This window comes from Bacillus sp. SW14, assembly GCF_047608225.1.
Taxonomy (GTDB): Bacteria; Bacillota; Bacilli; order Bacillales; family Bacillaceae; genus Bacillus; species Bacillus subtilis_G.
This window is the reverse complement of record NZ_JBLKRW010000001.1, coordinates 80,001-137,671: the sequence shown is the minus strand read 5'-3', so window position 1 is coordinate 137,671 and position 57,671 is coordinate 80,001. Positions and strand designations below refer to the sequence as shown.

Genomic DNA, 57,671 nt, shown 5'->3' with positions numbered 1-57,671 from the left:
ATATAAGGCAAAACAGAAAATCCAAGCCTAATCGCTTCAATACTCCACAACTCCATTGTTTGAAAGCTGCGAGTGTCATGCTTCACAAGATAGCGGTCATGAATTCGAGCCTAAAGCAAAGCACCATCTCTCAGGATCTGTCGATTTATGTTTGATCACTAATGAACCTATCAATAAAGTACTGGAGCATCTCAAGAAAACAAACGTCAATATCGAGGAAGGCCCAATCAAAAGAACCGATGCACTCGGCCCGATTCTATCTGTTTATATAAAAGACCCCGATCAGAATCTCATTGAGACATCGGAGTATCTCTAAATGTCTCTCTAAACATATCAATATTGCTAGGTATGTTTTTTCCCACTTCCTTTAGTCCCTATACCTTAACACATAATTTTTATACAATTCTTCGTTATAAAGAATTTCTTCACCATGTGAAGAGCAAATGAGGGTTGGTTTGATTTCATCTATGATTGCGCCGCTGTCGATGTTCTCATTCATATCAACACTGAATCTTCTGATAGGCGGGTGTAAATTTTTCTTACTTGTGATAAAAACGTCACCTGATAATAGAACATGATCGACTTCATGATGGTACACAACATGCCCCGGGGAATGTCCGGGTGTTAGATAGGATTGCAGCGGCAAGTGGGCAAGCGTTTGTTCCGTCAGCGGCTGGACAATATGGGCTACCCCTGTGTTCTCCACCTCATTTTTGTTCGGATAAGGCGCTTCCCCATTGATATAGATTAGTTCTTTCTGATGGGCATAAATTGGAATATCAAATCTCTCTAACCATTTTGATGCACCTTGAATATGATCGCTGTGCCCATGGGTAAGCAAAATGGCTTTTGGACTGCCGATCGCTAACGCTGCCCTGATCTGAGCATCCGCAAAACGTTCTATTCCCGTATCAATGATATAAACATCATCACCATCTTTAATAAACCAAATATGAACCGGAATCCCAATAGGCACATCAAGCTCAAATTCACATTGAAAGACATGTTCTGACAATTGTCTCAAATTCATGCCAACCACTCCCTTTGGAAATTTTTTGATATATTTACTGTAATACATCTTAGTTAGTTATGTAATGACGCACATTTTTGTAACTTACATTGCGAGGTGACAAATATGGGAAACCGGTTAAATGGATTTGGCGCTTGCAGTACAGAAGTAAAAATGGCTTCTCCCGTGGAAATGACGCTGCATATTATCGGTGGGAAATGGAGTAGCCCTTTTAAAAATACATACTGTTTGAATAGCACCAATCCCGTCAGGCACACTTGACGAACTTAAACCTTGTTTCTTGAAAAATAATCAGTTATGCTGATTATATGTTAAACTGATTATTGTTGGAGGTGAAAGAATTGGAAAAATGGAATCAATCCTATGGTTTTCTACTCGGAAAAGTTCTCCAGCGAATGGAAAATACATTTGCTGAAGGGCTTAGACCATATGAAATTAACGCAAGACAATACGGAGTTCTTTTATTTATCAAAGGAAACCCTTATTCATCACAAAAAGATATTTCTGAAAACCTGCAAATCGACCGGACTACGATGGTGAGTCATATCGATCATCTAGAGACTTTAGGATTTGTTGAGAGAACAAAAAATCCTAATGACAGAAGATCCTATAGCCTTAAGATTACTGAAAAAGGTAACGATGTATTGGATTCACGTTGGGAGTTTTTAGTTAATACGGAATTAGAGGTATTAGCTCCGTTAAATCAACAAGAAAGACAATTACTTAAAGATTGCCTTATTAAAATTTGGAGATCACTTTAAAAAAACAGGAGGTTTTACAATATGCAAGCTCTCGATTATTTTAATGCACGTCTCGAAGCAACGATAAGCCCTATGGATTTTTTGAAAGCTAAGCAAATGAATCCCGAGAAATACGTCTTAATCGATGTTCGAAACGGTCCAATTCATGTAAGGAACGTAACAATTGAAGATGCTCACATTATTCCTGAACAAGAACTGCAAGCTCGTTTAAACGAAATACCAAAAGAAAAAGAAATCATTGTTTATTGCTGGGATGTCTGGTGCAATACCGCTGCAAAAGTTGCAAAGTTTTTATTAGAACATGGATATAAAGTGAAAGAGCTGACGGGAGGGATTGCAGCATGGAAAGAAATGAACTTCCCTGTCACAAATACAAATCAAGACAATCACATATCTGATGATTGTGGATGCTGACTCTGTGCCTGTGCAACATAAAAGATACTGGGTGGGAGTGGCTTCCCGAGATCACGTAATGAAAGCAATTCAAGGCGGATTTGCACAACTTTGTCATGGCAAAGAGGCACCCTTAAAAAAGATGAATAAAGGTGATTGGATCATTTATTATTCTCCAAAGGTCAATATTAAGGATAGTACGCCATATCAAAAATTTACGGCTTTAGGCAAAGTAGTAGATCGTCATATTTTTCAATTTGATATGGCAAATGATTTTCAGCCTTTTCGAAGACATATACATTTCATTCATTGCACAGAAATACCCATTCGCCCATTAATCCCATACCTTTCTTTCATAGAAGACGAGAAGCGTTGGGGCTACTCATTTCGGTTTGGGCATTTTGAGATCAGTGAAAAGGATTTTAAGCTAATTGCACAAAAAATGGTTGATGTTAAAGGAGATTAGATGACTTTGATCTCCTTTAAGCTTTCTTTATATTCACAATATCACCTAACCATTCATTACATTGTGATATCATGACGATGAATCATTGGTTATTTCTAAAAATAGAGGTGGAGAGTTATGAATCACGAGGAAATGATCAATTACTACTATCCTTGGTGAAGGGCGGACGGTGATGCGTCACAACGGGAATAAAAAATGGTTTGCGCTTATCTTTCATCTTGATGGCCATTTATGCGTTAACCTTAAGTGCGAACCTGAGCGAGCCAATTTCCTGCGTAGTATTTTTAAAGAGGTAAAGCCCGGGTATCATATGAATAAAGACCATTGGAATACAGTGATCTTAGATGGCAACCTCTCACAAGAGGCTCTTGATGATATGGTGCAACATAGTTTCGAATTGACAAAGCCAAAGAAGTCTTAATGTTTATTCACCATGATGATCAGCAGGAACCTATAATAAGTTCCTGTTTGTAATTTATCAAAATCTTTTACCGTTTCATTAATACGGATAACTCACCTTCAAACACTTTTTCCTCTTTTTGATTATAGGTAGATAACAATACAGTAAGTATTCCCGTTTGACTTTTATTTGGTTTTTTATCAATAACCTTAACGATAGTGTTCAGCTTATCATTCGGGTATACGGGTGCTAGGAATTTTATATGATTCATTCCTGTTCCAGCAATAATATCGTCCTCATGACACCCTTCTTCAATCCAGAGCTTAAAAGTGATGGCTAACGTTTGTATTCCAGATGCAATGATTCCGTTAAACCTGCCCATTTTTGCTTTCTCTTCATTTACATGCATGTATTGCGGGTCATATTCTTCTGCAAAATTCATGACATTCTCTTTTGTTAATTCAAATGGTTTAGTTTGAAAAACCTGTCCAATAGAAAATTCATCTAACTTCATAGGGGCACCTCCTTGTATCTAATCTTTATAAAATAACATTTTAACACATTCAGTAACCTCGACGAGAGGACAGTTAATCGATGAGGGTCTCTGTGCTCACTACCCCCACAACCGTGTGAACTTCCTTCTTAAAAGCGAAATGCGAAAACTAGCCGGTTCTGGTCAGCATCGGTTATTCGGCTTGCCTTTGGTGGTAAGTTGATATCTACATATACATACAGTCAATTTGGCTTAGCTATATTTATTTGTAAACAAGTCTATTATTGTTTCTATTGTTTTATTAAAATGTAAGGAGCTTTCAAAGTATTGAAGATTGTACTTTTGGCATTCCTCTTTTATCAGGATACTATCTGTTTTAATCCGCTCTAATTCTGATTTGATCTGAACATGATCTAGATTTCTCAATCTGTCATTCTCTGTCATGCTGGAGTGAAATTTCATTTTATCTATGTTATTTTCTATGTCTATTTCTGCTATTCCTATAAAACAGGCCTTAACATTCCCAGAATAACGTTGCTCAAACTTTGCTACGTGGCTAGGAATGAATTGTACACCTTCTATTATGTAATCTATTTTGTTCTCAACCATAGCTGTCATCAAAGGATTAATGACTTTCCAGAGTCGTTGCCCATTTTTAAAATCACCATCAGTTGGATGAACCTCCATTTCTGGTAATCCATTCACAATTCCCATCATTAAATAGTCTAACGAGAAATAAGGGATTTTTGTTTCTGCTAACATTCTCTTTGCTGTAGTTGTCTTCCCACTCCTTGAAGAACCGCCAATAAGGTATAACACACTTATCTCTCCTAAATGATTAAAATTTCACAAAGCGATTGTTCACCTGATTAATCTAACTGTTTCTCCATACCTGACATTGATTTAAATCCAAACTTTTCATACACTTTTTTCACTGTAGAACTAGACCATAATCTAGCACGTTTTGTCCCCTTATTACTTTAACCATAAACAAACGCCATCCACAAGTTGGTAGGTCACTCCGTTTCTTCTATGTTGCTTTAAAGTATAAACAGCTATATTCCAGTCGCAACATAGACACTATTGAATCCATACTTGCCCGCAAGGTTAGTCTACCCGTCATTGATGACATATAAAAAGCCTGGATGAATTGCTAAGTCATCACAGGCTGTAAGTGCCTCACTTACAAAAAAATCATCGTCATTTCGGTTTTACCTCTACATAATGAATATGCCGGCCGTCTATTTTGTGCACTTTAAACACATATCCTTCAGCTTCTATTTCAGAGCCAAGATTGGCATCAATATTTTGAGTCATAAACCAGCCGCCTATTGTATCGACATCTACACTCTCTAACGCGGTTTCCAATAGTTTATTTACATCCTCAATAAGTACTTTTGAATCTAAAATGTAATGATCATCATTTATTTTTCGAATGTCAGGCACTTCATGTTCATCAAATTCATCTCTGATGTCGCCTACTATTTCTTCAAGAATATCTTCAACAGTGACCAAGCCTGAAGTACCGCCATATTCATCCACAAGAATAGCGATATGAGTTCGCTCTCTTTGCATTTTCACTAATAAGTCATGAATAGGAACCGATTCAATCACATGGATAACAGGGTTGATATGATTTTCTAACTTGAAATGATCCTTTGTTTTCTGATCTGTATCAATATAAACTGACAAGAACGCCTTGGCATTGATAAAACCAATAATCGTATCTTTATCTCCATTTAAAACCGGATACCTTGTATAGCTCTCTGTCTTAATAGTCTTAACAACAGATTCATAAGAATCATCGATAGAAATCGCTAGTATTTCTCTTCTTGGAATCATGATTTCTTTAGCGATTCTTTCATCAAATTCAAAAATGTTATTGACATACTTTAACTCGTTCTTATTGATTTCACCGCTCTTATAGCTTTCAGACAATAAAATGCGCAGTTCCTCTTCAGAGTGGGCAAGCTCATGTTCTGACGCAGGTTTTAACCCGAAGAGTCCGACGATAAACCGGGCTGAACCATTTAAAAACCAGATAAAAGGATACAAAATGCGATAAAACCAGATAATAGGCTTTGCTGTTAAAAGAGTGATCGCTTCAGCTTTTTGAATCGCAAGTGTTTTGGGGGCAAGTTCACCAACGACCACATGCAAAAAAGTCGCCATGACAAAAGCAATAACTAAAATCAATACATGTGAGACGGGTTCACTTACATGAAAATAAACAAATAAGGGGTGCAGAATCACTTCAAAAGTCGACTCTCCAACCCAGCCAATTCCTAACGCTGTTACAGTGATTCCCAGCTGACAGGCTGACAAATACTCGTCCAAATGAGTCACAACTTTTTTTGCTGATACAGCGCCTTTTTTGCCCTCTAATATGAGTTGGTCTATTTTCGAAGTTCTAATCTTGACAATCGCAAATTCAGTTGCAACAAAAAATGCAGTTAACACAATTAAAATGGCAAATATAATAAGATTAAGGGTTGTCAATCGCTTGCCTTACCAAGTAAGGCGAACACCTCCTGTATAAAGATCTCTCTTACATATTCCTTAGTATTGATAATTTAAACATACAATAACCGAACAAAAATGTTTTATCTCCATTTCGTTTAAACATATATCTTCTATATCATATTGTAAGTTCATCTGAACCCAAAATCAATAATGATTATTTAAAGTAACCTGTATGAGAATTTTTTTATCTGATTGTGATAAGTTAGTTTTGTGAATACATTTATCAAAATCCAAAAATGAAGAAAGAAGGTGATCCCATCCCTTGGGGAGAAGAAGCCTTCGAAAAAGCAAAACGCGAAAACAAGCCGGTTCTGGTCAGTATCGGTTATTCGACTTGTCAATGGTGGCATAACATAACCTTCAATAATATAGTTAACGAAGACCTTTTATAAAGGCTTTTTTTCATCGCCATCAGCCAAAAAAACAGTTCATCCCCAAAACGAAAGAATGAGCTTCCTTGTTACAAGAAGGTCTAATATTTCGTTCTGGGGGTGCTGTGAAATTTCAAGTTAGGACCCCATATTGACAATAGTAAAAAAATGAATTCACCTTAGAGTGAACGTTCATTCTAAATACTTATAGCGGAGGAATTCCATGTTCGAAAAATATAAGAAATCCAAGAAAGCTGTTCTTGAGACAACATAGAACAAATGACTTGCAGGCTACATCAATGGCCATGATCTCCAGTGAATCCGGTGTTTCGATGGGAAGCATTTACAACAGCTTCTCGGGAAAAGAAGACATTGTTAACGAACTGTTTACAAGTATTGTCGAGTTTCAAACTGAAATTGTACTAAAGGACTTCTATAATAACTCCTCGATCCTCGAACGTTTCGAGAGAATATGGAGAAATTTGATTCAATTCACCCTTGATTACCCAGATGCATTTCAGTTCATAGAACAATATTCTTTCTCCCCTTATATTTACGATTCATCCAAAAAAGAGCCTGCAAGAACGCTTGGTGTACTCCCTTGTCTCAGATATATGCAGAAGCCATTCAAGAACAGCTGTTTATACCAGGAAACCCACGGCTTATGGCGCAAATGCACTGGGGGACTATCGTCTACCTAATGAGAGACCATCTCCAAGGCAACCTTGACCTTTCGCCTGAAGTCATCAAAATGGCGATTTGCTCTTGCTGGAACTCTGTAAGTACGGACAAGGGATTCAACTTGTTGGCTGGAAAGTAAGTGCTGTAAACATCCGCATATAAAAAGTTGATCTGCCCCGCTCTGGGGCAGATCAACTTTTTATACTCAAATTAGAATGAACGTTCACTACAATTATAATGGAGGGTAACTATCATGAGAAATAAAATCGTACTTGTTACAGGAGCTACTAGTGGTATTGGGAAAGCAGTAGCCAAAGAATTGGCTGAAAGAGGCGCTAAAGTGTTTGTCGGAGGCAGACGCGAGCAATTCGGCGAGCAAGGTACGTGACATTCGCGCTGCTGGCGGAGAAGCTTTCTTCATCCAAATGGATGTCACTAATGAAGAAAGCATTAGCCAAGCTATTGAGGTTATTGTAAGCCGTTATGGACGTCTGGAATTGGCCGTCAACAATGCAGGAGTTGTTCTGGAGCAAGCGCCTTTGGCCAATTCAGATAAGGAATTATTTTCAAATACAATGCAAACGAACGTATTGGGTGTTTATTTGAGCATGAAACATGAAATCCAACAAATGTTAAAGAATGGAGGCGGATCGATCGTAAATACATCTTCAGTAGCCGGCATTAAGGTGTTCGCGGCAAATAGCGCATATGTCGCTTCAAAATATGCGGTTGAAGGGCTGAGCAAATCAGCGGCGCTTGACTATGCAAACCAAGACATTCGTATCAATACCGTAGCTCCGGGACCGACACGAACAGAGACAATGGAAAATGATGAAGCCCTGCTTAATAGTTACTCTGAGATGAGCCCAAGCAAACGGGTCGGTACACCGGAAGTGATTTCCAAAGGCATCGCTTGGCTTCTCTCTGACGAAGCCTCTTATGTAACGGGGACTACTTTGACAATCGATGGAGGAACGTCTGCTGGTTAATATTAAATCTATATATAACTTCTCATAATAAATCTTATTTTTTAAAAAATCCCTTTCGGATTACTTGATGTGCCCCCCCCTTAAGATAGACATAAATAAAATCTCCGAGTAATCTATGTATGTATGTATCTTAGGGGTGCATTTTTATATGGAACAAAATATATTTTGAAGAAAGAGGTTGAGCTTTAATGAAATCATTGAGCAACATTTTTCGCACTTCCACATTCAGAAAAATGATACCTGTACTATTTCTTTCATACGCAACGCTTGTAGGCTGTTCAAACAATGACGTTGATGCTGAATTAACGAAACCCCAAAAACCAGAAACCTCCAGCAACCATGATTTTGCCAAGCTTGAAGAAGAATATGATGCTAAACTTGGTGTCTTTGCGTTGAATACTGGTACAAATCAAACAGTAACCTACCATCCAGATGAGCGTTTTGCTTATGCATCAACTCATAAGGCTCTAGCTGTAGGAGCACTTTTACAACAGAAGTCAATAGAAGACCTGAATCAAAAAGTCACCTATACACGTGAGGATCTTGTCAATTATAATCCGATTACAGAAAAGCATGTTGATACAGGGATGACCCTGAAGGAGCTTTCCGATGCTTCTCTTCGATACAGTGACAATACTGCTGCAAATCTCATCCTTACACAACTGGGGGGACCGGCTGGGTTTAAAAAAGCACTGGATAAAATTGGTGATCACGTTACCAACCCAGAGCGATTTGAGCCAGATTTAAATGAAGTAAATCCAGGTGAAACTCATGATACGAGTACACCAAAAGCACTTGCTACTAGTCTTCAAGCTTTTACACTGGGAGATGCACTCCCAACTGAGAAACGTGAACTTTTAATAGATTGGATGAAGAGAAATACAACTGGAGATACATTAATCCGTGCTGGAGTGCCAAAAGGTTGGGAAGTTGCTGATAAGACTGGAGCAGGATCATATGGTACGCGAAATGACATTGCGATTATTTGGCCACCAAAAGAAGATCCTATTGTTCTTGCCGTACTTTCAAGCCGCGATAAAAAAGATGCTGATTATAACGACAAGCTTATCGCTGAGGCAACAAAAGTAGTAATTAAGACCCTTAAAGTCAAAAACAAATAGAAAATAAGTGTACTAAAAAAGGCTGCGTTAATGGCCTTTTTTAATACATTATATATGCATCATGGAAACATGATTACAGATCTTAAGTATCTGGTATATTAAATAGAAGAAAGAGAATACTTTTAAAAAACATTTTGAAAGAAGGTGATCCCATGCCAAACAAAAGTAAACCCAATAGATTAATCGATGAGAAGTCTCCATATTTACTCCAACACGCCCACAACCCAGTAGACTGGTGCCCTTGGGGAGAAGAAGCCTTCGAAAAAGCAAAACGCGAAAACAAGCCGGTTCTGGTCAGCATCGGTTATTCGACTTGTCATTGGTGGCATAGGATCTTTTTTATATTAGATGCACACAACAACTTCATCCAAATACAAAAACGAATAGGAACTATATACTAGTTGTTTTTTTATTTACAGTCTAAACAAAATAAAGGAAGTATTGCTACTCTCCAAACGATAGCTAGCCTTCAATTAAACGTTTTAACTTAAGCTCAGTTTCAGTATCCTCAACTGGAGTATAGACGCTGCATCTTAAATCAGTATCCCCATGCACTTGTAATGAAGTAAGATTAAACAACATTTTACCTACCTTAGCATGACGAAACTCAATTAATACTTCAGGAGCAGAGCTTATCTCATTTTCATTCCAAATTTTATGAAACTCGGGATACGCCTTTTCCATTTCTTGTATAAATTGCTCATACCAGTCATCAGCCACATACTGTCCATAATACGTTCTAAATATTGCAATATATCCTCTAACAAAATGCTCCCAATTCACTGCTAAACTTTTAAATTCTTTTCTTGCGAATAGTAAGCGTATTATATTCCTTTCTGCCGGGATGATTTGTTCAAAATCCAAAAATACATTAGCTGCTGCTTGATTCCACCCAACAATCTGACTTCTTCTATCTGATATAATCGTTGGGCAATAACGAAGTTCCTGCAAAATTTTTGCTAAAGCGGGACTGATTCCCCTCTCATTCTCATTTATAAAGGGTTGTTTCACTCCTTCCTCTAACGCTAGAGCATACAAATATCTCCTTTCATCGTTATTTAATTGTAATGCTCGAGAAATAGCATCTAATACCGAAGTAGATACTTTTATATCTCTGCCTTGTTCTAACCATGTATACCAAGTAAGACTTACACCGGCTAGTTGAGCCACTTCTTCTCTTCTTAGTCCTGGTGTTCTTCTGCGGGTTCCTACAGGTAAACCAACCATTTGGGGAGTAATTTTCGAACGTTGGTTCTTTAGAAATTCTGATAAAGCTTGAAGTCTTGTTTCAGGTTTCATTAAGATCTCCCTTTAAAATAGTATTAATTATACTAGGATAAACAACAACTTGTAATAGGATAACACAATAGCTAATGTTAATAAAAACAAGGAGGGAATTATCATGAAAAGAGTTGTCATTACTGGAATGGGAGTTATTTCTCCACTAGGAAATGATGTAAATAGCTTTTGGAATCAACTAGTTAAAGGACAATCGGGAATATCTCTAATTGATTCTTTTGATACTGCTGATTATAAAACAAAGATAGCTGGAATCGTTCGTGATTTCGATGCAGATGAAATATTGGGGAGAAAAGAAGCAAAACGATTAGATCGTTTTAGTCAGTTTGCCTTAGCAGCAGCCGAACAAGCATTAGAAAATTCACAATTACAGTTAGATAATATTGATCTTGAACGTTTAGGGGTATATGTTGGTTCAGGAATCGGAGGCATACAATCGCTTGTTGATAATGTGAATGTATTAAATAAACGAAGTCCCGCGAGAGTAAGCCCTAGCCTTGTACCAATGATGATTTCAAATGCAGCTGCGGCCCAAATAAGCATAAGATTAGGAGCACAAGGACCATCATTATCACCAGTCACAGCTTGTTCAATCGGGAACACCTCTATTGGTGAAGCTTTCAATGCTATCCGAAATGATGAAGCAGATATTATATTTGCCGGTGGAGCGGAAGCTGCAATCACACAGTTATCTTTGGCTAGTTTTGGAAACGCCCATGCACTATCTACAAGAAACCAAGAGCCAAGTCGAGCCAGCCGGCCATTTGATACAGATAGAGATGGCTTTGTTATGAGTGAAGGCGCAGGTATCTTAGTATTAGAATCATTAGAAAACGCTATTCTTAGAGATGCGCCGATATTATGTGAAGTAGTGGGGTACGGAGCTAGTTCAGATGCTCATCATATGGTAGCATCACACCCAGAAGGTAAGGGTGCCTACTTAGCAATGAAAAAAGCATTGAGAAGTGCAAATATATCAACAGGTGAAATTGATGTTATTAGTGCTCATGCAACAAGTACACAAGTAGGTGATCGTTCAGAAGTTCTAGCTATTAAGAAATTATTTGGTGAACATTCACGTGAAATTCCAACAACTGCAAACAAGTCAATGACTGGGCACATGCTTGGTGCTGCTGGCGGAGTAGAAGCAATTGCTTTAGTGGAAAGTTTGAGACGAGGAATTATTCCGCCCACTATTAATGTAGAGAAGCAAGATCCAGATTGCAACTTAGATGTTGTATCAGAAGCGAGACACCTTCCATTGAAATATGGGCTATCAAATTCTTTTGGTTTTGGAGGACATAATTCAGCAATCTTGTTAAAGCATTACGATTAAAGACCCATCTTTATAGTTCAAAGGTGAAATAATGAATCTATCAAGGGTTTATAGCCCTTGATTTTCATTATGGAATACCTCACAGACAAATTATGACGGGCCTCAGCTATCTGGTATATTAAATAGTGGAAATAGAATACTAAAAAAAACATTTAGAAAGAAGGTGATCCCATGCCCACTAATAATAAACCCAATAGATTAATCGCTGAGAAATCTCCTTATTTACTTCAACATGCTCATAACCCTGTGAATTGGTTCCCTTGGGGAGAGGAAGCCTTCGAAAAAGCGAAACGCGAAAACAAACCGGTTCTGGTCAGCATCGGCTATTCGACTTGCCATTGGTGACATCTCTATTGAAGCATCCAAAGGACAACCAAGGATGGCTCTTTGATATTTCCAAGAAGAAATTAGAGTGAATAAAGGAGTAATTGAGTATGTTAACAAGAGAAGATATCTTTAAACACGTCAAAGAAAAATACGGTACATCGCCTGATTATCCGTGGGAGAAATACCCAAACTATGCTTCTTTGAGACATGAATCAAACAAAAAATGGTACGGTCTTATCATGAATGTTCTCCCAGAAAAATTAGGCTTGGAAGGATATGACGAAATAGATATTCTGAATCTAAAATGTCCCCCTGACATAAGTGATAGCTTAAGAAATGGGGAAAATTTCTTACCCGGATATCATATGGATAAGGAACATTGGATTTCAGTTGTTTTAGAACGGACAGATCCAGAAGGCGAAATCTATAACTTAATCGAGCAGAGCTTTCATTTAACCAAGTGAAGATAAAGAGTGTTCCTGCTAATCGAGCTGCGGAGAGTAGTGGGCACTTTCATTTTAGGATATTGTTCTTCACTTTGTCCACAAATGCAACTTAGTCCATCTGGTGTGTGAGTGGGAGAAGAATTTCTACCAACTTCTTATGTAAAAGGATGAATAGTTATGACAAATAACTTAAAACAGAGAAGAATAGTGTTAGATTTAGCAGTTACTTTAGATGGTTTTATTGAAGGGAAAAATGGAGAAGTTGATTGGTGCATTATGGACCCTGATATGGGGTTTACTGATTTCTTAAATCAAATTGATACTATTTTATATGGTAGAAAAAGCTACGATTTATGGGGACAATATATTCCAAAAAATGAAGACCCTGATACAGAAAAGGAAATTTGGAAATTGGTTCATAGTAAAAAGAAATATGTTTTTTCCAGAACACAAAATGAGATTGATAATCAAGCCATATTTATAAATGATAATATTCTTGAGGAAGTAAATAAATTGAAGAAAAAGCCTGGCAAAGACATTTGGCTATATGGTGGAGCGAGTCTCATTACAACTTTTATAAATTTGGGGCTTGTTGATGAATTTAGATTATCTATTCACCCTGTTGTTTTGGGAGAAGGAAAACCGTTGTTTATTGATGTAAAACAGAGGATAAATTTAAAAATGGTGAATACAAGAACATTTTCCTCTGGCGTTGTGCAAATCGTTTATCATTGGAATGGCTAAAAAAAATCTTTCCCTCCAAAATATACATAGTAAGGTAACACTCGACAGTTATTTTTCTTATTGAACTAAAGGGGAGTCCATAAATTATGGGTTCCCCTTAATACTATGGAATTATCAACATCGAATTTTAACAGAGCCCAAAATATCTTTTCCTGTAATAAAAGAAAAGAAGACTGAAAAGGACGAATTAACATAATTCAACATTATAGTATATTTTATTCTCCCTCTTTTAAGTAAATCAGCTAAGTTTTGTATTTATAAAAAAAACGAAAGAAGAGGATCCCATGCCCACTAACAATAAACCCAATAGATTAATCGCTGAGAAGTCTACTTATTTTACTTCAACCTGCTCATAACCCTGTGGACTGGTTCCCTTAGGGAGAAGAAGCATATGAAAAAGCGAAACGCGAAAACAAGCCTGTTCTCGTATCTATTGGGTATAGCTAACGATGGCTAATCTAAAGAACATGCATTGGTGACCTGAGGTAATCAACTCGTGTGGAACTCAAAAGATGCCATTTTTAAACGCTAATACCATTTGTTCAAATAATACAGTTTACCTTTTATGTTATTCATTTTCTAAAACCTGTAATCCGTAACCATGCGGTAGCAGGTTTTTTTATTTGCTTGACTTAGAGTTAACTCTAAGTTGTAAACTAACTTTAATCAAAAGAGAGGAATGATGTTTGTTGTATTCCATTAGTAAAGCTGCTGAGAAGACTAGTATTAGCTCGTATACATTAAGATATTACGAAAAGATTGGGTTACTTCCACCACCAAAACGAAAAAACAGTGGAAGGCGTTTTTATACAGAGACTGATATTCAGTTCATGACATTCCTTAAAAGTTTAAAGGAAACAGGTATGTCTTTAGAGGATATTAATGAGTTTGTCAAAGACGGCTGCATTTTGGAAAAAATCAATTCGGATGTTAAATCAGCACAGCTCTCCCCATCTATAAATAAACGTATTGAGATTTTAACTAAGCACTTAGAGAAAATGGAAATTAAAAAAAAGGAGCTGGAAGAAGTAATTTCTACTACAAAAGGAAAACTGGATACATATTATTCAATTTTGAAAGAGGAAGTGGAAAACAAATGAAACATTTAAATATATACCTGATGTTAATTGGCTTCTCTATTTTTACAGGAGCTACTTTTAATCTTGCAAAATATACGGTTGGATATTTTTCTCCATCGTTCTCTGCGGCATGGCGTTTCGGTTTAGCTGCTGCAGTGATGCTCATCATTTTGATTTTTACTGAAGGTATAAAGAAGAGTCAATTACGGAAAAACGCCGTTTCATACATTGTTCTTGGAATTATAGGAATATTTGGATTTAATGCCTTGTTTTTTATTGGTTTGAAATATACATCTCCCGTTAACGGAGCATTAATAATGGGTCTGAATCCTTTATTAACAGCAATTTTCGCTCGAATGATCTTAAAGGACAAAATGACAAAAAAACAAGTGCTCGGCATATTCTTTGCATTCATCGGTGTATTGTTAGTCATTACACAAGGTTCTATCGAAATCATTAAAACCTTATCAATTTCAGGGGGAGATTTAATAATCTTTACAGGTAACGTTTGTTGGGCACTTTATGGTGTACTTGGACGGCGGTTTGTAAAAGATGGTACTCCGCTATCTACAACCACTTATACGATGGTTATCGGTGCTGTTAGTTTAATAGTAGTTTCCCTATTTACATCCAAACCTGTTTCTTTATCGAACATCCCGATTGGAGTTTGGGGGGCAATTGCCTTTATGGCTTTCTTTACAAGCGTTTTGGGTTACCTATGGTGGAATCAGGGGATTAAGGAGATTGGGGCAGGTAAAACATCTTTATTTTTCAACCTTGTTCCCGTTGTAACGATGATTATTTCATTTGCTGTTGGAACACCAATAAAGGTATTTCAAGTTATTGGGGCTGTATTAGTTATATTAGGCGTTTTAACTGCTTCGGGGGTAATACGTTTTCCTAAGTACAATACTAGAGAACAGTCAGCTGTATAAAGAAGCAGGGATTATTTTTGAGAAAATGTGTTAAGTTAAATATACACTAATTATAGAAAGAAGGTGATCCCATGCCAAACAAAAATAAACCCAATAGATTAATCGCTGAGAAATCACCATACTTACTTCAACACGCCCACAACCCAGTAGACTGGTACCCTTGGGGAGAAGAAGCCTTCGAAAAAGCAAAACGCGAAAACAAACCGGTTCTGGTCAGCATCGGTTATTCAACATGCCATTGGTGCCATGTCTGTTAAAGTAACCAAAACAGACAACCAAGAATCGTTGAGACACCTCCCTGTGATTTTTATCAAAGAACGAATTAGAGTGAATAAGGAAGTGGTTGAGTATGTTAACAAGAGAAGATATCTTTAAACACGTCAAAGAAAAATACGGTACATCGCCTAATTACCCATGGAAGAAATACCAAAACTATGCTACTTTGAGACATGAATCAAACAAAAAATGGTACGGTCTTATAATGAATGTTCTCCCCGAGAAATTAGGATTGGAGGGAAATGACGAAATAGATATTCTGAATCTAAAATGTCCACCTGAAATAAGTGATAGTTTAAGAAACGGAAAAAACATCCTTCCTGGATATCATATGGATAAGGAACATTGGATTTCACTTGTTTTGGACCGTACAGATCCAGAAGGAGAAATTTATTATTTAATCGAGCAGAGCTTTAATTTAACCAAGTTAACCAAGTAAAGATAAAGAGTGTTCCTGCTAATCAAGCTAGATTAGTGACACCGCATCATATAATATTATGAGTGCTGATTTTCTCAAGTATAGCATTTGAAGAACGTATGTTTTTGAGTCTCGTTTATTCAATATAATTTGAACCTGATTTTTTTTGTAAAGCAACGTTGTCACAACATATAGTACGTAACCAACTATATATCCACAATTAATAAAGCATTTTAAACATAAAAATTAACGTTGATGTCAATAATTTCACAAATGCTGCTGTCGAAACTCTGTAGGTGTACAACCTGTTTCACGTTTGAAAAATTTGTTAAAGTGGGTAGGTTCCTTAAAATTGAGTTTTTCTGCAATGTCGCTTATAGAATAGTCAGTATGCATTAGCAACCGTTTCGCTTCAAGGTTAATTCGGGCAGAAATAAAAGCTTTGGCACTTATGCCGACTGCTGCCATAGTTGCTCGATTCAGAGTTTTTTCTGAGCAGTTTAGCCGAATAGCATAATCACTGACATGACTTAACTCAGCAAAGCATTCCTCAACGAGTTTTTGGAATTTTGTAAAACGCGGCGATATTTGAGAGTGAATATTGTCATGCATCTGTTTTTGTTTATGAAGAATATTGAGCCAAGCCACAAATGCATAAAGCTGGTAACGTAATAACATATGCACATCCTCTTCTTCCCCTTCAACTAACGAGTCTTCAAGCATTTGTTCGATTGAACTGATTCCACGACTTAACTCATCATTATTTAAATTTAAAATGTTTGGTAGCCTATCAAAGTCAAGAGCTAGCTTATGCTCATTTAAAGTTGTTGTGTTAGGTAAAAGAAACTCCGAACGAAACAAAATAATCCACCCGTCCCAATTCTCATCATGTCCAAAATTATGAACTTGACCTGGAGATATGGCAAGTAAGGTTCCTTGTCTACAGGAAATCGGCTCAAAATCAACCCATTGTACACACTCTCCTTGAATAACACATATAAGCATATAGAATTCATACCTATAAGTTATATGCATCTTTTCTTTTGGTGTTCGCTGTTTAAGATCAGAGAAACGAAAGACTTCCAAATCGTACGGGTATGATAATACAGGTTGATATTTAAGGCGTTTTATATTAATTTTTTGTTTTTCCTTTCGTTTCATTACGTAAACCCCTTTATTCTAAAATGATATAAACGTCCGAAAAGTATCAGTTGAAGTCTTGATTTTACCTTTATTCATTCTGTTCGTTGGGCTAAAATGATCATATCACTTCAACGATTCTAAAGGAAGTATCCAGTTTCAAATAACGCATGACGATTTTTCTTTAGTCTTGTATATAATTTATAAAAAGAAAGAGGTAAAACAATAAAGAAATTTTATGAAGCACGCTATACCCCTGAACAGCAGAAGTTAGCAGAAGAAATTATAGGAATGGAAAAGGCTGCGCTGGATAAATATTTCAAAGGCGATATGTCTGGTTATCTGGATCTCTGGTCCAGGGACAACTTCACTTATTTTGATGCAAATACTGAAGAGAGAGCAGATACATATGAAGAAGTTGCACATTTTCTGAAGACTGTCGTTGAAGGAAAAATGTATGCTGATAGCTACGATTTCCATGCTCCAAGAGTTCAGTTCGGTAAAGATATGGCAGTTCTGACTTTCCAGCTTCATGCGGACACCTCTTTGATTGAAATGCATTACAACGTTATTGAGGTTTTCCAGAAAGACGCAAGTGGCTGGCATGTCATTCATTCTACCTGGGATTTGATCACACCGTTCTCCCCTAATGTAAAAAAACCGAAAGTGATTGTTTAAGTATCAGGAGATTTTCAAACCACACACTGTTCTTTACTACGATATTAGATCAGTAGTTTTTATGTTCATAACTGATGGCTGCCATTGAACACATTGAAATGTTCTGTGGCAGCCTGTTTATATATAACTGTAAATATGACTTTCGACAGCAAGCTATTATTGACAAAATTTTAAAAAATGAAAAGGCAATTAATGAACGTTTTACGCAGGAGATTATTTTGGGTTTTTAGATTGTTCTATTGATGATGTAACTTATGTAGATCGAATATTCCTAGCATGATTTATGATCCTCAATTCCTCCATATAATAGATGAGAAAAAGCAAAAGCCGGTCGATTTGGAGACATAATAGCATCTGGTATGCAAACAATGAGTACAAGATTTAAATTATGGAAGTAGGTGCTCATGAGGAAGTTGTAATTGCCGGGACTGGAATGAGCAATATAAAATTCTTTAAACTTGTTTACCCGGAGGATGATTAATGTTGTTGTAGAAGTAATTGGAAAAGTACAAAAGAAGAAAGAGAGTGGAATTGTCACTGTACGTCTGACCACGTTAAATAAACGGAGCGAGAAGGTGTTCGAAGGAGATTTAAGTGTCTTGATGAAAGATATATAAAATATTGATAGAGAGGAGAGAACTCTCATGAAACAAGGCTCAATTTTTGAAGATGACAATGATAAGACCAGACCTCTGGCAAGTAGAATGCGACCTCAAAGTCTTGAAGAGTTCATTGGTCAGGAACACTTATTGGGAAAAGGAAAGATTCTCCGTGAATTGATTGAAAGCGATCAAGTGTCATCCATGATATTTTGGGGTCCTCCAGGTGTTGGTAAAACTACACTTGCCAAAATTATTGCAAACAAGACAAAAGCGGAGTTTATTACTTTCAGTGCAGTGAGAAGCGGAATAAAAGAAATAAGGAAGGTAATGGACGATTCAGAATATAATCGTCAATTTGGTGAAAAGACTATCGTTTTCGTTGATGAAATCCACCGTTTTAATAAAGCGCAACAAGATGCCTTTTTACCATATGTTGAAAAAGGCAGTATCATCATGATAGGCGCAACCACTGAAAACCCTTCATTTGAAGTGAATTCCGCCTTATTATCGAGAAGTAAGGTCTTTGTATTAAACCCGTTGGAAACTAAAGATATCGTAAAATTATTAAAGAACTCCATTCAAAAAGGTTTTACAGAAGAAGTGGAAATCAGTTATGATATCTTGATAACGATTTCTAAATTTGCTAATGGAGATGCGCGGATTGCATTAAACACTTTAGAAATGTGTGTGTTGAATGCAGAGAGAGATGGGAAACATGTAAAGGTCAATGAGGATGTTATAAAACAACTGATCACAAGAAAAGCTCTCTTTTATGATAAGAACGGTGAGGAGCATTACAACATCATATCAGCTCTCCATAAGTCCATGCGAAACAGCGACGTTCATGCTGCTATCTATTGGCTTTCCAGAATGCTTGAATCAGGAGAAGACCCACTCTATATAGCTAGACGTTTAGTGCGATTTGCTAGCGAGGATATTGGTGTGGCGGATAGCAGAGCGCTGGAATTAAGTGTTAGTGTATTTCAAGCATGTCAGTTTCTTGGTATGCCTGAATGTGATGTACACTTAACACAAGCAGTAATTTATCTTTCATTGGCTCCTAAATCTGATTCAGTTTATGCAGCTTATAAAAAAGCCCAAAAGGATGCTTTGCATTCGGTCAATGAACCTGTACCTTTGCAACTGCGTAATGCACCAACACAACTAATGAAAGACCTTGAGTACGGTAAGGAATACCAACATGCACAAGATTTCAAAGACAAAATCACTGATATGCAGTCCATGCCTGATTCACTTATTGGCCGAGAATACTATCACCCAAGTGATCAAGGGTCAGAAAAGAGATTTAAGGATAGATTAGCATCTATAAAAAACTGGCACTTGAATCGAAAAAAGAAGTAGTGTTCATCTTTGTGGATACAGCCAATAAACTTTGAGATGTGTTGTTTATCTTGGATATTGCTTAAATGAATGAAAAAAGTTTGGCTCAAAATGTGAATTTTCGAACCAAGCTTTTTTGTGATGGTATATGCAGATAAACAACTTGTAACTTTTTATGAGTTTGTCGATAAGCTGAAACCACCCATGATAGCGGGTGGTTTTCTCTACGATCAATGCGTAATATAAGTAATCATGTCCAAAACAGAAGCATCAATTCGTTGTTCTAATTCGTCTGCTAATTGAAAACGTATCTTTTGTTCGCTGCCTTCATTACGTTCGATCTGATTATCTACTGCAAAAACATTCTCTCCAAAACTTTTGGCTCCCATAGATGCTAACAGAGGTTTTAATGCGTAGTCTATTGAAAGTAAATTTGAAATGGTTCCTCCTACAAAGTATGCCGCTGCTATTTTATCTTTAAAACCTTTTTGGGGTAATAAATCGATATAGGTTTTGAGAACTCCAGTATAAGTTGTTTTGTATACCGGACTTGCAATAATAATTCCTGACGCTTCTTCAACCTTAGTATGCGCAGCTAGTATAGGCTTACTGTTAAAATTAGCGTGTATTAAATCTTCTGCAGGTAATGAAGGTACATTAATAATCGTCACGTCGCATCCGTTTTGTTCTAGTTTTAATTTAGCATAATTTATTACACCATTTATACGGGATTTTTCGTTTGGACTTCCGGATATTATCGCTATTTTTCTCATCTTCTTCTCCCCCGTATCCATTTATTTTTCAAAATGCGTTGCTACACCAAGTGTCATGATATGTTGCGGAGGCACCCCCATCAGTACTCTTCCGTATAACTCCAGTCCAGTTGATGCTGTAGTAAGTGCATGATTAGCCCCGCCTCTAATGTCGCGGAATATTCCTGACAAACGATTGGAATCGGCAATGACACTTCCTCCACTTTCTTCCACTAGCATATCTACTGCTTCCCAGCACAACATAGCCGCATACGTAATATCGGTCTGGATTTGGGCAAATTCTTTTAAGCTGAATTTTTCTCCACTCTGAACATGATGCTCTAAATTTTCAATCGTTCGGCTAATATGAAGGTGAGCTGATTCAACCTTCATGGCTGCAAGTCCTACTTTATATTGAATATGCCCTACATTCGCTTGGGAAGTATGGGTTGTCATTGTAATCCCTTTATGAGGTGCTTTCTCTACAAAAAATTCCAATGCCCCTCTGGCAAGCCCGAGAATAGCGCTTATCCCTGTTGTTATGGAAGTGATAACATTTACATAAGGTTTATACCTGTCTCGTCCCTTTAATTCTACTGGTGAAAAATTCTGGTGACTCATGTCCTGGCGTATTACATAGTGTTCTGGAATAAATACATTTTTCATTTCCAAACTGTTACTTGCGGATCCTTTTAGGCTCATTGTATACCAATCATCCACAATTGTTACTTCATTCATTGGCACAACTGCCAGCATCATTTCCGGATTCCCGCTTTGTTGCAAGGACTTCATATCCATCAAATTTAACAATGCATGGGTGGCATGTTTGGAACCAGAGCCAAATCCCCAAAAGCCCTTCTCTACTAAATAACCTCCGTCTACTTTTTTCACAACCGCTTTACGTGCCTGTAAAACAGAACAGAAACGCACTTCCTCATCCTGGTTAAAGATCGAATCCAAAACTTCAGACGATAAGGACAACGAAGCGTTGTAATTATTTCCGTTTATGATTTGAACGACCCAACCAACAGAACCATTTCCTTTTGCTACTTCAGAAATAATTTCGACCATTGCACGGATACTCACTTCATGACCGCCATATTTTTTTAATGTACCGAGCTTAAAGAGTCCTGCCTCCAAAACTTTTTGTATAACTTCATCTGGAATATGTCGGTCTTCATCAATTTTAGTTGCAAATTTTTGAAGGTAGGGAACGAGTTCTGTGGCGTTCCTGAGTAATTGTTGTTCATGAGCAGTAAGTTGATGATTTGTACTTAAATTAGCCATCGATTGCACTCCTTTTTTCTACACATGTATAATAACGTGTATTTGTAGTTTAAATATTATGGTGTATAATAAAATGAATCAACCGATAAAATGATCAATATGTCGAATAACGGTACAGAAAGAGGTAATTGTCTTGGATAAGCACACAACTGATGACTTACGGGTGAGAAGAACACATAAGCTTCTTTGCAATGCATTATTGGGTTTAATGGAAAAGTACTCCTTTGAAACAATAACCGTGAAACAAATTTGTGATTTAGCCATGGTACATAGAACCACGTTTTACACTCATTTTAATGACAAATTCGACTTACTTTCCCATGCATTAAGGCAAGTTGCTGAGGATGAATTTAAGCTCGGCCAACTTACTCCATCTGAAAGTTTTCAAGAGCTATTTTCAATAGCAACAAAACATAAAAAATTGTTTTCACAGCTCCTGGCGGAAGAAAGAGATTCTCTGAGGAATTTGTTACGAAGAGAAATGGGGTCGGGCATGAAGGAGCACTTGATTGAAGATTGTTCGCTTGAGAACAACTCGATTGACATGCAGATTGCTGTAGAGGCCTATGTTGGCGCTGTCCTTGGAGTATTAAATTGGTGGATTGAAAACAATATGCCTATTGATCAAGAAAACCTTTATAAACAGTTAACAGAATGGGTTTTCCTAAAGCACTAAATAAAATGAAGAGTTTGTATTTACTTATAATTACTGTGGTAAGCTAAATATAAATAAAACGGAAAGAAGGTGATCCCATGCCCACTAACAATAAACCCAATAGATTAATCGCTGAGAAGTCTCCATATTTACTTCAACACGCCCACAACCCAGTAGACTGGTACCCTTGGGGAGAAGAAGCCTTCGAAAAAGCGAAACGCGAAAACAAACCGGTTCTGGTCAGCATCGGTTATTCAACATGCCATTGGTGCCATGTGATGGCCCACGAGAGCTTCGAGGACGAAGAAATCGCACGCCTTCTCAATGAACGGTTTGTGGCGATTAAAGTCGACCGGGAAGAGCGTCCGGATGTGGATTCTGTTTATATGAGAATCTGTCAGCTGATGACCGGGCAGGGCGGCTGGCCGTTGAATGTGTTTATCACGCCTGACCAGAAGCCGTTTTACGCGGGTACATATTTTCCAAAGACGAGCAAATTCAATCGTCCCGGTTTTGTTGATGTGCTTGAGCATCTGTCTGAGACATTTGCGAACGATCGCGAACATGTCGAGGATATTGCGGAGAACGCCGCTAAACATTTGCAGAACAAAACAGCTGCAAAATCAGGTGAAGCCCTTAGCGAGTCAGCGATTCACCGGACATTCCAGCAGCTTGCCAACGGGTTTGATACGATCTACGGGGGTTTCGGGCAGGCGCCGAAATTTCCGATGCCCCATATGCTGATGTATTTGCTTCGTTATCATCACAATACGGGGCAGGAAAATGCTTTATACAACGTGACGAAAACGCTGGACAGCATGGCGAATGGCGGCATTTACGATCATATCGGCTATGGATTTGCCCGCTACTCGACCGATGACGAATGGCTCGTTCCCCATTTTGAAAAAATGCTATATGATAATGCGTTGCTGCTGACGGCTTATACAGAAGCTTATCAAGTTACGCAAAACAGCCGGTATCAAGAGATTTGCGAACAAATCATCACCTTCATTCAGCGGGAAATGACTCATGAAGACGGAAGCTTTTTCTCCGCTTTAGACGCGGACACAGAAGGAGAAGAAGGAAAGTACTACGTGTGGTCAAAGGAAGAGATTCTGAAAACGCTCGGAGACGATCTCGGAACGCTGTATGGCCGAGTGTATGATATCACTGAAAAAGGGAATTTTGAAAGCAAAAATATTCCGAACCTCATTCACACAAAGCGGGAACAAATCAAGGTTGAATTCGGTTTAACTGAGGAAGAGCTCAGCCTCAAGCTTGAGGACGCAAGACGACAGCTCTTGAAGACACGCGAAGATAGAACATATCCGCATGTCGATGATAAGGTGCTGACCTCTTGGAACGCGCTGATGATCGCGGGCCTTGCCAAAGCGGCAAAGGTATTCCAAGAACCAAAATATCTCAGATTAGCGGAAGACGCCATCACATTTATTGAAAACCAATTAATCATTGACGGCCGTGTAATGGTTCGGTATCGAGACGGCGAAGTGAAAAACAAAGGCTTTATAGACGATTACGCTTTTCTCCTATGGGCTTATCTGGATCTCTATGAAGCCTCGTTTGATCTTTCTTATTTAGAAAAAGCGAAGAAACTGACAGACGATATGATCGGCTTATTTTGGGATGAGGAGCATGGCGGGTTCTACTTCACCGGACACGATGCAGAAGCCTTAATCGTCCGAGAAAAAGAAGTATATGACGGCGCCGTGCCTTCCGGAAACAGCGTGGCAGCCGTTCAGCTGCTGCGCCTCGGACAGGCCACAGGCGACTTATCATTGATTGAAAAAGCGGAAACGATGTTTTCTGTGTTCAAGCCGGATATCGACGCGTATCCGAGCGGCCATGCTTTCTTTATGCAAAGTGTGTTAAAGCATGTGACGCCTAAAAAAGAAATCGTTATTTTTGGCAGCGCAGACGATCCAGACAGAAAACAATTGATAACCGCGATTCAAAAAGACTTTAAGCCAAACGACTCCATTCTGGTGGCAGAACATCCTGATCAATGCAAAGACATAGCGCCATTCGCAGCAGACTACCGTATCATAGACGGCAAAACAACCGTGTATATTTGCGAAAACTTCGCCTGCCAGCAGCCGACAACAAATATCGAAGAAGCCCTCCAAACATTAATAAGCAGCAGGGATTAAGACCCTTGCTGCTTACTTTGTGATTTCTTATGGTACCATAATGCGATTCCCGCAAAAACAAGATTGACCGCTATCGTAAATAAAGCCTCCCACATCGGGTTCCCCCGCGTAACCGTAAATAACGAAGGAATTCCTCCATACACACTGTTTTTCTCTGTGATAAACATACACAAAAACATATTATTCGCGGCATGGGCGCCAAGTGATATTTCAATACTGCCTGTTTTAATCGTGTAATAGGTCCACACAAAACCAAAAGTTAAATACTCAATTCCTGCCCAGACAGCGCCATTGTTCATTTCTGGATTCGCAAAATGCAGTACGCCAAACAAGCCTCCGACAATCAATGTCAAGATAAGAGGATTTCTCGTCACTCTCCCGAAAGCTTGAAGCAAAAACCCTCTGAAAAACAGTTCCTCAGCTGACGTTTGAAACGGAACCAAAATGAGAGCCGCCGCCACCAGCCAGATAAACCGTGAAGGATCAACATCTTGCATTGAGTAGCTGTCAGGATGAATCGCAAAGTCAATTAATTGTACGGCGATCATCAGCAAGAAATAAGCAATAAAGCCAAAGGAAATTCTCCGCCAATTGATCTTAGCGTTTGGCGTAATGACCGATCGAAATGGCCGTTTCAGAATAAAGCGGACAGCCAGCCATACTCCCGGAATCGCAAATAAATAAATGACATGAGCCAAATAAAGATCGACCAGAGGATCACTCAGCACAGCTTCATCCAAATCAAACGTGATATCTGGATTCACAATAACAGTAAACAGTATAGCGAAAAGGTAAGCAATATTCCCGAATACATATAAACCTACGATCACCAAAAAGGCGAAAAAATATCTCCACAATGTATTGTTTCCTTCTAATGGACGGATAAATGAATTCATTCCTTCTATGTCTCTTCCTTTCAATGAGAATATTCCTATATATTTGCATAAATTGGTCTTCAAATCTACTGTTTTGGAAATCTTTTAAGCAAAATGAAAATAAATTAGTTCTTTCATCTAGTGATTTGAACTCTGTCGCCAATGAATCAAGATACTTATAATAATTTCAAGAGGTTAATTTTCAGTTTTTTCTTACTACTCAAAAGGGGGTTTTTTATGAATACGATCTTCAAACAGAAGAACACACATCCTTTCTCCAACGCAGCGAATCGTTTAGACCGCCTTCCGATTTCCCGCGTTCACTTCCAAGTATTAACCGCTCTCGGCATTGTTTATTTCTTTGACCTTGCAGATTTATTTACCCTTAGCAATGTAGCACCGGCACTGATCGAGCATTGGGGCATACCGCTTTCAACCATTGCCAATATAACGGCGGCTTCATTTTTAGGCATGTTTTTAGGCGCATCGCTGGGGGGAAGGCTGTCAGATCGAATCGGTCGCAAAAAAGCCTTACATCTATTTGTGTTTGTTTTCTCAATCGCATCGCTATGCAATGCCGCGGCATGGGACATCCCGTCTTTAATGACATTCCGTTTTCTCACCGGATTTGGTGTCGCAGCCGCCATGGTGATTACCAATAGCTATTTGGCGGAATTTTTTCCTTCCAGTGTCCGCGGGAAATATATTTCTTTCTGCGCCATGATTGGATTGGTCGGCGTTCCGATCACCAATATTGTGTCTGCCTTTGTCATTCCGCTCGGCTCATGGGGATGGAGGCTTGTATTTGTATGGGGTGCCGTCGGCCTTATTTATTTTTTCTTTATCCGCCGTCTGGAAGAGTCACCTCGCTGGCACGAAAATCGCGGTGAGTATGCGAAAGCCGATGCGATCCTCAACAGAATTGAGGCGCAGGTTGAACAAGAGAAAGGCCCGCTTCAGGAACCAGCTCAGCCTAAAGCAAACAGTGCCGTTCAGCAGCATGCCGGTTACACAGGTTTATTGAAAGGAAGAAACCTCAAAATCACCATCGTTTTATCTGCTGTATGGATTTTTGAAACGTTTGGATTTTACGGATTTGCCTCATGGGTCCCAAGCCTCTTAAAAAGCAACGGCATCTCTATGGAAAATACATTGTGGTATAACGTACTGCACTCCGTCGGCGCTCCGCTTGGCGCATTGATTGGTTCGATGATTTCTGAAACATTTCAGAGAAAATGGATTTTAGCCGCCAGCGCGTTTCTGACAGCCATCGCCGGTCTCTTATATGGCATGACTTTTATTCCGATCATGATTATTGTGTTTGGTTTTATTGTGAATATCACGGAACGGGTTTTCACCTCGAACTTATACGCTTATACGTCAGAACCTTATCCGACTGAATACCGCTCATCTGGCAGCGGTTTAGCCTATGGCCTCGGCCGCTTTTCAAACATTTTCGGCTCATTGCTCGTCGGATTTATCGCCGTTCAGCTCGGCTATGTCAGCGTCTTTTTATTTATCGGCGGCTGCTGGCTCGCATGCTCCTTACTGTTAATCTGCTTCGGCCCTAAAACGAATGCGAAACAGATTTGAAAAAAGTCAGTGCGGACCTGCCGCACTGATCTCATTACAATTCCTTCAACATCCTCGCGGGGTTTCCGCCTACAACAGTATTAGCAGGTACATCCTTAGTCACAACAGCCCCTGATGCGATCACCGCGTTATCACCAATCGTCACTCCCGGGTTAATTACCGCCCGGCCTCCGATCCAAACATGATCTCCAATGGTTACAGGCTTACCGAACTCCTGGCCGGACTTTCTTTCAATCGGATCAAGCGGATGACCGGCCGTATAGATATGTACCCCTGGCGCAATCAAGCAGTGACGTCCGATACGCACCACACACACATCTAAAATAACACAGTCAAAATTAACAAATGTATGATCTCCAATATGAATGTGATAGCCATAATCACAGCGAAATGTCGGCAAAATCGTGACTTGATCACCAAGCGAACCGAGCAGCTCCTTCAAAAGCTCCGTCCGCACTGCATCATCTTCTGGTGTTTCATTATATTGTCTACTCAGCTGTCTCGCATGTTTGCGTTCAAATAGTAGGTGTTGATCTTCCGGATTATATAGTTCTCCGGCTGCCATTTTTTCTTTTTCTGTCCTCAGCATTCAAGTCACTCCATGTCAGATTGTAATCTCAATCAAATTTCCTTCATCATCTTCAATCACACTTTCATAGTAGCCGTCTCCTGTTGTCCTCGGGTCGTTTACTACGGCAAAACCATCCTTCTTCAATTGATTGGTCAGTTCATCAACCTTCTCCCGGCTTCCAACGGAAAAAGCAATGTGCGCCCAGCCTGTCATCGTTTGTGAAGGCGGATCAGTCACATTTCCTTTTTTCATGATTTCCAGCCTTGCTCCGGAATCAAATGTCATAAAATAAGACTTAAAATCTTTTTTCTCATTATGATACAAATCATTCGCTTTGCCATTAAAATACGTTTCACAAAAGGATTTCATTCGCTCTAAATCATTGACCCAGATCGCTGTATGTTCAATCCGCATTTCTTCCTCCTCCTTCATCTTCACCTTCAATGAAGTTATAAAGTATGAAATGCATTTCAGTTCAAGCTTTTTTCTCGAATTGATGCTGAATTTTGATATCAATCGGTTCATCCTGCAAGAATAGAGAGAATGCTGCGATGCCGAGCTGCTCAAGATTCAAATCTAGCGACGGAAAGCCAAGAACTCGGCTGATAGAAGAATTCCCCTCGCCAATGATTTCAACATCCCATTTATTCTTTTGGGCAAATACATGGATTCCAGCTGCCACTTCATCACTATTTGCGTAAATAGCAGTCGGAACCTGCCCGCTCGTATAAAAGTGCTGTGCAGCCCGCTCACCGTCATTCATATCGTTGCATCCTGACAGCATATGACGGTCTTCCAGCCTTCCGCAGACAGCTTTATAGGCCGCAGCTTTATCAGCCGTGCTCGGGCTCCTGCCGGCATCTCTGACGCACGTAAAAGCGATATTCTCATGTCCCCGGCTCTTTAGATAGCGGAAGCTCTCTTCATACGCAGCTTTTCTGTCATTGTACGCACATGGGACATCAATCTCTCCGGTATCCTCACATGCAATGATCGGCCCATACTCCTGATAAGCGATAATGCTGTCCCAGTCATTGGCGCGGGATGTAATGATGAGACCATCTATTTTCTTCGTTCTTAACAATTCTAGATATTTGATTTCAAAAGCGGAGTTGTAATTGGTGGGGAGGAGGGTTGTTGCATACTCATGCTGAAAGGCCGCCTTGGTGATCCCGTTTACGATTTTATCAAAGCAGGGATGATCGCTATAAGGCAGAATCACACCGATAGTATGGGTTTTCCCGCGAATCAAATCGATTGCGGTTCGATTTGGTATGTAATCTAATTCCTTTATGACTTGATGAACAAGTTTCCTCTTTTCTTCAGACACATACGGATGATGATTCAATACACGTGAAACGGTCGAAACAGATACATTTGCCAATCTTGCAATCTCTTTTATGTTTGCCATCTCTTTCTCCTTTTTCATATAAAAAAGCAGTAAGTGTAAATTCCTTACTGCCATCTCATCATATATTGATCATAAGTTCAACAGGACAATGGTCGGAACCCATGACGTCCGCTGATATGCAGGCATCCCCAATCTGTCCCTTCAGCCTTTCGGAAACAACAAAATAATCGAGACGCCATCCGATATTTCTTTCCCGGGCGCCGGCGCGATACGACCACCAGGAATAAGCGCCTTCAAGATCAGGATAGACATGACGGAATGAGTCAATAAATCCAGCTTCTAAGAAACGAGTGAATGCCCCTCTTTCTTGATCAGAAAATCCAGCATTATTCCGATTCGCTTTTGGATTTTTCAAATCGATCTCCTGATGAGCTACATTCAAATCGCCGCATAAAATGACCGGTTTTTTCTTACCCAATTCAAGAATATAAGATAATAAAGCCTCTTCCCATTGCATTCGGTAATTGATCCGCTCCAAACCCCTTTTAGAATTGGGCGTGTAAACGGTCATCACAAACATGTTTTCAAATTCCAGCGTAATCACTCTGCCTTCTTGATCATGCTCTTCCTTTCCGATACCGTACATAACCCGCAGCGGCTCTTGTTTTGAAAAAACAGCCGTGCCGGAATATCCTTTTTTCACTGCGTAATTCCAATACACATGATAGCCTTCAGGCTGAAGATCCAACTGGCCGTCCTGTATCTTTGTTTCCTGAAGACATATAATATCTGCATCCTCTTCTTTCAGGTAAGAGAGGAAATCCATCTTTCTCATAACAGCCCGCAGGCCGTTTACATTCCAAGAAATCAGCTTCATGTTTCATCCCCCCTATAAAAAAGAGCAAGAACCCGAAGGTCCTTGCTCTTTACATATCAGCTTACTCACCAGTTACGTATGGAAGTAAAGCCATTTGACGAGCGCGTTTGATCGCTGCAGTCAATTTACGTTGGTATTTAGCGTTTGTTCCAGTTACACGACGTGGTAAAATTTTACCGCGCTCAGAAACAAACTTTCTAAGAAGATCTACATCTTTGTAGTCGATGTGCGTGATACCGTTAGAAGTGAAATAACACACTTTACGGCGTTTCGCACGACCGCCTCTGCGTCCTCCTGCCATTGTCATTTCCCTCCTTTCTGTTTTAGATTAAGCGATATTCTCATTAGAATGGAAGATCATCATCCGAGATGTCAATCGGTTTGCCGTCGTTGGCAAACGGGTCATCATTAAAGCTGTTTCCCTGATTGCGTCTCTGGTTGTTGTTCTGATTTCCCCCGAATGGATTATCATTTTGGCCTCCGCCAAAGTACTGGCCTCCGCCGCTGTTTCCTTCGTTGTATCCACCTGAACCAGAACCGCCGCCGCTTTTAGGCTCAAGAAACTGAACACTTTCAGCTTGAACTTCGGTCACGAAGACACGCTGTCCTTGCTGGTTTTCATAGTTTCTTGTTTGTAAACGGCCATCTACGCCTGCAAGGCTTCCTTTTTTCAGGAAGTTTGCAACGTTTTCAGCTTGTCTTCTCCAAGTGACACAATTAATGAAATCGGCTTCACGTTCTCCGGACTGGTTCGTAAACGTACGATTCACAGCAAGAGTAAACGTGGCAACAGCCGCACCGTTTGGCGTATAACGAAGCTCTGGGTCTTTTGTCAGTCTTCCGACTAATACAACTCGGTTAAGCATAAGAAAGACCACCTTTTACCATTATATATTTCAAAATTGCTTATTCTTCTTCTTTAACAACAATGTGGCGAATGATATCGTCACTGATCTTAGCTAGACGGTCAAATTCTTGAACTGCCGCAGCGTCAGCTTGAACGTTTAAGATTTGGTAGAAACCGTCGCGGAAATCGTTGATTTCGTAAGCAAGACGACGTTTACCCCAATCCTTTGTTCCAGTGATCTCCGCACCGTTAGAAGTCAGAACGTTGTTGAAACGCTCGATAACTGCTTTTTTAGACTCATCGTCAATGTTTGGGCGGATAATGTACATAACTTCGTACTTTCTCATCTGTTTGCACCTCCTTTTGGACTAAGCGGCCCATAATGGGCAAGGAGCAATAATTCTATTACTCACAATTTTATATTATACCAAAGCTCTTGTCCCTTTACAACTGCATCCTATACATTAAATCGGAAATGAATAACATCTCCGTCTTGGACCACATACTCTTTTCCTTCGAGACGGACTTTTCCTGCTTCTTTGGCTCCTGCCATGCCGCCGCCCGCAAGAAGATCCTCATAAGCAACAGTTTCAGCACGAATGAAGCCTCGCTCAAAGTCACTATGAATAACGCCTGCACACTCAGGGGCTTTCATGCCTCTTTTGAATGTCCAAGCTCTGACTTCCTGTTCCCCGGCTGTGAAATATGTTGCAAGGCCAAGCAGAGAGTATGACGCCTTAATCAGCTGATCAAGACCTGATTCTTCAATGCCAAGCTCTTCAAGGAACATTTGCTTTTCTTCGCCTTCAAGCTCAGCGATTTCAGATTCAATTTTCGCACAGACAACGATAACTTCCGCGTTTTCGCCGGCAGCGTACTCACGAATCTTCGCTACATTTTCATTGCCAGACGGGTCAGCCACTTCTTCTTCACTCACGTTCGCCACATACAAGATAGGCTTCGAAGTCAATAAATGAAGCTGCTTTGCAAGCTTTTGCTGCTCTTCAGTAAACTCAACAGAACGAGCGGGTTTTTCATTCTCAAACGCTTCTTTCAGTTTAGACAGAATCTCAAACTCGAATACAGCGTCTTTATCTTTTTGCTTTGCAAGTTTGCTGACGCGTGTAATCCGCTTTTCAACCGTTTCCATATCAGCAAGGATCAGCTCAAGGTTGATTGTTTCAATATCATCAATCGGATCAACTTTTCCGGAAACGTGTGTAATGTTGTCATCAGAAAAAGCACGGACAACGTGGCAAATCGCGTCAACCTGTCGAATATGAGAAAGAAATTTGTTACCGAGTCCTTCTCCTTTAGACGCGCCTTTTACGATCCCTGCAATATCAGTGAATTCAAAAGCAGTCGGCACAGTCTTCTTCGGTTTGACCAGCTCAGTCAGCTTTTGCAGACGATCATCCGGTACTTCTACAATTCCCACATTCGGATCAATCGTACAGAACGGGTAGTTGGCTGATTCGGCACCGGCCTGTGTAATTGCGTTAAATAATGTTGATTTCCCAACGTTCGGCAAACCGACAATTCCAGCTGTTAAAGCCATTCTTTCATCTCCTCTATATAAAACCGTCATTGTATAAACGTATTTTGAACCTAGAGCAATTATAAGGAGGTTCACTGGAAAAGACAAGCTGACAAAAAAGCATTTTCAGCCTGTTAATCCCTTTGATTATGCTTTTTTCAAACCTACTAAACAGTCAAAAAGCGTACTTCCCATTCCATTATCGGAATTTGTATCGTTTGTCAGTGTATTGACTGAGCCTCCAAAAGCCGCCCACATGCCCTCATCTATATTAACCGTCTTCGGATGAGCCTGCTTCATCACCTTCACCTTGCCCTTCAAGCGCCCGCGGTCATTAAAGATACTGACCTCGTCTCCGTCCTGAAGATTCTGCTCCACCGCTATATCTGGAGAAATATCAACTTGAATATGCTGAAGCTTTTCAATAAACGGCACATGCTGAGAGTGATTAGAGCGTTGCGGATGAATAGACAAAAGCGTGTAGGGATACTTTTCGGCTAACTCTTCATTATGGAAAACAGATTCTTCGGGTACGTTTAATTGAAGCAAACCGCTAAATCCTTTTTCCTCAGCTAACGACGAAGTAAATTCAAATTTTCCGCTCGGCGTCAAAAACTGATAATCCTCCCACGGAACCTGCTTGACCGGAAGAGGGAGGTGGCCTTTTTCTTTCAATCGCTTAAGCGTCACATTCTCTGCTTCCAATGAAGAAAGCCCCATCTCTAAAAATTCTTCAGTGCTGTAGTCAAACAGCTCGCCAAATCCAAGGCGTTTTGCAAGCTCTGACCAAATCCAGCTGTCCGACTTTGCTTCTCCCTGCGGTTCCACAAGCTTCTTCCCGTACTGAACGTAATGATGATACATGCTGGAGTAGTAGATATCCTCTTCTTCAAAAACAGTGGCAGTCGGCAGCACATAGTCACACAGCTTTGCCGTATCCGTCATGATCGAATCAATCGCCACCGTCATCGGCACGTTTTCAAATGCTTGTCTTACTTTATTGGTATTTGGCACCTGAGTCAGCGGATTTCCGCACGTCACAATGATCATCTCAATAGCTGGATCAGCAGACGTCAACACCTCTTCAGCCTGTGTCATCATGGAAAACGAACGTGATGCTGTTTTTAATTCCGGCAGGGTCAGCTTCGTTTTTGCAAAGCTCTCACCGATCTGGACGTTCCCAAAATTCGCGCCGCCGCCTTTAATTCCGACATTTCCGCTTGCCGCAACGAGTGCATCAATCCAGCGAATCGTTTCGCCGCCGTTTTTATATCGCTGCATGCCGAGCCCCATAAAGGTAGACACCGGGCCATCAGCATACAAACCAGCCAAATACTCCAGCTCCTCCATAGAAGTTTCTGTTTTGATAATAAACTCCTCTAAAGAAACAGTGTCCAAAAGCTCTTTCACATCATTAAAACCGACAGAGTGCTCAAAAATAAACGTCTCGTCCGTTCTTCCTGTCTCAATCAGAACCTTCAAAATGCCTGCCGCAAGCCAGCCGTCCATTCCCGGTTTGACAGAGATATACCGGTCTGCAAGCTTGGCAGTCGGGTTGAAGATCGGGTCAATCACCGTAATCGTGGCGCCCTTTTTCTTCACCTGCTGCAAGTGATGGTATAAGTGCATATTTGTTCTGGATACATTTCTCCCCCACACAACAACATGTTTGCTGTTGTAAATATCAAGCGGGCCGTGCCCATACGAACGGCCGAAATCCCAGCTTTGCGCCTCGATACCTGAGCCCCAACATATGCTGCCGACGATTTCAGTCACGCCGCCATATCCATTAAAAAAACGCTGATCTAGCGCTTTTAACAAACCGTTATTCGCATAATCATGGCTGTGCAAAACAGCAGTTGTCTCCGACGTTTCCTTGATCTCCCGGAGTTTATCGGCAATTTCATCAAGCGCCTGCTCCCAAGAAATCCGCACAAACTCGCCATTTTGTTTTTTCATCGGATAGCGAAGCCGATCAGGCGAATTTGTTTTTGTCTCAAGCATTCTGCCGCGGCCGCAGATTTTGCCTTCCGTAATCGGATGATTCGAATCTCCGTCCACTTTTGTTACCTTTCCCTCATCAACAGTCACCAAAAAGCCGCAGCTGTCCCAGCAATTCAGCGGACAAGCTGACTGATGCACTTTGCTCATCGCCGTCTTCTCCTTACCTTCTATATGAAAAAGCATGAGTGCAGGCCTTTTTATGAAGTAGGCTCCTCATGCTTGACTAGTACTTTTTTTAGTTTTCTTTCAAATTCTCTTCTAGGAATCATTACACTGTGAGAGCATCCCTCACACTTAATTCGAATATCCATTCCCATGCGTATAATTTTCCAGCTGTTCACTCCGCATGGATGCGGTTTTTTCATTTCTACGACATCATTCAGGCCAAAGTCTTTATCCGCCAAGACCCTTCACCTCTTTTCATAAACTGCTGTATCTATTGTACAAAAAAATTGATCATAAGAGCAATCAAGATATCCGAAAAGAAGTACATCCTTTTATTTCCATTTACTTAAAATAGGATATAACAGCAGACAAACTAACAAGTACAAATTCAGCAACCCGTATATCGGATACAAGAACGCGATCAAATCAGAAAATCCGAAAGAAGTAAAAGGCACCATCAACGCTAACAGAATCAACACAATCATCCATCTCGGCATATGAACAAACGCCATCAGCCGGCTGGACAGCCCCAGCAAACCAGCTACCGTCGTCGTATAAATCGCCAGACACAGAACCGCCGTCATACATAAAAAAAGGAGATAAGGCGCACCCTCCAAAACGGCAAACAACGGTATTTCAAACTGAGAAAGGGAGCCCGCCAGCTCCACTAACGTTTCATTATAAATAAATGAGATCACACCAAAAATAAGACCGCTTGCCACACTGGCGATTTTCGCTTCTCCGAGTCCTTTCATTTCTTTCCCGACGGAAGATAAAATCGCAACCACTGAAAGGATGTTCAAAGAGGTAAACGTAATGCTCGCAGGCCAGTTATACTGCCGGGTCAAATCAATCGTCCACGTGTGGTGGTGAGTGTTCTGAAAGGAGATCAGCGCATACAATAGACCCGCAACTAAAACAGGTATTAAAACACCATTTACTGATAATATCCCTTTCACATCCCAGAAAAACAAACACACAGTCACGATACAAATCAGCGCAATTCCCCACCAGAAAGGAAGCTTGTACATTTGCAGGGTCACACCGCCTCCGGCAATCATCACCATAGTCGTCGAAAACAAATAAAAAACAATGAGGACATCATAAATTTTCGCCAGCCATGGTCCCATCAGATGCTCCAGAACCGGCAGAAAATGAGTGGATTGAACCTTAAAACTAATTTTCATCACAATATAAGACGAGAACATGAACATGATTGTAAACAGCACAATAGCAAGTCCGCTTTCCGCCCCAAAAAACTGCCAAATCTCCTGACCGCTCGCATATCCGGCCCCGATCAGGCTCCCTAATATGAGCAGCATCCACTTCATCCCGGCTCTCCACAACCTCATCACCTCATAGCACAGAGTTCAGCTTGTTCCCGCTATTGTTACTATATAAATAACAGACAGCAAACATGCCATATTTTCATAGACATTGGCCGCAAGGTGAAATTATCATACGAAATACACATAAAAACTGCCAATGCAGACAGTCCGAGATGTTTAAGAAATGAACTCATTCTTCACTTTTTCTAACTATGCCGCCGATTGAAGAACGGATGAAAATCACTTCTGATAACGAAATCTATGACTTCGCCGTCATTAAAACACAATCAGTATAGACATCTATTCTCAATTGTTTTGTAAGCAGACCCTAGCTTGATCATGATCGAGGCATTGGGGCACAACACTTGTAATCAACCTACTAACCACTCATATTACGCCCTCTATTGATAAAAAATATCCGGCTCCATACACGAAGCATAAAAGACCCTGCTGCTGGATATACTGTAAACAACCTTACATATCTAAACACACACCACAGCTATTTTGCTACCTACTATAACAAGGAAGTGAAACCTATGAATCGAAAAGGCGGGCTTTTTTCCTCTCAGGAACGAGTAAAGCATTATGTTTCACATACGGATGCAGCTGCAGCAAAACAAATCCAAACCATCCTTTCTTCATCCTTACGTAAAGCTGCCGGCAGACCGATTATCGTGGTTTGTATCGGAACAGACCGTTCAACCGGTGATTCATTAGGCCCGCTCGTAGGAATGAAACTCAAACAGATGCAGCTCACTAGATTTCATGTCTATGGCACTTTATCTGACCCCGTTCATGCTGTAAATATGAAGGATAAAATCAATGACATTCAAAAAATACATAAAAACCCGTTTATTATAGCGGTCGATGCATGCTTAGGACGCGTTAAAAGTGTGGGATCGTTTCAAATCGGAGACGGGCCATTAAAGCCGGGAGCTGGTGTGCAAAAAGACCTTCCTGAAGTGGGAGATCTTCATATTAACGGAATTGTGAATGTGAGTGGTTTTATGGAATACTTTGTTTTACAAAATACAAGGCTGCACTTGGTCATGAATATGGCAAGTGTTCTTGCTGAAGGATTGAGTTTAACAGATCGGACAGAGTGGAGGCAGGAACGCCTTAGCCCGCTTCAAAGGATCACGGGGCGAATATAAAACAAAAAACCATCTTCGTTTGAAAGATGGTTTCTGTAATATTTATGAATCTCGTTCAGACAAAAGCTCTAAAATCCGGTCAAGATCTTCATTAGAGAAAAATTCGATTTCGATTTTGCCTTTTTTCTTTTGTCGTTTAATATTAACCGTTGTTCCAAAATAATTTTGGAGGTAAGATTCTCGTTCTTTTAGAACCGCGTCTTTCACAGGTTCTTTTTTCTTTGTTTCACGTGAAACATTCTGATTTAACTGCTGAATCAGCTGTTCAAGCTGGCGAACATTGAGGTGTTCCGCAATCACTTTTTGTACAAGCGGTTCAAGCTTATTTTTGTTTTTCAGGCCAAGAAGCGTGCGTCCATGTCCCATTGAAAGCGTACCTTTGGCAATAAGCTGCTGAATGTTTTCCGGCAGGGTCAGCAATCTTAAATGATTCGCAATATGCGGTCTGCTTTTCCCAAGACGTTTGGCAAGCTGTTCTTGCGTGAGGTCTAAGTGTTTCAGCAAAGAGTCATAGGCCTGAGCCTCTTCAAGCGGCGATAAATCTTCACGCTGAAGGTTTTCCAATAAAGCAATTTCTCTCATTAATGCCTCTGATAATTCACGGACAATCGCCGGAACCGTGTCTAAACCCGCCAGCTTTGCCGCTCGAAAACGCCGTTCGCCCGCAACAATATCATAGCCTTTTAAAGATTTTCTGACGATAAGCGGCTGTAGAATGCCATGCTGCAGCACAGATTCTTTTAGTTCAGCTAATGCCTCGTCATCAAAGTGTTTTCTTGGCTGATAAGGATTAGGGCGTAAATCAGCAACTTTAATTTCTTCAACTGTCTCATCAGACAAATCGACCTGATTAAACAACGCATTAATCCCTTTTCCAAGGCCTTTAGCCATTCGCAGCCACTTCCTTTGCTAAATCTAAATATACTTCTGCGCCTCTTGACCGCGGATCGTATAAAATGATGGGTTTTCCGTGACTCGGTGCCTCACTCAGACGGACATTACGGGGAATAACCGTCTTATATACTTTATCTCTAAAATATTTTTTAACTTCTTCAATCACTTGAATGCCGAGATTTGTCCGGGCATCAAGCATTGTCAGCAATACACCTTCAATCATTAAATCGGTATTCAAATGCTTTTGCACAAGACGTACAGTATTTAATAACTGGCTGAGCCCCTCCAAAGCGTAATATTCGCACTGTACAGGAATCACAACGGAATCTGAGGCAGTAAGCGCGTTAATCGTCAGCAGCCCCAATGACGGCGGACAATCAATAATAATATAATCATAATTCTGCTTTACTGCTTCAAGCGCCCTCTTCAGTCTCACTTCTCTTGAAATCGTCGGAACCAGCTCTATTTCAGCTCCTGCAAGCTGAATCGTCGCAGGAATCACGTCCAAGTTCTCTACTGTCGTTGCTTTAATTATATCTATTACATCTGCATCATCTACTAAAATATCGTACACACACTGCTCTACATCGGCTTTTTCAATCCCTAATCCGCTTGTCGCATTTCCCTGCGGATCAATATCTACCAGCAGAACCCTTTTCCCTATGTAAGCTAAGCATGCCCCAAGGTTGACAGACGTCGTTGTTTTGCCGACTCCGCCTTTTTGGTTCGTAATTGCTATGATTTTTCCCACGATGTCACCTACTTTCACATGAACATGTACTATCTTATTTCTATTCTATCAAAAAAAGATTAAAGCGTTTCATTTTTTTCATCATTTTGTTCCGATTCAGAAGGGAAATAATTGAAAATTTAAAGAACATCTAATACTTTCTCTTATAAATTCTGCGATTTCTATGTTTTTTTGACTTAAAAAAGGGATTTCTCAAAGAAAAAAAGAAGAAGTTACCGTGCAGAATGTACAGGACGGTGAGAATATGGTTTATAAAACAAAGAGAGATGTACCCGTTACGCTGATGATTGTTTTTCTCATATTACTGATACAAGCAGATGCCATTGTTCCTTTTGTGCTGGGAAATATGAGGGTTTCAGGCTGGATCATTTTTACTCTGCTGACGCTTTTAAATGTGCTCATCATTTGGAGCTTTATTGATCTGAAATATGTATTAAGGGAGCATCATTTGATCATTAAAGCCGGACTGATTAAACATCAAATTCCTTACGAAAAAATCGACAAAGTGGTTGAGAAAAAGAAGCTGTGGTCAGGTTTTCGTCTAATCGGCTCTCGTCATACCATCACGATATATTATCTGGGCGGCTGGGGGCACGCAGTGATTTCTCCGCAAGATACTGAAGAATTTATCCACATGCTCAAAGAAAAGAATTCTAATATAACAACATTAACTAAAAGTAATTAATTTCCTTTTATGATATAAATAAAAGCTCTCCTGCTTTTCAGGAGAGCTTTTATTTTGGTATGCGAATCGTTAATTGAATATATTCTTCAAATTCTTCTTCTTCTGTATTCAATTTTACACCGCTGTCTTCAACCATTGATAGTGACTGGCGAATCGTGTTTATTGCAATTCTTGTATCTCTGCTGAACGCTTTGCGTCTCGGCTTTGGTTTTCTCTGGCCTTGCTCCAGCATTTTCACCACGCGGTCTTCCGTCTGCTTTACATTTAAACTTTTCTCAATAATCTCTGTGAGCAGTGTGACTTGGAGCTCAGGCTGTTTCAGCGGAATCAGCGCTCTGGCATGCCGCTCAGTGATTTTCTTCTCCATAATCGCGTCTTGGACCGGCTGAGGCAGCTTTAATAACCGCAGCTTGTTCGCAATTGTTGACTGCCCTTTTCCTAAACGCTGTGCGAGAGCTTCCTGTGTTAAATCATGAAGCTCAAGAAGCCTAGCATAGGCATGCGCTTCCTCAATAGAAGACAGTTCTTCCCGCTGCAAGTTTTCAATTAACGCTACAGAAGCGGTTTCCGTATCCGAAAAATCCTTAATAATAGCCGGAATCTTTTCCCACTCGAGCGATTGAACCGCTCTCCAGCGTCTTTCACCTGCAATGAGTTCGTATTGGCCTTCTTCTTCTGTATGCCTGACAACAATCGGCTGAATAATGCCGTGTGTATGAATGGTCATTGCTAACTCTTTGATTTTTTCATCTGAGAAAATGGTGCGTGGCTGAAAACGGTTGGGAACGATAGCATTTACCGGTATTTCCAGAATCTCTTCTTTGTTTGTCTCTTGTTCAGCAATCTCCGGTTCCTGTTCCTTCTCACCAAGCCCGAAGAAACGAGAGAATGAATGCTTCATGTACCTACACCACCTTTAAAAACTGCCATTTTTATAATTCTATTTTCTCATGGTTTTTCCTGCTGTACATCCACCATTTTTGATGAAAATATGATGGTATTGTCACATCTGGCTGTCTAAATTACCCTTCAATTGGCGATCTATTAGGAGTTCCCGGTTTTCTTGGATACTTCTTAGGTGTATTTTTTGTCTTTCGTATCACCATAATATTACGATCGCTTTCTTCAATAGGCAGCTTAAAGGAATGGATATTCTCAAGTTCTCCTCCAAGCGTCGTGATCGCTTTTTTGCCAGCATTCAGTTCTTCTTCAGCTGATGCGGCTTTTAAAGCAACAAATAAACCGTTTTTCTTCACCAGAGGCAGGCAAAGTTCGCTCAAAACAGATAGTCTTGCAACTGCTCGCGCCGTCACAATATCATAGCTTTCCCGTACGTCTTTCCGCTGTCCGAATGTTTCAGCTCTGTCATGGCAGAATGTCGTATTCTCCAATTGCAAAGCTTCAGACAACTTTTCTAAAAACGTAATCCGTTTGTTTAGTGAATCCACGATTGTGACATGGAGGTGCGGAAAGCATATTTTAATCGGAAGACTCGGAAAACCCGCTCCCGCTCCGACATCACAAATCTTGTTCATCTGATTGAAGTCGACATAAAAAGCGGCTGTAATGGAATCATAAAAATGCTTAAGATACACTTCTTTTTTCTCTGTAATTGAAGTCAGATTGATTTTTTCGTTCCATTCAACCAGCATGTCATAATACAGCTCAAATTGCTCCAGCTGACGGGGAGAAAGGGATATCCCTTTTTCCGCCAAACCAGAAGTGAATTCTTCAATATTCATGCCGTCATCCTTTCTATTCGGCTATCTTCGCAATGCGTCCCTGCTCTAAATACACCAATAGAATTGAAATGTCCGCCGGGTTTACACCGGAAATGCGGGAAGCTTGGGCAACAGACAAAGGACGCACATTTTTTAGTTTTTGACGCGCCTCAGTCGCGATCCCTTTGATTGCGTCATAATCAATTCGATCCGGAATTTTTTTGTTTTCCATCTTCTTCAGTTTTTCCACTTGCTGAAGGGATTTTTCAATATATCCTTCATATTTCACTTGGATTTCTACTTGTTCTGCCACGTCTTGCGGAACCGGCACTTCTGGCGGCGCCAGTTTAGTGACTGTTTCATAGTTCATTTCAGGACGTTTCATCAAGTCTGTGCCGCGAACTCCATCTTTCAATTCGCTTCCGCCAAGAGAACGGATATATTCTTGATTTTCCGGAGATGGCTTGATAATCACAGAGTGAAGACGTTTTTTCTCCGCTTCGATCGCCGCTTTTTTCTTCCCAAAAGCTGCATATCGCTCATCAGAAATCAATCCAATGCGGTGTCCGATTTCTGTCAGACGCAAATCAGCATTGTCATGGCGAAGAAGCAATCTGTATTCTGCACGTGATGTCAAAAGACGGTATGGTTCATTGGTTCCTTTTGTCACAAGGTCATCAATCAGAACCCCAATGTAGGCATCAGAACGGCTTAAAATCACTTCTTCTTCTCCAAGCGCTTTTCGTCCTGCATTGATTCCCGCCATAATTCCTTGTCCCGCAGCTTCTTCATAACCGGATGTTCCGTTAATTTGGCCTGCCGTGTAAAGGTTTGTGATTTTTTTCGTTTCAAGTGTCGGCCACAGCTGTGTTGGTACGATCGCATCGTACTCGATCGCATAGCCGGCTCTCATCATTTGCACGTTTTCAAGACCCGGAATCGTTGCAAGCATTCTTTGCTGTACATCTTCTGGAAGACTTGTAGATAAACCTTGGACATAGACTTCCTGCGTATTTCTGCCTTCCGGCTCAAGGAAGATTTGGTGACGCGGTTTATCATTAAAACGGACAACTTTATCTTCAATGGACGGGCAGTATCTAGGACCCGTCCCTTTGATCATACCCGAATACATCGGTGAACGGTGCAGGTTGCCGTCAATAATCTCATGTGTCTCAGGGCTTGTATATGTCAGCCAGCAAGGAAGCTGATCTGTAATATATTCCACTGTTTCATATGAGAAAGCGCGAGGCACATCGTCACCAGGCTGAATTTCCGTTTTGCTGTAATCAATCGTATCGCTTTTGACGCGAGGCGGCGTACCTGTTTTAAAACGAACAAGGTCAAAGCCCAGTTCCTCCAAATGCTCAGAAAGCTTGATAGAAGGCTGCTGGTTATTCGGACCGCTTGAGTAAGACAGATCTCCAAGAATGATTCGTCCTCTTAAATATGTCCCTGTCGTCATGACAACTGCTTTCGCACGATAATGCGCGCCTGTTTGTGTAATGACACCGCGGCATTCGCCGTCTTCAACGATCAGCCGCTCCACAATTCCTTGCAGCATTGTTAAGTTTGGTTCTTTTTCAAGTGTATTTTTCATTTCGTGCTGATATTGGAATTTGTCTGCTTGTGCACGCAATGCGCGGACGGCAGGACCTTTTCCAGTATTCAGCATTCTCATTTGAATATGCGTTTTATCGATGTTTTTGCCCATTTCTCCGCCGAGCGCGTCAATTTCGCGGACGACAATCCCTTTTGCGGGGCCGCCGACAGACGGATTACATGGCATAAATGCAACCATATCTAGGTTGATGGTCAAGACAAGTGTTTTGGCGCCTTGGCGTGCTGATGCGAGGGCAGCCTCAACACCGGCATGCCCGGCGCCAATCACAATCACATCGTATTGGCCTGCTTCATACCCCATGATTCGGTTCCTCCTTTTATTATTTTCCTAAACAGAATTGTGAAAAGAGCTGATCAATCAAGCTTTCGTGGACAGCATCTCCGATGATTTCGCCCAACAGCTCCCAGCATCTTGTAAGGTCAATTTGCACCATGTCGATCGGGACATCCTGTTCGATGCCGCTAAGTGCATCTTCAATGGCACTTTTTGCTTGCTGTAAAATAGAGATATGGCGTGTATTGCTGACATACGTCAGATCTCCGCTTTCAATGGCACCCGTGTAGAAAAGCGATTGAATCGCTTCTTCTAAATCATTGATGCCTTCCTCTTTTAATAGGGATGTCGTAACAACAGGACGTCCTTTGGCAAGCTCACGGACACGCTCAATGTCAATCTTAGCCTCAAGGTCAGTCTTATTCATAATCACGATAACGTCCATGCCCTCAACCGCTTCAAAAAGCTTTACGTCTTCTTCAGAAAGCTCTTCACTATAATTAAGCACAAGTAAAATCAGGTCCGCTTCCTTTAGAACCTGACGTGAACGTTCAACACCGATTCGTTCAACAATATCCTCTGTTTCACGAATACCTGCAGTATCAACCAGACGAAGCGGAACGCCCCTTACATTAACGTATTCCTCAATCACATCCCGAGTCGTTCCGGGAATATCGGTTACAATGGCTTTCGCCTCATGAACGAGGCTGTTCAGAAGAGATGATTTCCCTACATTCGGCCGTCCGATAATGACAGTAGAAAGACCTTCACGCAAGATTTTTCCCTGCTCAGAAGTCCTCAGCAGCGCCTCAATTTCTTTTTTCACGGCGGTTGCCTTTTCAACCAAAAGCTGATGTGTCATTTCCTCAACATCATCATACTCCGGATAATCGATATTCACCTCAACATGAGCCAGTGTTTCTAAAATCTCACTGCGCAAACGGCGCACCAAAGCAGAAAGACGCCCTTCCATTTGATTCATAGCGACATTCATTGCCCGATCCGTTTTTGCTCTGATTAAGTCCATAACCGCTTCAGCCTGTGAAAGATCGATTCGGCCGTTTAAAAACGCGCGTTTCGTAAATTCACCCGGCTCTGCCAGTCTCGCTCCCTCTCTCAATGCGAGCTGAAGCACTTGGTTTACAGTCACAATTCCCCCGTGACAGTTAATTTCGATGACGTCTTCACGTGTAAAAGTTCTCGGCGCTTTTAACACTGATACCATTACTTCCTCAACGACACGATCCGAAGGTCTGTCTACGATATGACCATAATGAATCGTATGTGATTCAACCGAGCTGAGTGTTTTCCCCTTCGGTCCTTTATACATTTTATCAGCGATTTGAATTGCTTCTGGTCCGCTCAACCGTACAATCGCAATCGCGCCTTCTCCCATCGGAGTGGAAATTGCCGCAATTGTATCCATGCTGTTCACCTCTCTTTACTTATACTTTCATCTATATAAAAAAATTTTATTATGCCAAAACTAAAAGATAACATAGTTTGGTTCGAAGTGGAAGATGTGTTATCCACAGAATTAGGGATTCACCCTCTATTACTTTAACTTATCCACATGTGAATAACAATTAATTTTATTTCCTGAACTTCCTTTTTATCAACAGGATACACCTAAAAAGAAAAAACTTAAACGGCAAAAGCTTGATATTACTAGGAAAAATAGATTTTTTCCATACAAAAAAACCGAAATCCGCTTTTTACCGGACTTCGGTTTTATGCTATTTTTTATGGGAAATAACGAGATGGCGATTTTCGCCTTCACCCATTGAATACGTTTTGATCTGGTGATTTGCATATCCAGAAAGAGTATCATGGATGATTTTTCTTTCACTGGACGGCATAGGTTCAAGATGAACTGCTTTTTTCGTTTTCAACACCTGATCTGCAAGCCTGGTAGCCAGCTGACTCAGAGTTTCTTTTCTTTTCAAGCGATAGTTTTCAGCATCCACCGTCACATGTTTAAATGGGGCTGAATAACGATTAATAACAAGCTGTGTCAAAGTTTCAAGGGCATTTAAGGTTTGTCCTCTTTTCCCAATCAACAGTGCCGCTTTTTCACCTGTTATATGGAAACTCACTGTCTTTTTGTTTTCTTGAACAGTCACATCAGACTTCCCGGCAATGGCTTCGGCAATTGTTTGTAGATAAGACTTCGCTTGCTGAATCGGGTCAATCTTTTCAACAAGCTTTACGACCGCCGGCTTTTTACCGAAAATACCAAGAAATCCTTTGTTTCCCTCATCAATAACGGTAATTTCCACCTTATCCATTGTTAATTCCAGCTCTTGCAACCCAGACTGTACTGCTTCATCGACATTTCGCCCTGCAGCAGTCACGTTCCTCACTTTTTCTTTCCTCCGGCTTTTTGCGGTTCAGGATCTTTTTTAATATCAGGTCCTTTGATAAGGAAAGTTTGCGCAATCATAAACAAGTTACCGACTACCCAATAAAGAGAAAGAGCCGCCGGGAAATTAATTGCAAATACGATAATCATGATCGGCATAATCCAAAGCATCATCGCCATTTGCGGATTTTGCTGCGCATTCCCCGCCATCATCAGCTTTTGCTGAACAAATGTAGCGACCCCGGCAACGATAGGAAGAATATAGTAAGGATCTTTTTCTCCTAAGTCAAACCATAGGAAACTATGCTCTGATATCGCCTGTGTTCTCATGATCGCATGATAGAATCCAATTAAAATCGGCATCTGGATTAAAATCGGGAAACATCCCGCCAACGGATTGACACCGTTCTTTTGGAATAAAGCCATTGTTTCCTGCTGAAGCTTTTGCTGCGTTTTTTGATCCTTTGAACTGTATTTTTCTTTAAGCTTTTGCATTTCCGGCTGTAAAGCCTGCATCGCTTTCGAACTTCTCAGCTGCTTAATCATCAGCGGCAAAATTAATAAACGAATCAAAATGGTAACAAGAATAATTGAAAGCCCATAGTTATCTCCCGTCACTTTCGCTACATACGTAATGAGCTCAGACAATGGATATACTACGTACTTGTCCCAAAAATGCGGACTATCTGCAGTGATCGGCTCTTGCACACTCGAGCATCCAGCCAAAAGCATGAATACGCCAACCATACTTAATAGCAACCCTATTCTCCTTTTCAAGAACATTTCCTCCTATAATCAATCTTTACGCTCTTTTATTGCAAAGCATACTTGTATGTATTTTAGCATCTTTCAGTTTTAAATGGTGTCTTTTTCTGATAACCAGAAAGGAAGCGTTTTTAAAAGTTGTAAGAAAGCAGTGGCAATGCCTACTTTGACGAAGATTTCTTATATAAAGAAGACTTCCTGAATAGATGCTGCAGACTTTTTTTTGTTTCCTCATATGTCAGCTGGCTCGCCGGTTTTCTGGCAATAATGATGTAATCCTTTTCCTTCAGTCTCTCTTTCTCTTCAAGAAAGGCCTGCCGAATCAAACGTTTGATCCGATTTCGCATCACGGCGTTGCCAATTTTTTTGCTGACGGAAAGCCCGACACGCAGCTCATCGTTTTCAGGCTGATCAAGCGTATATAAGACAAATTGGCGGTTCGCTACTGATGTCCCATGCTTAAACACTTTTTGAAAATCTTCATTTTTCTTTAAACGATTTCGCTTCTTCAAATGACTCACTCCGATACTGGCTGGCAGAAACTTTTAAATTTTATGATGAAAAATGAGATGCGTCAGAACCAGGAAGCAAGCCCCGGTTCATTCCGCATCACATCTATCTTTTCCCATAACGTGAAAAAAGACCACTGACATTATTCAGTGGCCTAAGCTGATAATACTTTTCTGCCTTTACGGCGACGGCGTGCTAAAACTAGACGACCGTTTTTTGAACTCATACGGCTTCTGAAGCCATGAACTTTACTGCGTTTACGGTTATTCGGTTGGAATGTTCTTTTCATTTATGACACCTCCCTCGAGGAATAGCTGTTAAAGACAGTCTTACTTATTATATTTGCGTTACCTGTTCATTGTCAACTTCACTAGTGCTTTTGTTTCTCGCAACCATAATAGGATAACATACCTTTTCAACTTTCGAAACCTTATTTTTAAGATTCCTTAAATTAACGAAAAAAGACAACTACAACTTGCCCTAAAATCACGAGTGTGGATATCTTTTACGCCTTTTTTAATATCCACAGAGGTTATCGACAACATTTTCACATTACCAACGTCTGTGGACAAATTTTTTTCAACAGGCTGTCCGCTTTGTGGATAAGATTGTGAGACCCATTGCAAGCTCTCGTTTATTTTGGTATTATATTTGTGTTTTAACTCTTAATTACTAATCTCACCTTCCCTTTTTATCCACAAAGTGTGGATAAGTTGTGGATTGATTTCACACAGCTTGTGTAGAACCTTGTCCACAAGTTGTGAAATTTGTCGAAAAGCTATTTATCTACTATATTATATGTTTTCAACATTTAATGTGTACGAATGGCAAGCGCCATTTGCTCTTTTTTTGTGTTCTATAACAGAGAAAGACGCTATTTTCTATGAAAAGGAGGGACGTGCCGGAAGATGGAAAATATATTAGATCTGTGGAATCAAGCCCTTGCTCAAATCGAAAAAAAGTTGAGCAAACCGAGCTTTGAAACTTGGATGAAATCAACCAAAGCCCACTCACTGCAGGGAGATACATTGACAATCACCGCTCCTAATGAATTTGCCAGAGACTGGCTCGAGTCCAGATACTTGCATCTTATTGCAGATACTATATATGAATTAACCGGGGAAGAATTGAGCATTAAGTTTGTCATTCCTCAAAATCAAGATGTTGAAGATTTTATGCCGAAACCGCAAGTCAAAAAAGCGGTCAAAGAAGAAACATCTGATTTTCCCCAAAATATGCTCAATCCAAAATATACTTTTGATACTTTTGTCATCGGATCTGGAAACCGATTTGCACACGCTGCTTCTCTCGCAGTAGCGGAAGCACCCGCGAAAGCATACAACCCTTTATTTATCTATGGGGGCGTCGGCTTAGGGAAAACACACTTAATGCATGCGATCGGCCATTATGTAATAGATCATAATCCTTCTGCCAAAGTGGTTTATCTGTCTTCTGAGAAATTTACAAACGAATTCATCAACTCTATCCGAGATAATAAAGCCGTCGATTTCCGCAATCGCTATCGAAATGTCGATGTGCTTTTGATAGATGATATTCAATTTTTAGCGGGAAAAGAACAGACCCAGGAAGAATTTTTCCATACATTTAACACATTGCACGAAGAAAGCAAACAAATCGTCATTTCAAGTGACAGACCGCCAAAAGAAATTCCGACACTTGAAGACAGATTACGTTCTCGTTTTGAATGGGGCCTGATTACGGATATCACGCCGCCTGATTTGGAGACGAGAATTGCGATTTTAAGAAAAAAAGCCAAAGCAGAAGGCCTCGATATTCCGAATGAGGTTATGCTTTACATCGCAAATCAAATCGACAGCAATATTCGGGAACTTGAAGGAGCATTAATCAGAGTTGTTGCTTACTCATCTTTAATTAATAAAGATATTAATGCTGATCTGGCCGCTGAGGCGCTGAAAGATATTATTCCTTCTTCAAAACCGAAAGTCATTACGATAAAAGAAATTCAGAGGGTAGTAGGCCAGCAATTTAATATTAAACTCGAGGATTTCAAAGCAAAAAAACGGACAAAATCAGTTGCTTTCCCGCGCCAAATTGCCATGTACTTATCAAGGGAAATGACTGATTCCTCTCTTCCTAAAATCGGGGAAGAATTTGGAGGCCGTGACCATACGACGGTTATTCATGCGCATGAAAAAATTTCAAAACTGCTGACAGATGATGAACAGCTTCAGCAGCATGTAAAAGAAATTAAAGAACAGCTTAAATAGCAGGACCGGGGATTAATCGGGGAAAGTGTGAATAACTTTTCATTAGTCATGCACAGTCTGTCCACATGTGGATAGGCTGTGTTTCCTGTCTTTTTCACAACTTATCCACAAATCCACAAGCCCTACTATTACTGCTACTATTTTTTTTAAAAAAATATATATATAAATACATTATCCGTTAGGAGGATAAAAATGAAATTCACGATTCAAAAAGATCGTCTTGTTGAAAGTGTCCAAGATGTATTAAAAGCCGTTTCATCCAGAACTACAATTCCCATCTTGACTGGTATTAAAATCGTTGCATCAGATGATGGAGTATCCTTTACGGGAAGCGATTCAGATATTTCTATCGAATCCTTTATTCCAAAAGAAGAAGGAGATAAAGAAATTGTCACGATAGAACAGCCTGGAAGCATCGTCTTACAAGCCCGCTTCTTTAGTGAAATTGTCAAAAAACTGCCGATGGCAATGGTGGAAATCGAAGTGCAAAATCAGTATTTGACTATTATCCGTTCGGGCAAAGCAGAATTTAATCTAAACGGGCTTGACGCTGATGAATATCCGCACTTGCCACAGATCGAAGAGCATCATGCGATTCAGATCCCAACTGATTTGTTAAAAAATCTGATCAGACAAACAGTGTTCGCGGTGTCCACCTCAGAAACACGCCCTATCTTGACAGGTGTAAACTGGAACGTGGAAAAAAGTGAATTATTATGCACTGCGACGGATAGCCACCGTCTGGCATTAAGAAAAGCGAAACTTGATATTCCAGAAGACAGATCTTATAACGTCGTTATCCCGGGAAAAAGCTTAACCGAACTCAGTAAGATTTTGGATGACAATCAGGAACTTGTAGATATCGTGATCACAGAAACTCAAGTTCTGTTTAAAGCGAAAAACGTCTTGTTCTTCTCGCGGCTTCTGGACGGAAATTACCCGGACACAACCAGCCTGATTCCGCAGGAAAGCAAAACAGAAATCATTGTGAACACGAAAGAATTCCTTCAGGCGATTGATCGTGCATCCCTTCTAGCTAGAGAGGGGCGCAACAACGTAGTGAAACTTTCTGCAAAACCTGCTGAATCCATTGAGATTTCTTCTAACTCACCTGAAATCGGTAAAGTTGTGGAAGCGATTCTTGCAGATCAAATTGATGGTGAGGAATTAAATATCTCATTTAGTCCAAAATATATGTTGGATGCACTAAAGGTGCTTGAAGGAGCAGAGATACGCGTAAGCTTTACAGGTGCAATGAGGCCTTTCTTAATTCGCACGCCGAATGATGAAACGATTGTACAGCTTATCCTTCCTGTCAGAACCTATTAATCCGATACACGCTGCCGACCCGTTCGGCAGCTTTTCTATTCGGTATCTGCTCCGACAAGTTTTCCCTTTCCCTAATTCGTTTTTTTTTAGTACAATTAGATATTAGTGATATTTGAAAGAGGTCGATATAATGGCAAATCCGATTTCAATTGATACAGAGATGATTACACTTGGACAATTCTTGAAATTAGCCGATGTCATTCAGTCAGGCGGTATGGCGAAGTGGTTTTTGAGCGAGCATGAAGTGCTGGTGAACAACGAACCGGACAACCGCCGAGGCAGAAAGCTGTATGTTGGAGATGTGGTAGAGATTGAAGGATTTGGTTCTTTTCAAGTCGTCAATTAAAGCGGGTGATACTGATTGTATATCCAGAACTTAGAACTGACATCTTACCGCAACTACGAACATGCTGAACTCCAATTTGAAAACAAAGTAAATGTCATCATCGGAGAAAACGCCCAGGGGAAAACAAACCTCATGGAGGCGATCTATGTCTTGTCCATGGCGAAATCGCACCGGACATCAAATGACAAAGAACTTATACGGTGGGACAAAGACTATGCTAAAATAGAGGGAAGAGTGATGAAGCAAAACGGAGCGATCCCGATGCAGCTCGTCATCTCCAAAAAGGGTAAAAAGGGCAAGGTCAACCATATTGAACAGCAAAAGCTCAGCCGGTATGTCGGGGCCCTCAACACCATCATGTTCGCGCCGGAAGATTTAAATCTGGTAAAGGGGAGCCCTCAAGTGAGAAGGCGGTTTCTTGACATGGAAATTGGACAGGTTTCTCCTGTCTACCTGCATGATCTTTCTCTTTACCAAAAAATCCTTTCCCAGCGAAATCATTTTTTGAAGCAGCTGCAAACAAGAAAACAAACTGACAGAACGATGCTCGATGTTTTGACCGATCAGCTTGTAGAAGTTGCGTCAAAAGTCGTTGTAAAACGCCTGCAGTTTACAGCGCAGCTTGAAAAATGGGCGCAGCCTATTCATACGGGCATCTCAAGAGGGCTTGAGGAGCTGACCCTGAAGTACCATACGGCTCTTGAGGTATCAGATCCTAAAGACTTGTCGAAAATAGGAGATAGCTATCAAGAAGCGTTTTCTAAATTAAGAGAAAAAGAAATTGAGCGCGGTGTTACGCTGTCAGGTCCTCATCGTGACGATGTTCTTTTCTATGTGAACGGACGCGATGTGCAGACGTATGGTTCACAAGGACAGCAGCGAACGACGGCATTGTCCCTTAAACTTGCGGAGATTGACCTGATCCATGAGGAAATCGGAGAATATCCCATTTTACTATTGGATGATGTATTGAGTGAGCTGGATGATTATCGCCAGTCACACTTGCTTCATACGATCCAAGGCCGTGTACAAACGTTTGTCACAACGACAAGCGTTGATGGCATTGATCACGAAACCTTACGTCAAGCAGGAATGTTCCGTGTGCAAAACGGTGCGTTAGTGAAGTGAAGAAATGAGGTGGGCAATTGTATATTCATTTAGGTGATGACTTTGTGGTTTCAACACGAGATATTGTCGGCATTTTTGATTTTAAAGCCAACATGTCGCCTATTGTTGAAGAATTTCTGAAAAAACAGAAACACAAGGTGGTGCCTTCCGTAAACGGCACGCCAAAATCTATCGTAGTCACGGTTCAGAATATATATTACTCTCCCTTATCTTCCAGTACATTAAAAAAACGTGCGCAATTTATGTTTGAAATAGATTCTTAGAAGTTTTTTATCACGAATATATCGTTTAGAAAAGTGTAGGTGAATGACGTGGCTATGGAACAGCAGCAAAACAGTTATGATGAAAATCAGATACAGGTTCTGGAGGGATTGGAAGCTGTTCGTAAAAGACCGGGAATGTACATCGGTTCAACAAACAGCAAAGGCCTTCACCATCTGGTATGGGAAATTGTCGACAATAGTATTGACGAAGCCCTCGCCGGTTATTGTACGGATATCAATATCCAAATCGAAAAAGACAACAGCATCACGGTGGTAGATAACGGCCGCGGTATTCCAGTCGGTATTCATGAAAAAATGGGCCGGCCTGCGGTAGAGGTCATTATGACGGTGCTTCATGCCGGAGGGAAATTTGACGGAAGCGGTTATAAAGTATCCGGAGGATTGCACGGTGTAGGTGCGTCAGTCGTAAACGCACTTTCAACCGAGCTTGTTGTGACGGTACACCGTGACGGAAAAATCCACCGTCAAACCTATAAACGCGGAGTTCCGGTTTCAGACCTTGAAATCATTGGCGAAACAGATCACTCAGGAACGACGACACATTTTGTCCCAGATCCTGAGATTTTCACAGAAACAACTGTGTATGATTATGATCTGCTTGCTAACCGTGTGCGCGAATTAGCCTTTTTGACAAAAGGCGTAAACATCACGATTGAAGATAAACGTGAAGGACAAGAGCGCAAAAATGAGTACCATTACGAAGGCGGAATTAAAAGTTATGTAGAGTATTTAAACCGTTCTAAAGAAGTTGTCCATGAAGAGCCGATTTACATTGAAGGCGAAAAGGACGGCATTACGGTTGAAGTGGCTTTGCAATATAATGACAGCTACACAAGCAACATTTACTCGTTTACAAATAACATTAACACGTATGAAGGCGGGACCCACGAAGCCGGCTTCAAAACGGGCCTGACTCGTGTGATCAATGATTACGCCAGAAAAAAAGGGCTCATTAAAGAAAATGATCCGAATTTAAGCGGTGACGACGTAAGAGAAGGGCTAACCGCGATTATTTCCATCAAACACCCTGATCCGCAGTTTGAAGGCCAAACGAAAACAAAACTAGGCAACTCAGAAGCGCGGACGATCACCGATACGTTATTTTCTGCGGCATTGGAAACATTTATGCTGGAAAATCCAGATGCGGCCAAAAAAATTGTCGACAAAGGTTTGATGGCGGCAAGAGCAAGAATGGCTGCGAAAAAAGCGCGTGAGTTAACACGCCGCAAGAGTGCTTTGGAAATTTCAAACCTTCCCGGTAAGCTAGCGGACTGCTCATCAAAAGATCCGAGCATTTCCGAGTTATATATCGTAGAGGGTGACTCTGCCGGAGGATCAGCTAAACAAGGCCGCGACAGACATTTCCAAGCCATTTTGCCGCTTAGAGGTAAAATCTTAAACGTTGAAAAAGCAAGATTGGACAAAATCCTTTCCAACAACGAAGTTCGTTCTATGATCACAGCACTTGGAACAGGTATAGGGGAAGATTTCAACTTGGGGAAAGCCCGTTACCACAAAGTTGTCATTATGACTGATGCTGACGTTGATGGCGCGCACATCAGAACACTGCTGTTAACGTTCTTTTACAGATATATGCGCCAAATTATTGAAAATGGCTACGTGTATATTGCGCAGCCGCCGCTCTACAAGGTTCAACAGGGAAAACGTGTTGAATATGCATATAATGACAAAGAACTTGATGATCTGTTGAAAACTCTTCCTCAAACGCCTAAGCCTGGCTTGCAGCGTTATAAAGGTCTTGGAGAAATGAATGCGACCCAGCTATGGGAGACAACCATGGATCCGAGCTCCAGAACACTTCTTCAGGTAACTCTTGAAGATGCAATGGATGCCGATGAGACATTTGAAATGCTGATGGGCGACAAAGTAGAACCGCGCCGAAACTTCATAGAAGCGAATGCGAGATACGTTAAAAATCTTGACATCTAATCATAAAAAGCCTTATTTCCAATAAGAAATAAGGCTTTTTTCTGAACGAGATCAGATGCAGTAATGCTTGCAATACCTATATATTCTAGCAATTTAATGTGTATAATCATAAGTTTATTGATATAATGGAGAATAGTGAAATCGTATTGAAGATCATAATGGACAATCTACTCCCACATATTTCATGTGATACTTCAGGGAGGTTTTTTAATGAGTGAACAAAACACACCACAAGTTCGTGAAATAAATATCAGTCAGGAAATGCGTACGTCCTTCTTGGATTATGCAATGAGCGTTATCGTGTCCCGTGCTCTTCCAGATGTCCGTGACGGTTTAAAACCGGTTCACAGACGGATTTTGTATGCAATGAACGATCTGGGCATGACAAGTGACAAGGCTTATAAAAAATCCGCGCGTATCGTCGGAGAAGTTATCGGGAAATACCACCCGCATGGTGATTCAGCGGTATATGAATCCATGGTCAGAATGGCGCAAGATTTCAACTATCGTTATATGCTCGTTGACGGTCACGGAAACTTTGGTTCTGTTGACGGGGACTCTGCGGCTGCCATGCGTTATACGGAAGCAAGAATGTCTAAAATCTCGATGGAAATTCTTCGAGACATCACAAAAGACACAATCGATTATCAGGACAACTATGACGGATCAGAAAGAGAACCTGTCGTTATGCCTTCAAGGTTCCCGAATCTGCTTGTAAACGGCGCTGCCGGAATTGCGGTAGGCATGGCAACAAACATTCCTCCGCACCAGTTGGGAGAAATCATTGACGGTGTGCTTGCTGTCAGTGAAAATCCTGAAATCGCAGTACAGGAGCTTATGGAGATTATTCCTGGTCCTGACTTCCCGACTGCGGGGCAAATTTTGGGCCGAAGCGGTATTCGTAAAGCATACGAATCAGGACGAGGCTCGATTACGATCCGGGCAAAAGCGGAGATCGAACAAACATCGTCAGGAAAAGAAAGAATTGTCGTAACAGAACTTCCATACCAAGTAAATAAAGCAAAACTAATCGAAAAAATCGCTGATCTTGTCAGAGATAAGAAGATAGAAGGTATTACCGATCTACGTGATGAATCTGACCGCACAGGTATGAGAATCGTCATTGAAATCAGAAGAGATGCCAACGCGCATGTCATTCTAAATAATCTATATAAGCAAACAGCTTTGCAAACTTCTTTTGGTATCAATCTGCTTGCGCTTGTTGACGGACAGCCAAAAGTTTTAAATTTAAAGCAATGCTTGGAGTATTACCTAGATCACCAAAAAGTCGTAATCAGACGCCGTACTGCTTATGAATTGCGTAAAGCGGAGGCAAGAGCACATATCTTGGAAGGATTGAGAATTGCTCTTGATCATCTTGATGCAGTTATTTCCCTTATCCGTAATTCTCAAACGGCTGAAATTGCGAGAACAGGATTAATTGAACAATTCTCGCTGACTGAAAAACAAGCCCAAGCTATTCTTGATATGAGACTGCAGCGTTTAACAGGATTGGAACGTGAAAAGATTGAAGAGGAGTACCGATCCCTTGTTAAATTAATTGCAGAGCTTAAAGAAATCTTGGCCAATGAAGAAAAAGTGCTTGAGATCATTCGTGAAGAACTCATAGAAATTAAAGAGCGTTTTAACGATGAAAGACGCACTGAGATCGTCACTGCCGGTCTTGAAACAATTGAAGATGAAGATCTCATCGAAAGAGAAAACATCGTTGTCACCCTGACACACAACGGATATATCAAACGTCTGCCTGCCTCAACCTACCGCAGTCAAAAGCGTGGCGGAAAAGGCGTTCAGGGCATGGGGACAAACGAAGATGATTTCGTTGAACATCTGATCTCTACATCAACGCATGACACGATTCTTTTCTTCTCGAACAAGGGGAAAGTGTATCGTGCAAAAGGATATGAAATCCCTGAATACGGCAGAACAGCAAAAGGAATCCCGATTATCAACCTGTTGGAAGTAGAAAAAGGTGAATGGATTAACGCGATTATTCCAGTCTCTGAATTCAACGCGGAACTTTACCTTTTCTTCACAACAAAGCACGGGGTTTCAAAACGAACTTCGCTTTCTCAGTTCGCTAATATCCGTAACAATGGCTTAATCGCTCTGAGTCTTCGTGAGGATGATGAATTGATGGGTGTACGTCTAACTGACGGCACAAAACAAATGGTCATCGGAACGAAAAATGGATTGCTGATTCGTTTCCCTGAAACGGATGTTCGGGAAATGGGAAGAACTGCGGCAGGCGTAAAAGGTATCACCCTGACTGATGATGACGTTGTTGTCGGAATGGAGATATTAGAGGAAGAATCACATGTCCTTATCGTAACTGAAAAAGGTTACGGAAAACGAACTCCGGCTGAAGAGTACAGAACCCAAAGCCGTGGCGGAAAAGGACTCAAAACAGCGAAAATCACCGAGAACAACGGCCAATTAGTAACAGTAAAAGCTACTAAAGGTGAAGAGGATCTAATGATTATTACAGCCAGCGGCGTACTCATTAGAATGGACATTGATGACATCTCAACCACCGGACGTGTCACTCAAGGTGTGCGCCTTATCAGAATGGCGGAAGAAGAGCATGTTGCTACAGTAGCATTAGTGGAGAAAAATGAAGAAGATGATCAAGAAGAAACACAAGAAGAAGTGTGAGAAAAAGCGCAGCTGAAAAAGCTGCGCTTTTTTTGTGCCATAACCCTTTACAGTCATAAGATTTATGGTATAATCATTTCTGTTGTCTTTTAAAAGACATAAACATGACTAGCAAAAACTTTTCTCGAAAAAGTATTGACCTAGTTAACTAAAAATGTTACTATTAAATAGTCGCTTCGAGAGAAGCACGCAAAGTTCTTTGAAAACTAAACAAGACAAAACGTACCTGTTAATTCATTTTTTTATAAATCGCACAGTGATGTGCGTAGTCAGTCAAACTAGGCCTGCACGATGCAGGTCACACAGGTGTTGCCGCAGGATGCGGTGAACTTAACCTGTGATCCATTATCGGAGAGTTTGATCCTGGCTCAGGACGAACGCTGGCGGCGTGCCTAATACATGCAAGTCGAGCGGACAGATGGGAGCTTGCTCCCTGATGTTAGCGGCGGACGGGTGAGTAACACGTGGGTAACCTGCCTGTAAGACTGGGATAACTCCGGGAAACCGGGGCTAATACCGGATGCTTGTTTGAACCGCATGGTTCAAACATAAAAGGTGGCTTCGGCTACCACTTACAGATGGACCCGCGGCGCATTAGCTAGTTGGTGAGGTAACGGCTCACCAAGGCAACGATGCGTAGCCGACCTGAGAGGGTGATCGGCCACACTGGGACTGAGACACGGCCCAGACTCCTACGGGAGGCAGCAGTAGGGAATCTTCCGCAATGGACGAAAGTCTGACGGAGCAACGCCGCGTGAGTGATGAAGGTTTTCGGATCGTAAAGCTCTGTTGTTAGGGAAGAACAAGTACCGTTCGAATAGGGCGGTACCTTGACGGTACCTAACCAGAAAGCCACGGCTAACTACGTGCCAGCAGCCGCGGTAATACGTAGGTGGCAAGCGTTGTCCGGAATTATTGGGCGTAAAGGGCTCGCAGGCGGTTTCTTAAGTCTGATGTGAAAGCCCCCGGCTCAACCGGGGAGGGTCATTGGAAACTGGGGAACTTGAGTGCAGAAGAGGAGAGTGGAATTCCACGTGTAGCGGTGAAATGCGTAGAGATGTGGAGGAACACCAGTGGCGAAGGCGACTCTCTGGTCTGTAACTGACGCTGAGGA

The 57,671-nt window shown here is 40.8% G+C and carries 56 protein-coding genes, 1 rRNA gene and 9 pseudogenes (2 of these 66 cut by a window edge); 35 read left to right on the top strand and 31 right to left on the bottom strand.

Annotated features, from left to right (window positions below; genetic code table 11):
- Positions 1 to 98, bottom strand: a pseudogene (locus tag ACMX2I_RS00770) (LysR family transcriptional regulator) (its annotated part extends 28 nt beyond the left edge of the window); the annotation flags it as partial.
- On the opposite strand from ACMX2I_RS00770, the pseudogene ACMX2I_RS00765 reads away from it, so the two are divergent.
- Positions 89 to 316, top strand: a pseudogene (locus tag ACMX2I_RS00765) (VOC family protein); the annotation flags it as partial. The pseudogenes ACMX2I_RS00770 and ACMX2I_RS00765 sit on opposite strands and share 10 nt — an antisense overlap.
- 51 nt (positions 317 to 367) lie before the next feature.
- On the opposite strand, the gene ACMX2I_RS00760 reads toward ACMX2I_RS00765, so the two are convergent.
- On the bottom strand, positions 368 to 1,030 hold the full coding sequence (locus ACMX2I_RS00760) for an MBL fold metallo-hydrolase (protein ID WP_414955869.1): 663 nt from the start codon (positions 1,028 to 1,030) through the stop codon (positions 368 to 370).
- A 341-nt stretch (positions 1,031 to 1,371) separates the two neighbouring features.
- Between ACMX2I_RS00760 and ACMX2I_RS00755 the strand changes: the two genes are divergently transcribed.
- The 4 genes and pseudogenes from ACMX2I_RS00755 to ACMX2I_RS00740 form a co-directional block, all read left to right on the top strand.
- Complete coding sequence (locus ACMX2I_RS00755; protein WP_414955868.1) at positions 1,372 to 1,791, top strand: MarR family winged helix-turn-helix transcriptional regulator; 420 nt, start codon at positions 1,372 to 1,374, stop codon at positions 1,789 to 1,791.
- A gap of 21 nt (positions 1,792 to 1,812) precedes the next feature.
- Positions 1,813 to 2,205, top strand: coding sequence for a rhodanese-like domain-containing protein (locus tag ACMX2I_RS00750; RefSeq protein WP_414955867.1), 393 nt, complete (start codon positions 1,813 to 1,815; stop codon positions 2,203 to 2,205).
- Between the two features lie 10 nt (positions 2,206 to 2,215).
- Positions 2,216 to 2,650, top strand: a complete 435-nt coding sequence (locus ACMX2I_RS00745) for an EVE domain-containing protein (protein WP_414958276.1) — start codon at positions 2,216 to 2,218, stop codon at positions 2,648 to 2,650.
- A 154-nt stretch (positions 2,651 to 2,804) separates the two neighbouring features.
- Positions 2,805 to 3,071, top strand: a pseudogene (locus tag ACMX2I_RS00740) (MmcQ/YjbR family DNA-binding protein); the annotation flags it as partial.
- A 67-nt stretch (positions 3,072 to 3,138) separates the two neighbouring features.
- Here ACMX2I_RS00740 and ACMX2I_RS00735 read toward each other — a convergent pair.
- From ACMX2I_RS00735 to ACMX2I_RS00725, 3 genes are all read right to left on the bottom strand, one after another.
- Positions 3,139 to 3,564 carry a MaoC family dehydratase gene (locus ACMX2I_RS00735; protein ID WP_087993889.1) on the bottom strand — a complete coding sequence of 142 codons (426 nt, stop codon included), beginning with the start codon at positions 3,562 to 3,564 and terminating at the stop codon, positions 3,139 to 3,141.
- 231 nt (positions 3,565 to 3,795) lie between these two features.
- A complete protein-coding gene (locus ACMX2I_RS00730; RefSeq protein WP_414955866.1) occupies positions 3,796 to 4,362 on the bottom strand; it encodes an adenylate kinase in 567 nt (188 codons plus the stop codon).
- Between the two features lie 381 nt (positions 4,363 to 4,743).
- Positions 4,744 to 6,042 carry a hemolysin family protein gene (locus ACMX2I_RS00725; RefSeq protein ID WP_414955865.1) on the bottom strand — a complete coding sequence of 433 codons (1,299 nt, stop codon included), beginning with the start codon at positions 6,040 to 6,042 and terminating at the stop codon, positions 4,744 to 4,746.
- A 275-nt stretch (positions 6,043 to 6,317) separates the two neighbouring features.
- Here ACMX2I_RS00725 and ACMX2I_RS00720 point away from each other — a divergent pair.
- The 6 genes and pseudogenes from ACMX2I_RS00720 to ACMX2I_RS00695 all read left to right on the top strand — a co-directional run.
- A pseudogene (locus ACMX2I_RS00720) lies at positions 6,318 to 6,458 on the top strand (DUF255 domain-containing protein); the annotation flags it as partial.
- Between the two features lie 239 nt (positions 6,459 to 6,697).
- Positions 6,698 to 7,138 carry a TetR/AcrR family transcriptional regulator gene (locus tag ACMX2I_RS00715; protein WP_414955864.1) on the top strand — a complete coding sequence of 147 codons (441 nt, stop codon included), beginning with the start codon at positions 6,698 to 6,700 and terminating at the stop codon, positions 7,136 to 7,138.
- Positions 7,039 to 7,257, top strand: coding sequence for a hypothetical protein (locus ACMX2I_RS00710; protein ID WP_414955863.1), 219 nt, complete (start codon positions 7,039 to 7,041; stop codon positions 7,255 to 7,257). Before ACMX2I_RS00715 ends, ACMX2I_RS00710 begins: the two co-directional genes overlap by 100 nt.
- A 114-nt stretch (positions 7,258 to 7,371) precedes the next feature.
- Positions 7,372 to 8,107: pseudogene (locus ACMX2I_RS00705) on the top strand (SDR family NAD(P)-dependent oxidoreductase).
- A 188-nt stretch (positions 8,108 to 8,295) separates the two neighbouring features.
- Positions 8,296 to 9,228 carry a class A beta-lactamase gene (gene bla, locus ACMX2I_RS00700; protein ID WP_414955862.1) on the top strand — a complete coding sequence of 311 codons (933 nt, stop codon included), beginning with the start codon at positions 8,296 to 8,298 and terminating at the stop codon, positions 9,226 to 9,228.
- A gap of 152 nt (positions 9,229 to 9,380) precedes the next feature.
- A pseudogene (locus tag ACMX2I_RS00695) lies at positions 9,381 to 9,554 on the top strand (DUF255 domain-containing protein); the annotation flags it as partial.
- A 136-nt stretch (positions 9,555 to 9,690) separates the two neighbouring features.
- Here the strand turns inward: ACMX2I_RS00695 and ACMX2I_RS00690 are convergent.
- Complete coding sequence (locus ACMX2I_RS00690) at positions 9,691 to 10,527, bottom strand: helix-turn-helix transcriptional regulator (RefSeq protein ID WP_414955861.1); 837 nt, start codon at positions 10,525 to 10,527, stop codon at positions 9,691 to 9,693.
- 103 nt (positions 10,528 to 10,630) lie between these two features.
- Here ACMX2I_RS00690 and fabF point away from each other — a divergent pair, with 103 nt between their 5' ends.
- The 9 genes and pseudogenes from fabF to ACMX2I_RS00645 all read left to right on the top strand — a co-directional run bounded on the left by fabF (position 10,631) and on the right by ACMX2I_RS00645 (position 16,109).
- The gene (gene fabF, locus ACMX2I_RS00685; RefSeq protein ID WP_087993884.1) at positions 10,631 to 11,863 is read left to right on the top strand and encodes a beta-ketoacyl-ACP synthase II; all 1,233 of its coding nucleotides are present in this window, start codon (positions 10,631 to 10,633) and stop codon (positions 11,861 to 11,863) included.
- A gap of 171 nt (positions 11,864 to 12,034) precedes the next feature.
- A pseudogene (locus ACMX2I_RS00680) lies at positions 12,035 to 12,205 on the top strand (DUF255 domain-containing protein); the annotation flags it as partial.
- 92 nt (positions 12,206 to 12,297) lie between these two features.
- Complete coding sequence (locus tag ACMX2I_RS00675; protein WP_414955860.1) at positions 12,298 to 12,654, top strand: MmcQ/YjbR family DNA-binding protein; 357 nt, start codon at positions 12,298 to 12,300, stop codon at positions 12,652 to 12,654.
- A 159-nt stretch (positions 12,655 to 12,813) separates the two neighbouring features.
- A complete protein-coding gene (locus ACMX2I_RS00670; RefSeq protein ID WP_394715589.1) occupies positions 12,814 to 13,380 on the top strand; it encodes a dihydrofolate reductase family protein in 567 nt (188 codons plus the stop codon).
- Between the two features lie 284 nt (positions 13,381 to 13,664).
- Positions 13,665 to 13,824, top strand: a pseudogene (locus ACMX2I_RS00665) (DUF255 domain-containing protein); the annotation flags it as partial.
- Between the two features lie 242 nt (positions 13,825 to 14,066).
- Positions 14,067 to 14,480, top strand: coding sequence for a MerR family transcriptional regulator (locus tag ACMX2I_RS00660; RefSeq protein WP_087993766.1), 414 nt, complete (start codon positions 14,067 to 14,069; stop codon positions 14,478 to 14,480).
- Positions 14,477 to 15,394: a DMT family transporter gene (locus ACMX2I_RS00655; RefSeq protein ID WP_414955859.1), complete on the top strand. Its 918-nt coding sequence runs from the start codon at positions 14,477 to 14,479 to the stop codon at positions 15,392 to 15,394. The genes ACMX2I_RS00660 and ACMX2I_RS00655 overlap by 4 nt, the downstream gene beginning before the upstream one ends.
- Before the next feature lie 71 nt (positions 15,395 to 15,465).
- Positions 15,466 to 15,645: pseudogene (locus ACMX2I_RS00650) on the top strand (DUF255 domain-containing protein); the annotation flags it as partial.
- A 98-nt stretch (positions 15,646 to 15,743) separates the two neighbouring features.
- The gene (locus ACMX2I_RS00645) at positions 15,744 to 16,109 is read left to right on the top strand and encodes an MmcQ/YjbR family DNA-binding protein (RefSeq protein ID WP_414955858.1); all 366 of its coding nucleotides are present in this window, start codon (positions 15,744 to 15,746) and stop codon (positions 16,107 to 16,109) included.
- Between the two features lie 246 nt (positions 16,110 to 16,355).
- On the opposite strand, the gene ACMX2I_RS00640 is transcribed toward ACMX2I_RS00645, so the two are convergent.
- Positions 16,356 to 17,249 carry an AraC family transcriptional regulator gene (locus tag ACMX2I_RS00640; RefSeq protein WP_414955857.1) on the bottom strand — a complete coding sequence of 298 codons (894 nt, stop codon included), beginning with the start codon at positions 17,247 to 17,249 and terminating at the stop codon, positions 16,356 to 16,358.
- A gap of 270 nt (positions 17,250 to 17,519) precedes the next feature.
- On the opposite strand from ACMX2I_RS00640, the gene ACMX2I_RS00635 reads away from it, so the two are divergent.
- Both ACMX2I_RS00635 and ACMX2I_RS00630 read left to right on the top strand, forming a co-directional pair.
- A complete protein-coding gene (locus ACMX2I_RS00635) occupies positions 17,520 to 17,906 on the top strand; it encodes a nuclear transport factor 2 family protein (protein WP_414955856.1) in 387 nt (128 codons plus the stop codon).
- 644 nt (positions 17,907 to 18,550) lie between these two features.
- Positions 18,551 to 19,870: a replication-associated recombination protein A gene (locus tag ACMX2I_RS00630; RefSeq protein ID WP_414955855.1), complete on the top strand. Its 1,320-nt coding sequence runs from the start codon at positions 18,551 to 18,553 to the stop codon at positions 19,868 to 19,870.
- 209 nt (positions 19,871 to 20,079) lie between these two features.
- On the opposite strand, the gene ssuE is transcribed toward ACMX2I_RS00630, so the two are convergent.
- Both ssuE and ACMX2I_RS00620 read right to left on the bottom strand, forming a co-directional pair.
- On the bottom strand, positions 20,080 to 20,622 hold the full coding sequence (gene ssuE, locus ACMX2I_RS00625) for an NADPH-dependent FMN reductase (protein WP_414955854.1): 543 nt from the start codon (positions 20,620 to 20,622) through the stop codon (positions 20,080 to 20,082).
- A 21-nt stretch (positions 20,623 to 20,643) separates the two neighbouring features.
- Positions 20,644 to 21,888 (bottom strand): acyl-CoA dehydrogenase family protein, encoded by a 1,245-nt coding sequence (locus ACMX2I_RS00620; RefSeq protein WP_414955853.1) that lies wholly within the window; start codon positions 21,886 to 21,888, stop codon positions 20,644 to 20,646.
- Positions 21,889 to 22,021: 133 nt separating this feature from the next.
- Here ACMX2I_RS00620 and ACMX2I_RS00615 point away from each other — a divergent pair, with 133 nt between their 5' ends.
- Entirely contained in the window at positions 22,022 to 22,564 is a 543-nt protein-coding gene (locus tag ACMX2I_RS00615; RefSeq protein ID WP_414955852.1) for a TetR/AcrR family transcriptional regulator, read from the top strand.
- Positions 22,565 to 22,641: 77 nt separating this feature from the next.
- Positions 22,642 to 24,711 (top strand): thioredoxin domain-containing protein, encoded by a 2,070-nt coding sequence (locus tag ACMX2I_RS00610; protein WP_414955851.1) that lies wholly within the window; start codon positions 22,642 to 22,644, stop codon positions 24,709 to 24,711.
- On the opposite strand, the gene ACMX2I_RS00605 is transcribed toward ACMX2I_RS00610, so the two are convergent.
- The gene (locus ACMX2I_RS00605) at positions 24,708 to 25,607 is read right to left on the bottom strand and encodes a CPBP family intramembrane glutamic endopeptidase (RefSeq protein WP_087993768.1); all 900 of its coding nucleotides are present in this window, start codon (positions 25,605 to 25,607) and stop codon (positions 24,708 to 24,710) included. The two genes, ACMX2I_RS00610 and ACMX2I_RS00605, sit on opposite strands and share 4 nt — an antisense overlap.
- A 216-nt stretch (positions 25,608 to 25,823) precedes the next feature.
- Here ACMX2I_RS00605 and ACMX2I_RS00600 point away from each other — a divergent pair, with 216 nt between their 5' ends.
- Complete coding sequence (locus ACMX2I_RS00600; RefSeq protein WP_414955850.1) at positions 25,824 to 27,179, top strand: MFS transporter; 1,356 nt, start codon at positions 25,824 to 25,826, stop codon at positions 27,177 to 27,179.
- A 34-nt stretch (positions 27,180 to 27,213) separates the two neighbouring features.
- Here the strand turns inward: ACMX2I_RS00600 and ACMX2I_RS00595 are convergent, their stop codons facing one another.
- From ACMX2I_RS00595 to ACMX2I_RS00545, 11 genes are all read right to left on the bottom strand, one after another.
- Positions 27,214 to 27,768 carry a sugar O-acetyltransferase gene (locus tag ACMX2I_RS00595; protein WP_414955849.1) on the bottom strand — a complete coding sequence of 185 codons (555 nt, stop codon included), beginning with the start codon at positions 27,766 to 27,768 and terminating at the stop codon, positions 27,214 to 27,216.
- 15 nt (positions 27,769 to 27,783) lie between these two features.
- Positions 27,784 to 28,164, bottom strand: a complete 381-nt coding sequence (locus ACMX2I_RS00590) for a VOC family protein (RefSeq protein WP_414955848.1) — start codon at positions 28,162 to 28,164, stop codon at positions 27,784 to 27,786.
- Positions 28,165 to 28,225: 61 nt separating this feature from the next.
- Positions 28,226 to 29,161: a LacI family DNA-binding transcriptional regulator gene (locus ACMX2I_RS00585; RefSeq protein WP_414955847.1), complete on the bottom strand. Its 936-nt coding sequence runs from the start codon at positions 29,159 to 29,161 to the stop codon at positions 28,226 to 28,228.
- A gap of 58 nt (positions 29,162 to 29,219) precedes the next feature.
- Entirely contained in the window at positions 29,220 to 29,978 is a 759-nt protein-coding gene (gene xth / locus ACMX2I_RS00580; RefSeq protein WP_414955846.1) for an exodeoxyribonuclease III, read from the bottom strand.
- 61 nt (positions 29,979 to 30,039) lie between these two features.
- A complete protein-coding gene (gene rpsR / locus ACMX2I_RS00575; RefSeq protein ID WP_010332656.1) occupies positions 30,040 to 30,279 on the bottom strand; it encodes a 30S ribosomal protein S18 in 240 nt (79 codons plus the stop codon).
- Between the two features lie 43 nt (positions 30,280 to 30,322).
- Positions 30,323 to 30,844 carry a single-stranded DNA-binding protein SsbA gene (ssbA, locus tag ACMX2I_RS00570; RefSeq protein WP_039074877.1) on the bottom strand — a complete coding sequence of 174 codons (522 nt, stop codon included), beginning with the start codon at positions 30,842 to 30,844 and terminating at the stop codon, positions 30,323 to 30,325.
- Positions 30,845 to 30,884: 40 nt separating this feature from the next.
- The gene (gene rpsF / locus ACMX2I_RS00565) at positions 30,885 to 31,172 is read right to left on the bottom strand and encodes a 30S ribosomal protein S6 (protein WP_014115888.1); all 288 of its coding nucleotides are present in this window, start codon (positions 31,170 to 31,172) and stop codon (positions 30,885 to 30,887) included.
- 110 nt (positions 31,173 to 31,282) lie between these two features.
- A complete protein-coding gene (ychF, locus tag ACMX2I_RS00560) occupies positions 31,283 to 32,383 on the bottom strand; it encodes a redox-regulated ATPase YchF (protein ID WP_087993755.1) in 1,101 nt (366 codons plus the stop codon).
- 126 nt (positions 32,384 to 32,509) lie between these two features.
- Positions 32,510 to 34,513: a molybdopterin-dependent oxidoreductase gene (locus tag ACMX2I_RS00555; protein WP_202327742.1), complete on the bottom strand. Its 2,004-nt coding sequence runs from the start codon at positions 34,511 to 34,513 to the stop codon at positions 32,510 to 32,512.
- A 50-nt stretch (positions 34,514 to 34,563) separates the two neighbouring features.
- Entirely contained in the window at positions 34,564 to 34,770 is a 207-nt protein-coding gene (locus ACMX2I_RS00550) for a DUF951 domain-containing protein (RefSeq protein ID WP_087993753.1), read from the bottom strand.
- A gap of 93 nt (positions 34,771 to 34,863) precedes the next feature.
- Positions 34,864 to 35,883: a hypothetical protein gene (locus ACMX2I_RS00545; RefSeq protein ID WP_414955845.1), complete on the bottom strand. Its 1,020-nt coding sequence runs from the start codon at positions 35,881 to 35,883 to the stop codon at positions 34,864 to 34,866.
- Positions 35,884 to 36,395: 512 nt separating this feature from the next.
- Between ACMX2I_RS00545 and yyaC the strand changes: the two genes are divergently transcribed.
- Positions 36,396 to 37,013, top strand: a complete 618-nt coding sequence (gene yyaC / locus ACMX2I_RS00540) for a spore protease YyaC (RefSeq protein WP_148963137.1) — start codon at positions 36,396 to 36,398, stop codon at positions 37,011 to 37,013.
- A 42-nt stretch (positions 37,014 to 37,055) separates the two neighbouring features.
- Here the strand turns inward: yyaC and spo0J are convergent, their stop codons facing one another.
- The gene (spo0J, locus tag ACMX2I_RS00535) at positions 37,056 to 37,904 is read right to left on the bottom strand and encodes a stage 0 sporulation protein Spo0J (protein WP_394715607.1); all 849 of its coding nucleotides are present in this window, start codon (positions 37,902 to 37,904) and stop codon (positions 37,056 to 37,058) included.
- Complete coding sequence (gene soj / locus ACMX2I_RS00530; RefSeq protein WP_003219244.1) at positions 37,897 to 38,658, bottom strand: sporulation initiation inhibitor protein Soj; 762 nt, start codon at positions 38,656 to 38,658, stop codon at positions 37,897 to 37,899. Before soj ends, spo0J begins: the two co-directional genes overlap by 8 nt.
- A 244-nt stretch (positions 38,659 to 38,902) precedes the next feature.
- On the opposite strand from soj, the gene ACMX2I_RS00525 reads away from it, so the two are divergent.
- Positions 38,903 to 39,343, top strand: coding sequence for a PH domain-containing protein (locus tag ACMX2I_RS00525; protein WP_087993767.1), 441 nt, complete (start codon positions 38,903 to 38,905; stop codon positions 39,341 to 39,343).
- 49 nt (positions 39,344 to 39,392) lie between these two features.
- Here ACMX2I_RS00525 and noc read toward each other — a convergent pair whose 3' ends face one another.
- The 8 genes from noc to rpmH all read right to left on the bottom strand — a co-directional run bounded on the left by noc (position 39,393) and on the right by rpmH (position 46,884).
- The gene (gene noc, locus ACMX2I_RS00520) at positions 39,393 to 40,244 is read right to left on the bottom strand and encodes a nucleoid occlusion protein (RefSeq protein WP_414955844.1); all 852 of its coding nucleotides are present in this window, start codon (positions 40,242 to 40,244) and stop codon (positions 39,393 to 39,395) included.
- A gap of 121 nt (positions 40,245 to 40,365) precedes the next feature.
- Complete coding sequence (gene rsmG / locus ACMX2I_RS00515) at positions 40,366 to 41,085, bottom strand: 16S rRNA (guanine(527)-N(7))-methyltransferase RsmG (RefSeq protein WP_414955843.1); 720 nt, start codon at positions 41,083 to 41,085, stop codon at positions 40,366 to 40,368.
- Positions 41,086 to 41,098: 13 nt separating this feature from the next.
- Positions 41,099 to 42,985, bottom strand: a complete 1,887-nt coding sequence (gene mnmG, locus ACMX2I_RS00510; protein ID WP_087993747.1) for a tRNA uridine-5-carboxymethylaminomethyl(34) synthesis enzyme MnmG — start codon at positions 42,983 to 42,985, stop codon at positions 41,099 to 41,101.
- Positions 42,986 to 43,004: 19 nt separating this feature from the next.
- On the bottom strand, positions 43,005 to 44,384 hold the full coding sequence (mnmE, locus tag ACMX2I_RS00505; protein WP_394715609.1) for a tRNA uridine-5-carboxymethylaminomethyl(34) synthesis GTPase MnmE: 1,380 nt from the start codon (positions 44,382 to 44,384) through the stop codon (positions 43,005 to 43,007).
- A 310-nt stretch (positions 44,385 to 44,694) separates the two neighbouring features.
- Complete coding sequence (gene jag, locus ACMX2I_RS00500) at positions 44,695 to 45,321, bottom strand: RNA-binding cell elongation regulator Jag/EloR (RefSeq protein ID WP_414955842.1); 627 nt, start codon at positions 45,319 to 45,321, stop codon at positions 44,695 to 44,697.
- Complete coding sequence (gene spoIIIJ, locus ACMX2I_RS00495; RefSeq protein WP_087993744.1) at positions 45,318 to 46,103, bottom strand: YidC family membrane integrase SpoIIIJ; 786 nt, start codon at positions 46,101 to 46,103, stop codon at positions 45,318 to 45,320. Before spoIIIJ ends, jag begins: the two co-directional genes overlap by 4 nt.
- 143 nt (positions 46,104 to 46,246) lie before the next feature.
- Positions 46,247 to 46,597, bottom strand: coding sequence for a ribonuclease P protein component (gene rnpA / locus ACMX2I_RS00490; protein ID WP_003242628.1), 351 nt, complete (start codon positions 46,595 to 46,597; stop codon positions 46,247 to 46,249).
- 152 nt (positions 46,598 to 46,749) lie between these two features.
- Positions 46,750 to 46,884, bottom strand: a complete 135-nt coding sequence (rpmH, locus tag ACMX2I_RS00485; RefSeq protein WP_003178075.1) for a 50S ribosomal protein L34 — start codon at positions 46,882 to 46,884, stop codon at positions 46,750 to 46,752.
- A gap of 619 nt (positions 46,885 to 47,503) precedes the next feature.
- Between rpmH and dnaA the strand changes: the two genes are divergently transcribed.
- The 8 genes from dnaA to ACMX2I_RS00445 all read left to right on the top strand — a co-directional run.
- Positions 47,504 to 48,844, top strand: a complete 1,341-nt coding sequence (gene dnaA, locus ACMX2I_RS00480) for a chromosomal replication initiator protein DnaA (RefSeq protein WP_039074864.1) — start codon at positions 47,504 to 47,506, stop codon at positions 48,842 to 48,844.
- A gap of 192 nt (positions 48,845 to 49,036) precedes the next feature.
- On the top strand, positions 49,037 to 50,173 hold the full coding sequence (gene dnaN / locus ACMX2I_RS00475; protein WP_202327738.1) for a DNA polymerase III subunit beta: 1,137 nt from the start codon (positions 49,037 to 49,039) through the stop codon (positions 50,171 to 50,173).
- A 130-nt stretch (positions 50,174 to 50,303) separates the two neighbouring features.
- Complete coding sequence (gene rlbA, locus ACMX2I_RS00470) at positions 50,304 to 50,519, top strand: ribosome maturation protein RlbA (protein ID WP_003219264.1); 216 nt, start codon at positions 50,304 to 50,306, stop codon at positions 50,517 to 50,519.
- 15 nt (positions 50,520 to 50,534) lie between these two features.
- On the top strand, positions 50,535 to 51,647 hold the full coding sequence (gene recF / locus ACMX2I_RS00465) for a DNA replication/repair protein RecF (RefSeq protein ID WP_414955841.1): 1,113 nt from the start codon (positions 50,535 to 50,537) through the stop codon (positions 51,645 to 51,647).
- Between the two features lie 17 nt (positions 51,648 to 51,664).
- Positions 51,665 to 51,910, top strand: a complete 246-nt coding sequence (gene remB, locus ACMX2I_RS00460; protein ID WP_003219266.1) for an extracellular matrix regulator RemB — start codon at positions 51,665 to 51,667, stop codon at positions 51,908 to 51,910.
- A 54-nt stretch (positions 51,911 to 51,964) separates the two neighbouring features.
- Positions 51,965 to 53,881: a DNA topoisomerase (ATP-hydrolyzing) subunit B gene (gene gyrB / locus ACMX2I_RS00455; RefSeq protein WP_148963437.1), complete on the top strand. Its 1,917-nt coding sequence runs from the start codon at positions 51,965 to 51,967 to the stop codon at positions 53,879 to 53,881.
- Positions 53,882 to 54,091: 210 nt separating this feature from the next.
- Positions 54,092 to 56,557: a DNA topoisomerase (ATP-hydrolyzing) subunit A gene (gyrA, locus tag ACMX2I_RS00450; RefSeq protein ID WP_087993740.1), complete on the top strand. Its 2,466-nt coding sequence runs from the start codon at positions 54,092 to 54,094 to the stop codon at positions 56,555 to 56,557.
- Between the two features lie 345 nt (positions 56,558 to 56,902).
- Positions 56,903 to 57,671 (top strand): 16S ribosomal RNA (locus ACMX2I_RS00445) (it continues 781 nt past the right edge of the window).

Bases quoted from the DNA above. Each gene is read 5' to 3' on its own strand.
- dnaN (WP_202327738.1), top strand. From the start codon at position 49,037: ATGAAATTCACGATTCAAAAAGATCGTCTTGTTGAAAGTGTCCAAGAT.
- spoIIIJ (WP_087993744.1), bottom strand. From the start codon at position 46,103: ATGTTCTTGAAAAGGAGAATAGGGTTGCTATTAAGTATGGTTGGCGTA.
- ACMX2I_RS00630 (WP_414955855.1), top strand. From the start codon at position 18,551: ATGAAACAAGGCTCAATTTTTGAAGATGACAATGATAAGACCAGACCT.
- rpsF (WP_014115888.1), bottom strand. From the start codon at position 31,172: ATGAGAAAGTACGAAGTTATGTACATTATCCGCCCAAACATTGACGAT.
- ACMX2I_RS00670 (WP_394715589.1), top strand. From the start codon at position 12,814: ATGACAAATAACTTAAAACAGAGAAGAATAGTGTTAGATTTAGCAGTT.
- spo0J (WP_394715607.1), bottom strand. From the start codon at position 37,904: ATGGCTAAAGGCCTTGGAAAAGGGATTAATGCGTTGTTTAATCAGGTC.
- gyrB (WP_148963437.1), top strand. From the start codon at position 51,965: ATGGAACAGCAGCAAAACAGTTATGATGAAAATCAGATACAGGTTCTG.
- rpsR (WP_010332656.1), bottom strand. From the start codon at position 30,279: ATGGCAGGAGGACGCAGAGGCGGTCGTGCGAAACGCCGTAAAGTGTGT.
- ychF (WP_087993755.1), bottom strand. From the start codon at position 32,383: ATGGCTTTAACAGCTGGAATTGTCGGTTTGCCGAACGTTGGGAAATCA.
- ACMX2I_RS00585 (WP_414955847.1), bottom strand. From the start codon at position 29,161: ATGGCAAACATAAAAGAGATTGCAAGATTGGCAAATGTATCTGTTTCG.
- xth (WP_414955846.1), bottom strand. From the start codon at position 29,978: ATGAAGCTGATTTCTTGGAATGTAAACGGCCTGCGGGCTGTTATGAGA.
- mnmG (WP_087993747.1), bottom strand. From the start codon at position 42,985: ATGGGGTATGAAGCAGGCCAATACGATGTGATTGTGATTGGCGCCGGG.
- bla (WP_414955862.1), top strand. From the start codon at position 8,296: ATGAAATCATTGAGCAACATTTTTCGCACTTCCACATTCAGAAAAATG.
- ACMX2I_RS00735 (WP_087993889.1), bottom strand. From the start codon at position 3,564: ATGAAGTTAGATGAATTTTCTATTGGACAGGTTTTTCAAACTAAACCA.
- rlbA (WP_003219264.1), top strand. From the start codon at position 50,304: ATGGCAAATCCGATTTCAATTGATACAGAGATGATTACACTTGGACAA.
- ACMX2I_RS00690 (WP_414955861.1), bottom strand. From the start codon at position 10,527: ATGAAACCTGAAACAAGACTTCAAGCTTTATCAGAATTTCTAAAGAAC.
- fabF (WP_087993884.1), top strand. From the start codon at position 10,631: ATGAAAAGAGTTGTCATTACTGGAATGGGAGTTATTTCTCCACTAGGA.
- ACMX2I_RS00605 (WP_087993768.1), bottom strand. From the start codon at position 25,607: ATGAATTCATTTATCCGTCCATTAGAAGGAAACAATACATTGTGGAGA.
- ACMX2I_RS00675 (WP_414955860.1), top strand. From the start codon at position 12,298: ATGTTAACAAGAGAAGATATCTTTAAACACGTCAAAGAAAAATACGGT.
- ACMX2I_RS00595 (WP_414955849.1), bottom strand. From the start codon at position 27,768: ATGCTGAGGACAGAAAAAGAAAAAATGGCAGCCGGAGAACTATATAAT.
- ACMX2I_RS00750 (WP_414955867.1), top strand. From the start codon at position 1,813: ATGCAAGCTCTCGATTATTTTAATGCACGTCTCGAAGCAACGATAAGC.
- ACMX2I_RS00760 (WP_414955869.1), bottom strand. From the start codon at position 1,030: ATGAATTTGAGACAATTGTCAGAACATGTCTTTCAATGTGAATTTGAG.
- mnmE (WP_394715609.1), bottom strand. From the start codon at position 44,384: ATGGATACAATTGCGGCAATTTCCACTCCGATGGGAGAAGGCGCGATT.
- ACMX2I_RS00610 (WP_414955851.1), top strand. From the start codon at position 22,642: ATGCCCACTAACAATAAACCCAATAGATTAATCGCTGAGAAGTCTCCA.
- noc (WP_414955844.1), bottom strand. From the start codon at position 40,244: ATGAAGCATTCATTCTCTCGTTTCTTCGGGCTTGGTGAGAAGGAACAG.
- ssuE (WP_414955854.1), bottom strand. From the start codon at position 20,622: ATGAGAAAAATAGCGATAATATCCGGAAGTCCAAACGAAAAATCCCGT.
- ACMX2I_RS00525 (WP_087993767.1), top strand. From the start codon at position 38,903: ATGGTTTATAAAACAAAGAGAGATGTACCCGTTACGCTGATGATTGTT.
- ACMX2I_RS00640 (WP_414955857.1), bottom strand. From the start codon at position 17,249: ATGAAACGAAAGGAAAAACAAAAAATTAATATAAAACGCCTTAAATAT.
- rsmG (WP_414955843.1), bottom strand. From the start codon at position 41,085: ATGAATATTGAAGAATTCACTTCTGGTTTGGCGGAAAAAGGGATATCC.
- dnaA (WP_039074864.1), top strand. From the start codon at position 47,504: ATGGAAAATATATTAGATCTGTGGAATCAAGCCCTTGCTCAAATCGAA.
- rpmH (WP_003178075.1), bottom strand. From the start codon at position 46,884: ATGAAAAGAACATTCCAACCGAATAACCGTAAACGCAGTAAAGTTCAT.
- ACMX2I_RS00620 (WP_414955853.1), bottom strand. From the start codon at position 21,888: ATGGCTAATTTAAGTACAAATCATCAACTTACTGCTCATGAACAACAA.
- ACMX2I_RS00545 (WP_414955845.1), bottom strand. From the start codon at position 35,883: ATGAGGTTGTGGAGAGCCGGGATGAAGTGGATGCTGCTCATATTAGGG.
- ssbA (WP_039074877.1), bottom strand. From the start codon at position 30,844: ATGCTTAACCGAGTTGTATTAGTCGGAAGACTGACAAAAGACCCAGAG.
- ACMX2I_RS00555 (WP_202327742.1), bottom strand. From the start codon at position 34,513: ATGAGCAAAGTGCATCAGTCAGCTTGTCCGCTGAATTGCTGGGACAGC.
- gyrA (WP_087993740.1), top strand. From the start codon at position 54,092: ATGAGTGAACAAAACACACCACAAGTTCGTGAAATAAATATCAGTCAG.
- ACMX2I_RS00600 (WP_414955850.1), top strand. From the start codon at position 25,824: ATGAATACGATCTTCAAACAGAAGAACACACATCCTTTCTCCAACGCA.
- yyaC (WP_148963137.1), top strand. From the start codon at position 36,396: ATGAATCGAAAAGGCGGGCTTTTTTCCTCTCAGGAACGAGTAAAGCAT.
- ACMX2I_RS00590 (WP_414955848.1), bottom strand. From the start codon at position 28,164: ATGCGGATTGAACATACAGCGATCTGGGTCAATGATTTAGAGCGAATG.
- ACMX2I_RS00645 (WP_414955858.1), top strand. From the start codon at position 15,744: ATGTTAACAAGAGAAGATATCTTTAAACACGTCAAAGAAAAATACGGT.
- ACMX2I_RS00655 (WP_414955859.1), top strand. From the start codon at position 14,477: ATGAAACATTTAAATATATACCTGATGTTAATTGGCTTCTCTATTTTT.
- ACMX2I_RS00635 (WP_414955856.1), top strand. From the start codon at position 17,520: ATGGAAAAGGCTGCGCTGGATAAATATTTCAAAGGCGATATGTCTGGT.